Origin of the sequence: Rugosimonospora africana (assembly GCF_016862975.1) — a bacterium.
GTDB classification, from domain to species: domain Bacteria; phylum Actinomycetota; class Actinomycetes; order Mycobacteriales; family Micromonosporaceae; genus Rugosimonospora; species Rugosimonospora africana.
In genome coordinates this window covers 1-57333 of record NZ_BONZ01000067.1, presented here as the reverse complement: position 1 = coordinate 57333, position 57333 = coordinate 1, and the positions used below count along the sequence as shown (strand labels likewise).

Annotated in this window: 52 protein-coding genes (1 of these 52 only partly in view); 24 read left to right on the top strand and 28 right to left on the bottom strand. The window is 69.8% G+C overall.

Annotation, left to right across the window (positions count from 1 at the left end):
• A protein-coding gene (locus Raf01_RS32930; RefSeq protein WP_239134150.1) for a DHA2 family efflux MFS transporter permease subunit crosses the window boundary here: on the top strand, positions 1-1218 show its 3' portion. 213 nt of this gene lie to the left of the window's left edge; the window shows 1218 of its 1431 coding nt (coding positions 214-1431); its start codon lies off the left edge, out of view; the stop codon is at positions 1216-1218.
• A 420-nt stretch (positions 1219-1638) separates the two neighbouring features.
• Positions 1639-2130: a hypothetical protein gene (locus tag Raf01_RS32925; protein ID WP_203921979.1), complete on the top strand. Its 492-nt coding sequence runs from the start codon at positions 1639-1641 to the stop codon at positions 2128-2130.
• A gap of 328 nt (positions 2131-2458) precedes the next feature.
• Here the strand turns inward: Raf01_RS32925 and Raf01_RS32920 are convergent, their stop codons facing one another.
• Complete coding sequence (locus Raf01_RS32920) at positions 2459-3064, bottom strand: hypothetical protein (protein WP_203921978.1); 606 nt, start codon at positions 3062-3064, stop codon at positions 2459-2461.
• Between the two features lie 64 nt (positions 3065-3128).
• Here Raf01_RS32920 and Raf01_RS32915 point away from each other — a divergent pair, with 64 nt between their 5' ends.
• Positions 3129-3911 carry a class I SAM-dependent methyltransferase gene (locus Raf01_RS32915; RefSeq protein ID WP_203921977.1) on the top strand — a complete coding sequence of 261 codons (783 nt, stop codon included), beginning with the start codon at positions 3129-3131 and terminating at the stop codon, positions 3909-3911.
• Positions 3912-4091: 180 nt separating this feature from the next.
• Here Raf01_RS32915 and Raf01_RS32910 read toward each other — a convergent pair whose 3' ends face one another.
• Entirely contained in the window at positions 4092-6257 is a 2166-nt protein-coding gene (locus Raf01_RS32910; RefSeq protein WP_203921976.1) for a transglycosylase domain-containing protein, read from the bottom strand.
• 85 nt (positions 6258-6342) lie between these two features.
• Here Raf01_RS32910 and Raf01_RS32905 point away from each other — a divergent pair, with 85 nt between their 5' ends.
• From Raf01_RS32905 to Raf01_RS32885, 5 genes are all read left to right on the top strand, one after another.
• Positions 6343-7341 carry a LysR family transcriptional regulator gene (locus tag Raf01_RS32905; protein ID WP_203921975.1) on the top strand — a complete coding sequence of 333 codons (999 nt, stop codon included), beginning with the start codon at positions 6343-6345 and terminating at the stop codon, positions 7339-7341.
• Positions 7338-8237, top strand: a complete 900-nt coding sequence (locus Raf01_RS32900) for a serine hydrolase (RefSeq protein WP_203921974.1) — start codon at positions 7338-7340, stop codon at positions 8235-8237. The genes Raf01_RS32905 and Raf01_RS32900 overlap by 4 nt, the downstream gene beginning before the upstream one ends.
• 182 nt (positions 8238-8419) lie before the next feature.
• Positions 8420-9343: a septum formation family protein gene (locus Raf01_RS32895; RefSeq protein ID WP_203921973.1), complete on the top strand. Its 924-nt coding sequence runs from the start codon at positions 8420-8422 to the stop codon at positions 9341-9343.
• A 242-nt stretch (positions 9344-9585) separates the two neighbouring features.
• On the top strand, positions 9586-10521 hold the full coding sequence (locus tag Raf01_RS32890) for a DUF222 domain-containing protein (protein WP_203921972.1): 936 nt from the start codon (positions 9586-9588) through the stop codon (positions 10519-10521).
• Between the two features lie 568 nt (positions 10522-11089).
• Positions 11090-12169, top strand: a complete 1080-nt coding sequence (locus Raf01_RS32885; protein WP_203921971.1) for an ABC transporter substrate-binding protein — start codon at positions 11090-11092, stop codon at positions 12167-12169.
• A 31-nt stretch (positions 12170-12200) separates the two neighbouring features.
• Here Raf01_RS32885 and aceB read toward each other — a convergent pair whose 3' ends face one another.
• Together aceB and aceA are read right to left on the bottom strand one after the other, a co-directional pair.
• Positions 12201-13787 carry a malate synthase A gene (aceB, locus tag Raf01_RS32880; RefSeq protein WP_203921970.1) on the bottom strand — a complete coding sequence of 529 codons (1587 nt, stop codon included), beginning with the start codon at positions 13785-13787 and terminating at the stop codon, positions 12201-12203.
• Complete coding sequence (gene aceA / locus Raf01_RS32875; RefSeq protein WP_203921969.1) at positions 13784-15103, bottom strand: isocitrate lyase; 1320 nt, start codon at positions 15101-15103, stop codon at positions 13784-13786. The genes aceB and aceA overlap by 4 nt, the downstream gene beginning before the upstream one ends.
• A 159-nt stretch (positions 15104-15262) precedes the next feature.
• Here aceA and Raf01_RS32870 point away from each other — a divergent pair, with 159 nt between their 5' ends.
• Positions 15263-16660 carry a short-chain fatty acyl-CoA regulator family protein gene (locus Raf01_RS32870; RefSeq protein WP_203921968.1) on the top strand — a complete coding sequence of 466 codons (1398 nt, stop codon included), beginning with the start codon at positions 15263-15265 and terminating at the stop codon, positions 16658-16660.
• Positions 16661-16965: 305 nt separating this feature from the next.
• Entirely contained in the window at positions 16966-17523 is a 558-nt protein-coding gene (locus tag Raf01_RS32865) for a hypothetical protein (protein WP_203921967.1), read from the top strand.
• Positions 17524-17647: 124 nt separating this feature from the next.
• Here the strand turns inward: Raf01_RS32865 and Raf01_RS32860 are convergent, their stop codons facing one another.
• Positions 17648-18094 (bottom strand): DUF6918 family protein, encoded by a 447-nt coding sequence (locus Raf01_RS32860; RefSeq protein ID WP_203921966.1) that lies wholly within the window; start codon positions 18092-18094, stop codon positions 17648-17650.
• Positions 18095-18388: 294 nt separating this feature from the next.
• Here Raf01_RS32860 and Raf01_RS32855 point away from each other — a divergent pair, with 294 nt between their 5' ends.
• Together Raf01_RS32855 and Raf01_RS32850 are read left to right on the top strand one after the other, a co-directional pair.
• On the top strand, positions 18389-19258 hold the full coding sequence (locus tag Raf01_RS32855; protein ID WP_239134148.1) for an oxidoreductase: 870 nt from the start codon (positions 18389-18391) through the stop codon (positions 19256-19258).
• A 96-nt stretch (positions 19259-19354) separates the two neighbouring features.
• Complete coding sequence (locus tag Raf01_RS32850; protein ID WP_203921964.1) at positions 19355-19498, top strand: GPGG-motif small membrane protein; 144 nt, start codon at positions 19355-19357, stop codon at positions 19496-19498.
• Between the two features lie 261 nt (positions 19499-19759).
• Here the strand turns inward: Raf01_RS32850 and ku are convergent, their stop codons facing one another.
• Positions 19760-20965: a non-homologous end joining protein Ku gene (gene ku, locus Raf01_RS32845; RefSeq protein ID WP_203921963.1), complete on the bottom strand. Its 1206-nt coding sequence runs from the start codon at positions 20963-20965 to the stop codon at positions 19760-19762.
• A 197-nt stretch (positions 20966-21162) separates the two neighbouring features.
• On the opposite strand from ku, the gene Raf01_RS32840 reads away from it, so the two are divergent.
• On the top strand, positions 21163-21582 hold the full coding sequence (locus Raf01_RS32840; protein WP_203921962.1) for a GNAT family N-acetyltransferase: 420 nt from the start codon (positions 21163-21165) through the stop codon (positions 21580-21582).
• Between the two features lie 73 nt (positions 21583-21655).
• On the opposite strand, the gene Raf01_RS49925 is transcribed toward Raf01_RS32840, so the two are convergent.
• The 4 genes from Raf01_RS49925 to Raf01_RS32820 form a co-directional block, all read right to left on the bottom strand.
• Positions 21656-21841 carry a hypothetical protein gene (locus Raf01_RS49925; protein WP_239134131.1) on the bottom strand — a complete coding sequence of 62 codons (186 nt, stop codon included), beginning with the start codon at positions 21839-21841 and terminating at the stop codon, positions 21656-21658.
• A 231-nt stretch (positions 21842-22072) separates the two neighbouring features.
• A complete protein-coding gene (locus Raf01_RS32830) occupies positions 22073-22525 on the bottom strand; it encodes a YybH family protein (RefSeq protein ID WP_203921961.1) in 453 nt (150 codons plus the stop codon).
• Positions 22526-22616: 91 nt separating this feature from the next.
• Positions 22617-23192, bottom strand: coding sequence for a TMEM165/GDT1 family protein (locus Raf01_RS49920; RefSeq protein ID WP_239134130.1), 576 nt, complete (start codon positions 23190-23192; stop codon positions 22617-22619).
• Positions 23193-23782: 590 nt separating this feature from the next.
• The gene (locus Raf01_RS32820) at positions 23783-24367 is read right to left on the bottom strand and encodes a TetR/AcrR family transcriptional regulator (protein ID WP_203921959.1); all 585 of its coding nucleotides are present in this window, start codon (positions 24365-24367) and stop codon (positions 23783-23785) included.
• Between the two features lie 73 nt (positions 24368-24440).
• Between Raf01_RS32820 and Raf01_RS32815 the strand changes: the two genes are divergently transcribed.
• Positions 24441-24917 carry a DoxX family protein gene (locus Raf01_RS32815; protein ID WP_203921958.1) on the top strand — a complete coding sequence of 159 codons (477 nt, stop codon included), beginning with the start codon at positions 24441-24443 and terminating at the stop codon, positions 24915-24917.
• A gap of 61 nt (positions 24918-24978) precedes the next feature.
• Here Raf01_RS32815 and Raf01_RS50640 read toward each other — a convergent pair whose 3' ends face one another.
• Both Raf01_RS50640 and Raf01_RS32805 read right to left on the bottom strand, forming a co-directional pair.
• Positions 24979-26337, bottom strand: a complete 1359-nt coding sequence (locus Raf01_RS50640) for an SGNH/GDSL hydrolase family protein (protein ID WP_275413103.1) — start codon at positions 26335-26337, stop codon at positions 24979-24981.
• Positions 26334-27371, bottom strand: coding sequence for a LacI family DNA-binding transcriptional regulator (locus tag Raf01_RS32805; RefSeq protein WP_203921957.1), 1038 nt, complete (start codon positions 27369-27371; stop codon positions 26334-26336). Before Raf01_RS32805 ends, Raf01_RS50640 begins: the two co-directional genes overlap by 4 nt.
• Before the next feature lie 406 nt (positions 27372-27777).
• Between Raf01_RS32805 and Raf01_RS32800 the strand changes: the two genes are divergently transcribed.
• From Raf01_RS32800 to Raf01_RS32785, 4 genes are read left to right on the top strand one after another with little or no spacing between them, the layout of a single operon-like run.
• On the top strand, positions 27778-28794 hold the full coding sequence (locus tag Raf01_RS32800; RefSeq protein WP_203921956.1) for an ABC transporter permease: 1017 nt from the start codon (positions 27778-27780) through the stop codon (positions 28792-28794).
• Entirely contained in the window at positions 28791-29714 is a 924-nt protein-coding gene (locus Raf01_RS32795; protein WP_203921955.1) for a carbohydrate ABC transporter permease, read from the top strand. The genes Raf01_RS32800 and Raf01_RS32795 overlap by 4 nt, the downstream gene beginning before the upstream one ends.
• A 43-nt stretch (positions 29715-29757) precedes the next feature.
• Positions 29758-31416, top strand: coding sequence for an ABC transporter substrate-binding protein (locus tag Raf01_RS32790; protein WP_203921954.1), 1659 nt, complete (start codon positions 29758-29760; stop codon positions 31414-31416).
• Between the two features lie 59 nt (positions 31417-31475).
• Positions 31476-32192 carry a DUF624 domain-containing protein gene (locus Raf01_RS32785; protein ID WP_203921953.1) on the top strand — a complete coding sequence of 239 codons (717 nt, stop codon included), beginning with the start codon at positions 31476-31478 and terminating at the stop codon, positions 32190-32192.
• On the opposite strand, the gene Raf01_RS32780 is transcribed toward Raf01_RS32785, so the two are convergent.
• A complete protein-coding gene (locus Raf01_RS32780) occupies positions 32179-33897 on the bottom strand; it encodes a glycosyl hydrolase 53 family protein (RefSeq protein WP_203921952.1) in 1719 nt (572 codons plus the stop codon). The genes Raf01_RS32785 and Raf01_RS32780 overlap by 14 nt on opposite strands.
• A gap of 284 nt (positions 33898-34181) precedes the next feature.
• On the opposite strand from Raf01_RS32780, the gene Raf01_RS32775 reads away from it, so the two are divergent.
• The gene (locus Raf01_RS32775) at positions 34182-35429 is read left to right on the top strand and encodes a hypothetical protein (protein ID WP_203921951.1); all 1248 of its coding nucleotides are present in this window, start codon (positions 34182-34184) and stop codon (positions 35427-35429) included.
• Positions 35430-35516: 87 nt separating this feature from the next.
• Here Raf01_RS32775 and Raf01_RS32770 read toward each other — a convergent pair whose 3' ends face one another.
• A complete protein-coding gene (locus tag Raf01_RS32770; RefSeq protein ID WP_203921950.1) occupies positions 35517-36470 on the bottom strand; it encodes an AurF N-oxygenase family protein in 954 nt (317 codons plus the stop codon).
• Positions 36471-36523: 53 nt separating this feature from the next.
• On the opposite strand from Raf01_RS32770, the gene Raf01_RS32765 reads away from it, so the two are divergent.
• Together Raf01_RS32765 and Raf01_RS32760 are read left to right on the top strand one after the other, a co-directional pair.
• The gene (locus Raf01_RS32765) at positions 36524-37276 is read left to right on the top strand and encodes a TetR family transcriptional regulator (RefSeq protein WP_239134129.1); all 753 of its coding nucleotides are present in this window, start codon (positions 36524-36526) and stop codon (positions 37274-37276) included.
• Entirely contained in the window at positions 37273-37569 is a 297-nt protein-coding gene (locus tag Raf01_RS32760; protein ID WP_203921948.1) for a DUF4873 domain-containing protein, read from the top strand. Before Raf01_RS32765 ends, Raf01_RS32760 begins: the two co-directional genes overlap by 4 nt.
• Positions 37570-37676: 107 nt before the next feature.
• Here the strand turns inward: Raf01_RS32760 and Raf01_RS32755 are convergent, their stop codons facing one another.
• The 14 genes from Raf01_RS32755 to Raf01_RS32690 all read right to left on the bottom strand — a co-directional run bounded on the left by Raf01_RS32755 (position 37677) and on the right by Raf01_RS32690 (position 53769).
• Entirely contained in the window at positions 37677-38771 is a 1095-nt protein-coding gene (locus Raf01_RS32755) for an MCE family protein (RefSeq protein ID WP_203921947.1), read from the bottom strand.
• Positions 38772-38789: 18 nt separating this feature from the next.
• Entirely contained in the window at positions 38790-40145 is a 1356-nt protein-coding gene (locus tag Raf01_RS32750; protein ID WP_239134128.1) for an MCE family protein, read from the bottom strand.
• A gap of 47 nt (positions 40146-40192) precedes the next feature.
• A complete protein-coding gene (locus Raf01_RS32745; protein WP_203921946.1) occupies positions 40193-41242 on the bottom strand; it encodes an MCE family protein in 1050 nt (349 codons plus the stop codon).
• Entirely contained in the window at positions 41239-42249 is a 1011-nt protein-coding gene (locus tag Raf01_RS32740) for an MCE family protein (protein ID WP_203921945.1), read from the bottom strand. Before Raf01_RS32740 ends, Raf01_RS32745 begins: the two co-directional genes overlap by 4 nt.
• A 46-nt stretch (positions 42250-42295) precedes the next feature.
• Positions 42296-43333, bottom strand: a complete 1038-nt coding sequence (locus Raf01_RS32735; RefSeq protein WP_203921944.1) for an MCE family protein — start codon at positions 43331-43333, stop codon at positions 42296-42298.
• A complete protein-coding gene (locus Raf01_RS32730) occupies positions 43330-44589 on the bottom strand; it encodes an MCE family protein (protein WP_203921943.1) in 1260 nt (419 codons plus the stop codon). The genes Raf01_RS32735 and Raf01_RS32730 overlap by 4 nt, the downstream gene beginning before the upstream one ends.
• On the bottom strand, positions 44589-45470 hold the full coding sequence (locus tag Raf01_RS32725; protein WP_275413102.1) for an MlaE family ABC transporter permease: 882 nt from the start codon (positions 45468-45470) through the stop codon (positions 44589-44591). Before Raf01_RS32725 ends, Raf01_RS32730 begins: the two co-directional genes overlap by 1 nt.
• Complete coding sequence (locus Raf01_RS32720) at positions 45470-46255, bottom strand: MlaE family ABC transporter permease (RefSeq protein WP_203921942.1); 786 nt, start codon at positions 46253-46255, stop codon at positions 45470-45472. Before Raf01_RS32720 ends, Raf01_RS32725 begins: the two co-directional genes overlap by 1 nt.
• Positions 46256-46268: 13 nt before the next feature.
• Positions 46269-47435 (bottom strand): ABC transporter ATP-binding protein, encoded by a 1167-nt coding sequence (locus Raf01_RS32715; RefSeq protein ID WP_239134127.1) that lies wholly within the window; start codon positions 47433-47435, stop codon positions 46269-46271.
• Positions 47436-47822: 387 nt separating this feature from the next.
• A complete protein-coding gene (locus Raf01_RS32710) occupies positions 47823-48785 on the bottom strand; it encodes a sulfotransferase family protein (RefSeq protein WP_203921941.1) in 963 nt (320 codons plus the stop codon).
• A gap of 156 nt (positions 48786-48941) precedes the next feature.
• Positions 48942-50468 (bottom strand): hypothetical protein, encoded by a 1527-nt coding sequence (locus Raf01_RS32705; protein WP_203921940.1) that lies wholly within the window; start codon positions 50466-50468, stop codon positions 48942-48944.
• Between the two features lie 91 nt (positions 50469-50559).
• On the bottom strand, positions 50560-51231 hold the full coding sequence (locus tag Raf01_RS32700; protein WP_203921939.1) for a hypothetical protein: 672 nt from the start codon (positions 51229-51231) through the stop codon (positions 50560-50562).
• 71 nt (positions 51232-51302) lie between these two features.
• The gene (locus tag Raf01_RS32695) at positions 51303-51932 is read right to left on the bottom strand and encodes a hypothetical protein (RefSeq protein ID WP_203921938.1); all 630 of its coding nucleotides are present in this window, start codon (positions 51930-51932) and stop codon (positions 51303-51305) included.
• Positions 51933-51975: 43 nt separating this feature from the next.
• A complete protein-coding gene (locus Raf01_RS32690; RefSeq protein ID WP_203921937.1) occupies positions 51976-53769 on the bottom strand; it encodes a sulfotransferase family protein in 1794 nt (597 codons plus the stop codon).
• 545 nt (positions 53770-54314) lie between these two features.
• Between Raf01_RS32690 and Raf01_RS32685 the strand changes: the two genes are divergently transcribed.
• The 3 genes from Raf01_RS32685 to Raf01_RS32675 all read left to right on the top strand — a co-directional run bounded on the left by Raf01_RS32685 (position 54315) and on the right by Raf01_RS32675 (position 57151).
• The gene (locus tag Raf01_RS32685; RefSeq protein ID WP_239134126.1) at positions 54315-55556 is read left to right on the top strand and encodes a PucR family transcriptional regulator; all 1242 of its coding nucleotides are present in this window, start codon (positions 54315-54317) and stop codon (positions 55554-55556) included.
• A 24-nt stretch (positions 55557-55580) separates the two neighbouring features.
• The gene (locus tag Raf01_RS32680) at positions 55581-56261 is read left to right on the top strand and encodes an Rv1363c family protein (RefSeq protein WP_239134125.1); all 681 of its coding nucleotides are present in this window, start codon (positions 55581-55583) and stop codon (positions 56259-56261) included.
• Between the two features lie 395 nt (positions 56262-56656).
• A complete protein-coding gene (locus tag Raf01_RS32675; protein WP_203921936.1) occupies positions 56657-57151 on the top strand; it encodes a nuclear transport factor 2 family protein in 495 nt (164 codons plus the stop codon).
• The last annotated feature ends 182 nt before the right edge of the window (positions 57152-57333 follow it).

Here is a 57333-nt window from a genome sequence, read left to right as displayed (position 1 = left end):
GCGGCCGACCGGATCGGCCAGCGGCAGGTGTTCCTCGCCGGGGTGGTGGTGTTCACCGTCGCGTCGGTGGCCTGCGCGCTGGCGCCGAACCTCCCAGTACTGGTGATCGCCCGGATCGTGCAGGCCGTCGGTGCCGCCGCGCAGCTGCCGAGTTCGCTGTCGCTGATGCTGGCCGTCGTACCCCCGGCCCGGCGCACCGGCGCGACCCGTGGCTGGGCGGCGGTCGGCGGCCTGGCCGCGGCGGCCGGACCGGTCCTCGGCGGCCTGCTCGTGGAGATCGACTGGCGCTGGGTCTTCGTGGTCAACCTGCCGATCGGCATCGGTACGCTGATCGCCGGCGCGCGGGTGCTGCCGCGCCCCACCGCCCGGGAGGCCGGGCCGCTGCCCGACCTGGTGGGCGCGGTCCTCATCACCGCGTCTGTGGCGACCCTGACGGGCGCGCTCGTGCAGGCTCCGGACTGGGGCTGGACCTCGGCGCGCACCCTGGGCCTGCTCGCGGTCGCCGCCGTCACCGGCGCCTGGTTCACCCGTCGCTGCCTGCGCCACCCCACGCCATTGCTGGAGCTCCAACTGTTGCGGCTGCCCCGGTTCGGCATAGCCAACACAGGCATGTTCGTGTTCAGCGTCGCCTTCGCCATCATGCTGCTGTCGAACGTGCTCTGGTGCCAGGACGTGTGGCACTGGTCGGCGCTGCGTACCGGGCTGGCGATGGTGCCGGGCCCCGCACTCGTACCGATCGTGACGCTGCTGTCGGCCCGGGCGGCGCGGCGCCTCGGGCACGGCCCGTTCATCATCATCGGTGGCCTGCTGTTCGCCGCCGGGATGGCGTGGCGGGTCGGATCGGTGTCGGTCACTCCGGACTACGTCCGCGACCTGCTGCCCAGCATGCTGCTCGGTGGTACGGGAGTGGGCTTCGCGCTCGGCACCCTGATCGCCGCCGGGGTCACCTCGCTGCCCGGGCACCGGTCGGCGACCGGCTCCGCGCTCGTGAACTCGGGACGCCAGATCGCATCGTCGGTCGGCGTCGCCGTACTGGTCACGTTGATCGGCAAGCAGATCGACGCCGGTTCGATCGGCGCCTTCCGGGCGGGCTGGGCGATCAGCGCCTGCCTGTCGGTCGCTTGCGCGCTGACCGGCGTGGTGCTGCTGCGGCCGGGCCGGCAACCGTCCGTACCGGCGCCGAGTCCAGAGGTGGCCACCGAGTCGGTGTCGGCGTAGCCGGTACCGGGGGCGCCCCGGTACGGCAGTGCCGCTGTCCGTACCGGGGCGCCCGCCCCGACAAGGCCCGCTCTGGTGCCAGGAGCGCGGGGTCGGAGCTCTCTTCGGTGCCGGTGCTCAGGGTCGCCAGTTGAGCGTGGTCGGAGAACTCCCACGTCCAGTTCGCAGATCTGAGTCCGATCGAAGAAGCGGCGCGGACGCCCGAGGCGTTACACCCCACGGCGTCGTCATGCCCCATGGCGTCGCTCTTCCTCACGGCGTCGCTGCACCGCGCGGCGTCGCTGCACCTCATGGCGTCGCGCCACCTCATGGGTCGCGCCACCTCATGGCGTCGCTACATCCCGTGGCGTCGCTTCACCTCACGGCCTTGAGTCCCCCGCGGATCGCGACCCGGCGAGCCTCACTGATATGGTGCCGGCCATGGTCGCCCAGTCGTCCAAGCGAGAGATCGCCGGAGACTCGAGCCGCACGAGACCGGAACTGCCCAGGCGGGTCGACCAGATGCGGATTCTGACCTGGTTCCAGTGCCACCTCACCCTGGTGACCCTGGTCGTCTCGGTCATCGTCGGGGCGATAGTGAGCGGCCGCGAACTGTCGTCCACCGGGGCGGACGACCCCGTCGAGCGGCAACTGGGTCACATCGAGGTGCTGATCCTCGCGCTGCCCGCGACCGCGATCCTGCTGGCCATCACCGCGGCCCTGGTACGCCGCGGTTTCGCCGTCGCGTTTCCCCTGGTGATCCTCTGCGAGCTGGCGGTGTTGGTGGACGTCGGGTTGGCGCTACGGGCCGGCGTCGTCCTCAGCATCGTGACGCTGCTGCTGGTCATCCTGGGTGCCTGGATCGTGTCCAACCTGGTTCGCCGGGAGGTTTGGGCTTTCCTGCTGCGTTCGTCGCGCACCTCGGCGAACTGAGCGCGGCGAACTGAGCGCGGCGAACTGAGCGCGGCGAACTGAGCGCGGCGAGGACCGCTCGCTCGCCCGGCCCGCAAGCCCGGCCCCGCCCGGCCCGGCCCGGCTCGGCCCGCAAGGCCGGCCCGCAAGCCCGGCCCCCCACAACTCCGCCACCGACGAAGCCCGGCCCCCCCGCACCTCGGCCAGCCACGCAGCCCAGCCCCGCGGCCCAGCCTGGCCACCGACGCCACTCGGTCACCGGCCCGGCCTGGCCTGGCCCGGCCCGCATTCCGCCACGGACGCGGCCCGGCCACCGACGCGGCCCGGCCACCGACGCGAGGTGAGCGCGCTATGCCAGCGCGGGCAGCATCCCGGCCGCGAGCGGGCGGTGATCCTCGATGAGCGCCCACAGTTCGGGCAGCCGGTCGGCCTGCGCGGCGACCAGCGGATCGGTACGGCGTAGCCAGGCGAGGTGCCGGCACGCGTGCACCGCGACGTTGTCCAACCCGACCACTGCCGGGCTCGGAGCGAACTGGTCGTCGCTGCGCGCGACGGCGGTACGCGGGTTCAGCCGGCACGCCGCGGCCGGGTGCGGGTCCGGCAGTGCCGCGTAGGTGAGCACGACGCCGCCCGGCTCGAACCGCCACGACGTCGAGTGCAGCAGTGCGCCGGCGGTGGGACTGGCCGGATCGAACCCGGCCACGGCCCGGGCGAGCGCATCGGGATGGTCGTCGCGGAGTGGTGCACGGGCTGACCGGTAGGTGAGGAACGGGCCGACGTGGCCGAGCAGCACGGTCTCCACGGTCACCCGGACGCCGTCTGCCGCCCGGAGACTGCCTGCCGCCCGGACGCCGTCTGCCCCCCGGACACCGTCGGCCACCCGAACGCCGTCTGACGCCCGGACGCCGTCTGACGCTGCTCGGGTCACCGAGTCCACCAACTCGTCTGACCTCATGACGCCTGAGTCTAGTAGTTGCAAGCTACTGGCAATTAGCCGCCCCTCTCACTATGCTGACCGCATGATCGAACCCCTGAAACCCGCCCTCACCCGCGCGAATGCGCTCGCCTGGCAGCAGAGCTGGGATCGGCAGCAGGAGGGCTTCATGCCCGACCGGGAGCACCGGTTCGCCGCCATGATCGACACCGTCGACGCCCTGACCCACGACCGGGATCGACCGCCACGGGTACTCGATCTGGCGGGCGGCACCGGTTCCATCTCCCAGCGCCTGCTCCGGCGTCGCCCGGACGCCGAGATCACCGTGGCTGACCTCGACCCGGTCCTGCTGCGCATCGCTCGCGCCAGCCTTCCGGACACGGTCACCATCGCCACCGTCGACCTGCGCGATCCGGCGTGGGTCGTCGGGTTGGCCGCCGGGTTCGACGCGGTCCTCACCGCGACCGCCATGCACTGGCTGGCCGCCGACCGCCTCGCGACGGTGTACCGGGAGGTGCGCGACCTGCTGGCACCGGGCGGCGTCCTGATCAACGCGGATCACATGACCGACGACGGGCTGCCCACGCTCAGCACGGCACTGTCCACTTGGGACAAGCGCCGCCGGGACGCTTGGTACGCCGCGGCCGCGGTCCGCTCCTGGGAACAGTGGTGGGAGCACGTCGCTTCCGATCCAGTCCTCGGGCCGCTGAAGGTTCGGCGCGACGAGCTGTTCAGCATCCACCACTCGCAGGAATGGATGCCGCCGGTGTCCTGGCACCTGGCCGCCCTGCGCGATGCCGGGTTCACCGAGACGGGCATCGTCTGGCGGGGCGGCACCGACGCCGCGGTGGCTGGGCTCAAGCTCTGAGCCCAGCCAACCGATCACGGCTCCGGGCCGGGTCGCCGGTTGGCCATGAGTACCGCGGGCACGGCCGGCCGCGACGATCAGCGCGGCGGATACCCACAGGGTGCGCCGCGGCTCGCCTGTGCGCGGCCCTGCCTGTGCGCGGCCCTGCCTGTGCGCGGCCCCGCCTGAGCGCGGCCCGCGTCAGCCGAGCGCCAGCCGCCTGCTCTCCTTCACGAAAGCGATCGGCGTCCTGCCCCGCTGGTAGTCCGCGAGCGTGTGCTGTACCGCCGAGTCGACCTGGGCGTGGCTGTACCCGTGCGTGTCAGAGTTGTCGGGGTCGGCGACGATGCCGGCGACCGCCAGTTGCCGGGTCATCGCGATCAGGGCGGCGGTGCGGTCGTTGTCGGTGGTGCCGGTCTTACCGGCGATCTGGTACTCGCGGGGCACGATGCCCCGCGTCTCCGAGGCGGTCTCATCGCCGCGACATCCGCCGTAGAAGGCCTGGTCACCGACCGGGCAGCGGGCCGCGTCGAGGGCGGCTCGCGCCACATCCGCGCTGACCGCCCGGGTACAGCGCGGATTGCCGGCGTCGAGCCGTTTGCCGCCGAAGTCCCGGATCTCCAGTACCGGCAGCGGCTGGCAGTACATGCCCTCGGCGGCTACGGCGGCGTACGCACCCGCCATCTCCAGCGGGCTCGCGGCCGCGACGCCCTCGGTGAACGCACCCCAGTTGGAGCCGTGCTTCGCCAGGTACGCATCGGTACCCGGGGTGCCGGGGTCACCGTTGAACGTGACGCCGAGCCGTTCCGCCATGTCCACCACGTTCTGCGCGCCCACCCGCTGTTCGAGCGGGACGAAGAAGGTGTTGACGGAGGAGCCGAACCCGGTCCACATGTTGTACGGACCGAGCTGCGTGGGGGAGTCGTTGGTCGGGCAGTAGCGGTCACCCTGGCAGGTGGCCGGACCGCCGGGCGCGACGACATAGTTCGATACGAAGGGATTCGTTGTATTGATGGTCGTGGACAGCGGGAGGCCCTCCTGCAACGCGGCGAGCATGGTGAACATCTTGAACGTCGAACCGAACTGGTAGCCGCCGTTCGCGGCGCCCGTCTCGTCCGGGCCGCCCAGCAGCGGAACCGTGGTGTTGGGATAGTTGCCCTTCTGGCCGTGCCTCGCCCGGTTGGTGCTCGGCCCGTTGCCGCTCTGGTCGTTGCTGAACGTGCGATTGACCGCCATAACCGCGATGTGGCCGGTCCCCGGCTGCACCGCGGCGAGCATCAGAGCGTCCGATGCCTTCAGGTCCTTGGCCTGCGCCGTGATGTGTGCCACCGCATCGGCCTGGGCGTTGGCATCCAGCGACGTGTAGATGGTGTACCCGCCGGTCTTGAGTCGTTCGTCGCGGTCGTACTGGTTGGCGCCGAACGCGGGCTGGTCGAGCCACCAGCGGTAGAAGTAGTCGCAGAAGAAGCCCCAGGTGTTGTTGGCGACCCTGCCGCAGCCGTTCAGCGAAGGACGGTCGGCGAGAGCGACCGGTTTCTGGTTCGCCGCGTCCGCCTGTGCCTGGCTGATGTCGTGCATCCGCACCATGTTGTCGAGCACATACGTCCGCCGTTGCAGGGCCTGGGGTTTGCCGGCCGCGGTGGAGGGGTCGAACGCGCTGGGCGCCTTGACCAACCCGGCCAGGAGCGCGGCCTGATCCAGCGTGAGATGCTTCGGGTCTTCGTTGAAATACACCTCGGCGGCGGCGTAGATGCCGTAGGCGCCGTTGCCGAACGGGGCGATGTTCAGGTAGCGCTGCAGGATCTGCCGCTTGCTGAGCTTCTTCTCCAGCGCCAGTGCGAGTTTCATCTCGCGTACCTTGCGTCCCGGTGTCTCGGCGGTGGCGTCGACGATCTGCTGCGGTGTGTTGGCCGAGTACTGCAGCGCCTGCCGCACGTACTGCATGGTCAGCGTCGACGCGCCCTGTGCGGTACCGCCCGACTTCTGGTCGGCGACCAGGGCGCGCACCACCCCCTTGAGGTCCACCCCGTGGTGTTGGTAGAACCGCATGTCCTCGGCGGCCACGATCGCCTCCGTGATGTACGGCGACATGTCGTCGATGGATACGTCCCGGCGGTTCTCGTCGTAGAACGTCGAGATGAGGGTCTTGCGGTCGGACGCGTAGAGGTAACTGATCTGTGGTGTCTGCTGGACGGTCAGCACGCTGGGCAGGCTGTCGAAGCCATCGGCTCCGGCCTTGGCCGAGAGCCCCCCGAGGGCCGCCGCGGGAAACAGGGCCGCGGCCACCACGACTCCGGCCAGCAGCCCGCAGATGAGAAGGGCTGTGGCGTTGGGCAGCAGGCGACGACGGCGTGAACGAAGCGGCATGACCAGCAGCCTGCGTCCGCGTTTCCATGCGGTCAAAGACACAAAAGCTGGGTTCCATGCTGTATCGGTATATAGCATTCCGGTCGTGGACCTGGTCGCAGCCTGCCGTGTATTCGTGCATGTCGGTGAACGCGGGAGCTTCACGCTCGGTGCCGCGACAGCCCGGGTGCCGCAGTCCGTGGCGAGCCGGCGGATCGCCGCCCTCGAACAGCACTTCGGTGAGCGGCTGTTCGACCGTTCCGCCCGCCGGGCCGCGCTGACCGTGTTCGGACGAGACATGCTGCCGTCCGCGAAGCGACTCGTGCAACTCGCCGACGCGTTGCAGGATCAGGCCGAGCAGGCGAAGCTCCGGCCGCTCGTGCTCGCGGTACCGGACACCTGCTCGGTGCGGCGGCTAGCGTTGCTGGAAGCGGCCGCCCGCGCGCAGGGCACGATCCTCGACTTCCGCGCGGCCGGCCCGGCCGAACGCGCGGAACTGTTGCTGTCCAGTGAGGTCCGGGTGGCACTCGTCACAGTGCCGCCGGACGAAGCCGCCTGGGTGGTACCGCTCGGTGTCGCCTCCGCGGCGAACCGGACAGGGGCGAGCGCCACCAGCGCGACCCTAACGGGGGCGGACGCGGGAACGGCAGGCACCGGGGCAGCGGGCGCGAGAACGTCGGCGGACGCTGGGCCCAGGCCGCTGCGCATCGAGACGCTGCGACCGCGGCGCGGGCAACGCTCGTTCACCCGGATCTGGATCCAACCGGAAGACGACGTACCCCAGATCAGGGACCGGATGGAACAGATCAGTCATCGCACCGCCCTGGTACCCGCGCAGATCGCCGTCGCGGCATCGCTGACCGCCGCCGTGTCCGACGTCCTGCGCACGGGTAACCTGCTGCTGTGCTCGCCCGTACAGGCCGAGGAGTTGGGGCTGCACTGGCGCCCGCTGGCGGGAGCGCCCGTGGCGCGGGGGTTCACCGCCGCCGCGGCGACCCGGGAAGACGCGCAGCGCCTGCGCGACGGACTCCGAACACAGGTCGCGTACTGCCTGGGAGCGCCGGTGGACTCACCGGAGGGGCAGACTCACGGGAGGGGCCGGTGACCGCTGAGAAACTCGTCCGCGAACTTCGCGGCATGTTGGAGGACGCCGGCCTGTCCGGCTCGTTCCTCGTCCGCGACCTGTCCAACGGCGACGAGATCGGCATCGACCCGGACCTCGAGTACCCGATCGCGTCGCTGGTGAAGGTGCCGCTCGCGGTGGCCGTGCTCGAACGCGTCGACGACGGCCGCATCGATGCGGCCACGATGATCGACGTGCCGCCCGGGCGGATCGAGTCGGCCGGCCCGACGGGGTTGAGCAGGTTCCGTCACCCGGCCCGGATCGCCGTCGAGGATCTGCTCTACCTGAGCACCGCGATCAGTGACAGCGCCGCGGCGGACGCGCTGTTCGACCTCGTCCCGCCGGCCGAGGTCCACCGGGCCATGCTCGACGCGGGAATCGCCGGCATCACGGTACGGCATCCCATGCGCGACCTCGTCGACACACCGGCGGAACGGTTCGAACCGGGCAACGTCCACCTCGCCCACTCGCTCGCGATCGGGGCCCGGACGTCCGGGCGCGGCCACGCGGTCGCGCAACTCGACGTCAGCCGCGCCAACTCCGGCACGGCGCGGGCGTTCGTCGATCTGCTGGAAGCCCTGTGGGTACCGTCGCGAATCCCGGCCGGCGTCGCCGAACGGGTCCGGCTGCTCATGGCGCAGAACGTCATCCGGCACCGGCTGGCACCCGATTTCAGTTCCGATGCGTCGACCTGGTCGGCCAAGACCGGCACAATGCTGAACGAGCGCCACGAGATCGGTGTCGTGGAGCACGACGATGGTGGGTTGTTCGCCGTCGCCGCCCTGACCGAGTCCACCGTGCCCGCGGTGATCCAGCCCGCGGCGGAGGCGGTGATGGCCCGCGTCGCCCGGATCCTGCACGACCACCTGCGCGGGTAGCAACTCCGACGCCGGGCCGGACGGTAGCTCGCCGATCGGGCCATGGTGCGCCCGTTTATGATCCTGCGAGCTGCTCTACCTGCTCGAGCGCCGGTTCTACCCGCTCAGACGTCGCTCTACCCGCTCGAACACGCTCCACCTGCTCAAGTGCCGCTCTACCTGCTCAAACGGGGGAAATCATCATGCGTCGGCGAGTCGTGCCGGTAACCGGTGGGTTGTGCGCGACCCTGGTACTCATCGTGACGGTCCTGTCCGGCTGCGGGGCACCCCACGGCGTCGACGGCGACCTCACCAACGACTGGCCGGCGCTGCCCACCGCCACGATCGTCGCCCCGGCCGTCGGCGACTGTTACCCGAACCACGTCACCGACAGCTGGTCCGCCGACGTCACCACGGTGCCCTGCGACGGCGACCATGAGGCCGAGACCGTCTTCGTGGGCGCTTTCTCCACCAACCGATCCAGCCCACCGGCCGGGGGAAGCCAACTGCGGGCCGACGCGTACGCGCAGTGCCAGAACGGCGCCGGGCGTTACCTGGGCGGCGACTACCACAGGGGAGCCCTGCAACTGTTCATGCTTCAGCCAACCCAGGGCGGCTGGGACGGCGGCGCCCGCTGGTTCCGCTGCGACATCGTACGGTTCAAGGGCGCGTACCTGGACGCGGTCGATCGCAGTGCCGGAAGCGTGAGGGGCGGCATGGCCGGCTCCCATCCGCTCGAGGAGACCTGCAAGACGATCGACGACGACGGCGACGGGAGCATCGTCGACGAGCAGCTGACCGACTGCGCCAATCCGCACAACGCCGAACTCGCCGGCTTGTTCACTCCGCCGGTCACCGCCTGGCCGGCCGGAGCGGACACGCGGAACAGACTGGGTTCGCAGGGCTGCGAGGCGGTGGTGGCACGGTACCTCGGCTTCTCCGGTACCACGATCGACAGCCCATACCTGGGGTGGGAGCACACCGATTTCGCGCAGCGCCAGTGGTTGATCGGCGACCGTACGATCCAGTGCTTCGTCATCGGGTTCAAGAACGACTCGACCAACGGGGTGCGATTCGTGGGCAGTGTGAAGGGCATCCGAGCCGGGAAGCCACAGGGCTGGTCCTGAGCTCTGCCGGAGCCGTACGACATCGCCCGCTCGGGCCACCGTAGCGGGGCGCCTCCACCGCATCCCGCAGCCTTCCGGCGATCGCTTGCGCCTGGGCGAACGGCCGCCAACGAGAACGTGTTGTCCACAACGGATCCACGCCTCTGCCAGGCTGTGGACGTCTGGAGTGGACGCCGCCGAGTTATCCACAGGGTTCTTGGTACGGCTAGGAAGTGTCGTATGCCGTCGGTAGCGTCGGGTTCGTGGATAGGCCGTGGGCCGCCGTGCAGGACGCGCTCAAGGAGTGTGCGCGGGTTTCCACGTGGGCGCGGTCGCCGCAGGAGTTGATCGATGATGTCGACTGGGTTCAGGTGTTGTCGTGTCAGCTGGCGGCGCTGAATCTGGAGTTGTTGCGGGAGGTCGACGCTCAGGGCATCCCGGCGCGGCTGGGTGCTGCGAATACGACCGCGTGGATCCGTGACCGGTACCGGCTATCCGCTCACACGGCCAGCCAACAGGTCAGGCTCGCCGCTGCCTTGGACCCTCGGATTCCGGAGACGGCAGCGGCGTTGGTCGATGGCAGCATCAATGTCGAGCAGGCGCAGCTGATCGCGAAGGCGGTGCCGACTCTGCCGGGGCAGTATCAGGCCGATGGGGAGAAGTTCCTCATCGACCAGTGCGCACACCTGGGGCCGAGGGAGTCGGGTTGGCTTGCCGAGCGACTGCTGGACCAGATCGCACCCGAGGTTGCGGAGCAGCGAGCGGCGGAGCGGTTGGCTCGGAGCGAGGAACGTGCTTACGCCGACCGGTGCTTTAACCTGACTGACCTGCACGGCGACGCTCGAGTGCGCTTTTCCGGGTGGCTGGACCGGGAGTCAGCGGCCGTCGTCCGGGCCGCGATCGACCCGCTGTGCGCGCCCCGATCCAATCCGAACGGTGCAGGCCCGCGCGACTCGGATGCGCGCGACTGGGATGCGCGCGGCTCGGGCCTGCGCAGTCCAAACCCGCGCACCGCGGATCCGCGGGACTCGGGGCCGTGCGACTCAGGTCCGCACGACTCAGGTCCGCGCGACTCAGACCCGCGCACTCCGGGGCAGCGGCGGGCCGATGCCTTGGTCGAGGTGTGCCGGCTGGCCCTGGCCTGTCGCGACCTGCCCGACAACGCGGAACAGCAACCCCGCCGCAACAACTACCACTGACGCGAATAGCAAGCACCCGACGCGAATGACAACCACCGCACGGTCGCGTCCACCGAAGAGTCGCGCCCACGGCACGGTCGTGGCCAGCGCACAGTCGCAGCGACCGGGAAGTCGCAACCATCGGGGAGCCGGCTAGATGCGCCGGCACCGTCCGGATCGATCGGCAGCCTAGCTCTGTCGTAGCCGGGCGGCCAATCGACATGCCTGACAGTCAGGGACGGCCCCGCCGTCCAGCCGGCGGACGGTCGGGAGTCCAGCGGTCGGGAGTACAGCGGTCGGGGAATACAGCGGTCGGGAGTACAACGGCCGGGGAATACAGCGCGCGATCCAGGCCGGGCGAGGAACGGACGCCTGCGGCTCGCGGGCCGCCGCTAGAGCGCGAAGTTCCCCGAGCGTGAGGTCCCTCGATCGTGTGATCCCTCGATCGTGTGGTGTCCCGATCGTGTGGTGTCCCGATCGGGAGGTGCTGAGCGGGAGGTACCGCTGGACAAACCGAGTTAGGTAAGGTTAACCTAACTCGCGCCTTGGGGATTCGACCCATCCGCTTGTATTGCGAGAGAGATTCCTTATGTCGTACTCAACCAGGTTCACCCGTCGCGGCCTGCTCGCCGCCGGCGGCATAGCGTCCGCCGGTTTCCTTCTGACCGCGTGTGGCAGCGACTCGACGAGCAGCGGTTCAGCGAGCGGCGACTCAGCGAGTGGCGACTCAGCGAGCGGCGGCGATTCGACGAGCGCCTCCGGCAGGCGGACCGGGGGCGGCTGGTCGTTCACGGATGACCGGAAGACGACCGTGACCGCGCCGGGCGTCCCCTCCCGCGTCGTCGCGTTCACCGGTACCGCCGCCGCCCTGGTCGACTTCGGCATCGACAAGCAGATCGTGGGCGTGTTCGGCGAGACCAAGCGGGGGGACGGCAAACCCGATCCGCAGGCCGGCGACCTCGACGTCAACAGGGTGACGATCCTCGGCAACGTCTGGGGCGAATTCAACATCGAGAAGTACGCGGCCCTGCGGCCCGACCTGCTGGTGACGCACATGTACGACCCGGGACAGCTCTGGTACGTACCGGATGAGAGCAAGAGCAAGATTCTGCAGCTTGCCCCCAGCGTGACGATCAGCACCGGACGGGTGCCGCTGACCACGCCGATCGAGCGGTACGCCGAGTTGGCCGCGTCACTCGGCGCCGATCTGAAGGCGAAGAAGGTGACCGACGCCAAGGCCCGGTTCGAGGCAGCGTCCGCGGCGCTGCACCAGGCGGCGACATCGAACCGGATCAAGGTGATGGCGGCTTCCGGCAGCCCCGATCTGTTTTACGTGTCGAGCCCCGAGGTCAGCACCGACCTCATGTACTTCGCGCGGCTCGGCGTCGACTTCGTCGTACCTCCGAAGCTGGACCCGGGCGGCTACTTCCAGAGCCTCAGTTGGGAGAACGCCGGATCATACGCCGCCGACGTGATCCTGCTCGACAACCGTGACTCCGCGTTGCAGCCCAAGGATCTCGCGGCCAAGCCCGCCTGGACGCGGCTGCCCGCGGTGAAGGCCAACCAGGTCGCGCCGTGGAGCGCGGTCCCGCGATTCTCGTACGCGGGCGCCGCACCACTGCTGGAAGACCTCGCCCGCGCCATCACGAACGCCAGGAAGGTCAGCTGACCGCCGGCCGGTGCTCAGGGAGACCCGGTGTTCAGCAGGAGACCAGGTGCTCGGCGTAGCCGGTGGTGGTGAAGAAAGCCGGCAGGTCCTCCGCCAAGGCGTGCCGGGTGAGCAGGTCGGCCGCGGCGTGCAGGCGTCGCAGCGGGTCGCCGGAGCGTCCGGCGGCCAGCCGGCTCAGCTCGCCGGCGAGGAGGGACTCGACGAGCTCCCCGGTGACCCGGCCGCCGTCGGCGATCGGGGTGGCCTGCTGTACCCACTGCCAGAGCTGGCACCGGGCGATCTCCGCGGTCGCCACGTCCTCCATGAGGTTGTCGATGGCGGCGGCCCCGGTACCGGCCAGCCAGGCGTCGAGGTAGCGCAGCGCCACGGACACGTTGGCGCGTACGCCGGCCGACGTGACCCGGCCCGGGGTGCGGTCGACCGCCAGCAGGTCGGCTGCGGTGACCGTGAGGTCATCGCGGAGCCGGTCGAGTTGGTGCGGCCGGTCGGCCAGTACCGCGTCGAACGCGCCCCGGCACACCTCGACCAGACCGGGATGGGCGACCCAGGAACCGTCGAACCCGTCGGTCGCCTCCCGTTGCTTGTCGGCGAGCACCCGGGCGACAGCGATGTCGTTGGTTTCCGGGTCCCGGGTCGGGATGAACGCGGCCATGCCGCCGATCGCGTGCGCGCCGCGCCGGTGGCAGGTGCGCACCAGCAGTTCGGTGTACGCGCGCATGAAGGGTACGGTCATCGTCACGTCGGAACGGTCGGGGAGCACGAAGTCGTCGCGCTGACCGAAGTTCTTGATGACGCTGAAGATGTAGTCCCACCGGCCGGCGTTGAGCCCGGCGGAGTGCTCACGCAACTCGTACAGGATCTCGTCCATCTCGAATGCGGCCGTGATGGTCTCGATCAGCGTGGTGGCCCGGATCGTACCCGGCGGCATGCCGAGATACTGCTGGGCGAACACGAAGACGTCGTTCCACAGCCGGGCCTCGTGGTGGCTTTCCAGCTTCGGCAGGTAGAAGTACGGCCCGAGCCCCGCGTCGACCTGCAGCCACCCGCAGTGCAGCAGGTACAGGCCGAAGTCGACGAGGCTGGCCGAGATCGGCCGGCCGTCGACGATGATGTGCTTCTCCACCAGGTGCCAGCCGCGCGGGCGTACCACGATCGTGGCGGGCCGGTCGCCCACCCGGTACCGCCGGCCACGGGCGTCGGTGAAGTCGATGTCCCGGTTGATGGCGTCCAGCAGGTTCAGTTGCCCGCCGATGATGTTCGTCCAGGTCGGCGACGTGGCGTCCTCGAAGTCGGCGAGCCACACCCGGGCACCCGAGTTGAGCGCGCCCACGGTCATCTTCCGATCGGGCGGGCCGGTGATCTCCACCCGCCGGTCGACCAGCCCGGGCGCGGGCGCGGCGACCCGCCAGCTGTCGTCCGCGCGGATCGCCGCGGTCTCCGGGAGGAAGTCCGGCAGTTGGCCGGAGGCGTACCGGTCGCGACGGGCCCGCCGGGTGTCCAGGAGCGCGACCCGGCGGGCCGCGAACTCGCTGTCCAGCGCGACGAGGAAGTCCAGCGCCTTCTGGTTCAGGATCTCTTCGAACCGTTCCGGCATGGAGCCGGCGATGGTGATTCTCACGAGAACTGCGCCTCCTCGGTAGAACCGCGCAACGCGGTGGTCTCGCCGGCCGGGTTGAGCACGCTGGAGATGAGGTCGAAGTAGCCCGTACCGACCTCGCGCTGGTGCTTGACCGCCGTGTACCCGTGCGCCTCGGCGGCGAACTCCCTCTCCTGCAGCGAGACGTACGCCGGCATGCCGTCACTGGCGTACCCGCGGGCCAGGTCGAACATGGAGTAGTTGAGCGCGTGGAAGCCGGCCAGGGTGATGAACTGGAACTTGTAGCCCATGTGGCCGAGTTCGCGCTGGAACTTGGCGATCGTCGCGTCGTCGAGGTGCTTGCGCCAGTTGAACGACGGCGAGCAGTTGTAGGCCAGCAGTTGGTCGGGGTATTGGGACTTGACGGCCTCGGCGAACTGCCGGGCGACCTCGAGATCCGGTGTGCTGGTCTCCATCCAGAGCAGGTCGGCGTGCGGCGCGTACGCCAGGCCGCGGGCGATGCACGGGTCGACACCGTTGCGTACCCGGTAGAAGCCCTCCGCGGTGCGCTCGCCGGTGAGGAACTGCCGGTCGCGTTCGTCCACGTCGGTGGTCAGCAGCGTGGCGGCCTGGGCGTCGGTACGCGCGATGACCAGCGTGGGAATGCCCGCGACGTCCGCGGCCAACCGCGCCGCGTCGAGCGTGCGCACGTGCTGGCCGGTCGGGATCAGTACCTTCCCGCCGAGGTGGCCGCACTTCTTCTCGGAGGCGAGCTGATCCTCCCAGTGCACGCCGGCGGCACCGGCCACGATCATCGCGGTCATCAGCTCGTACGCGTTGAGCACTCCACCGAATCCCGCCTCGGCGTCCGCCACGATCGGGGCCAGCCAGTCGAACCCGGGCTTGTCGGAGCCCGGCTCGCTGCTCTCTGCCTTGCTCCCCTCGGCAGTCGTGATCTGAGCCGCGCGCACCAGCGCGTTGTTGATGCGCCGGACCACCGCGGGTACCGAGTTCGCCGGGTACAGGCTCTGGTCGGGGTACGTGTGCCCGGCGAGGTTCGCGTCGGCCGCGACCTGCCAGCCGGACAGGTAGATCGCCTTCAACCCGGCGCGTACCATCTGCACGGCCTGGTTGCCGGTCAGCGCCCCGAGGGCGGGCACGTAGTCCTCCTCGGCGAGCAGTCGCCACAGCCGTTCGGCACCGCGCCTGGCAAGCGTGTGCTCCTCGCGTACGGCGCCGCGCAGCCGGATGACGTCCTCCGCACTGTACGGCCGCTCGACGCCCCGCCAGCGGGGATCGTCGGTCCACTCGGCCCGCAGTTCTTCCGCCGTTTCGCTGCCCGTGGTTTCGGTGCCCATGATTGCCTCCATTGCCGTCGCGTGCCGTTCACGGTGACACGGCCGCGTCGGCGCGGTCGAGGTACGGAAACAGCCAATTACTGAAAAGTCGATCGGCGATTCTGCCAAGTTGCGAAGCAGTTCTTTTCAGGCGTGCTAATGGTCGTGCTAACGTGTCCTATGGAAAAGACGTTCGCCGGAGTGCGCCTGCGCCGGCTGCGCGAGGAGCACGGACTCAGCCAGGTCGACCTGGCCCGGCAGCTCGCCATCTCGCCGAGCTACCTCAACCAGCTCGAGCACGACGTGCGACCGATGACCGTGCCGGTGCTGATCCGCGTCACCGAGCTGTTCGGGGTCGACACCGCCTACTTCGCCCCGCACGACACGCCCCGGATGGTCGCCGACCTGCGCGAAGCGCTGCCAGCCCGGACCGCGGTCGGCGACCTGGCGGAGGTCGCCGGCAAGTTCCCCGAGGTCGCGGAGTCGATCATCGACCTCTATCGCCGCTACCGGCAGGTCGCCGACCAACTGGCCGAACTGGTCGACGACCGGGAACTGGTCACCGGCCGCAGCCCCCACGACCAGGTCAGTGACTTCTTCTACCGGCGCCAGAACTACGTCCACACCCTCGACGAGACCGCCGAGATGCTCGCCGCCGACATGGGCCTGCGCCGGGGCGAGGCGGCGGAAGCACTGCGCGACCGGCTGGCCGAGCGGCACGGGATCCAGGTCGCCCGGCAGGGTGCCCGGGACCTTCGGGGCGACCTGCACCGGTACCGGTCGGGTGACCGCACGCTGTATCTGTCCGCGTCGCTGCGTCCCGGGCAGCAGGCCATCCGGATGGCCGCTCAGATCGCGTTGCTGGAATACGCCGACCTCATCGACGAAATCGTCGAGGAAGAGAAATTCACCGACACTCAGACGCAAATTCTCACCCGGGTCGGACTGGCGAAGTATTTCGCCGCCGCGCTTCTGCTGCCGTACGGCGACTTTCTGGAAACGGTCGAGCGGATGCGGTACGACATCGAGTTGCTCACCGACCACTACGCGATCGGTTGGGAGACCGTGTGCCACCGGCTGAGTACCCTGCAGCGGCCGAAGGCGCGCGGGGTGCCGTTCTCTTTCGTCCGGGTCGACCGCGCCGGCAACATGTCCAAGCGCCAATCGGCCACCGGCTTCCCGTTCTCCCGATCGGGTGGCACGTGTCCACTGTGGAATGTGTATGAGGCGTTCAGTGCGCCCGGCCGGGTGATGACCCAGGTCGCGGCGATGCCCGACGGGCAGCGGTACCTGTGGATCGCCCGCACCGTGATCCACCGCAACGGCGGGTACGGCCAGCCGGGCAAGGCGTTCGCGATCGGGTTGGGCTGCGAGGTCCGGCACGCGGGACGCCTCGTCTACTCCGCCGGCATGGATCTGTACGCCACCGAGGCGGCCACTCCGATCGGACCGGGCTGCAAGACGTGCGAGCGCATGACCTGCCCGCAGCGGGCCGCCGCGCCGATCGGCCGGCAGCTCGACCTGGACGAGAATCGCAGCACCTTCATCCCGTACCCCCTCACTCAGGACGCCCGCTGACCCTGCCGCGACCGACTCCTGCAGCGGTCCGGCGGCGTCGGATCAACGACGGTACTGAGGTGTCCCAAATAGGTCCGCAACGGTTGCTTGTTGACAAGGCGGACGCGCAGCCCGCACGCTTACGGTCAGTGACAGGTCCCGCAGGCGGCGACCGACGCCTACGGAGCCGCCGACGGGGATGTCGACGGGAGATGAAAACGTTTCGTGGCGCCGATCTCGCGGCGGTCACGGTCGTCGACCGGTCTGGGTCGCGGCGCGAGACGCGCCAAGCCGGACCAGTCGGATCCGTCCGCTGGGGAGGGCCTGTGGAACCTATCCGGATCACTTCCGGCCGCCACCCGTTCGAGGTGATCCTGCTGATCGCCTCGCCTGTCGTCGCGAGCGTCCTGGTTCTGACGAACACCCAACCGCCGGCGGTGAAGGTCGCGATGCCCACGCCGGTGCGTGCCGTCTGGTTCGCCCTGCTGATCGTCGCCGGTGCTGCTGGCCTCACCGGCGTCTTCTGGCGTGGCCAGGTCGGTGCGAGCCTGTCCATCGAAGCCATCGGTGTGCTCGTCCTCGGCGCGGCGGCCAGCATGTACGCGTTCGGGCTGCTGGCCGTCTCGGGCGTTCAGGGTGCCGCGGCGGCGGGATTCGTCGCGGCGGTCGCAACCGGATCGTGGTGGCGGCTGACGCAGATCTGGCGGGACCTGCGGAAGCTCGATCGTGCGGTCGCGGAGCAGGCAGAGCAAGCGGTACTCGCAGAGCAGGCGCGACAGACACGGCAGTCGTTCCAGGCAGGGCGGGCGCGACAGGCGGGGCAGTCGTTACAGGCAGAGCAGGCGCCACCGACCCTGATCGAGCAGCGCGACAGCCACGAGTAGTCGGGGTGTGGCCACCGGAGACGGTCGTGGCCACGCCCGACCCGGTCGGGACGTGGCCACCTGACTCATCGCGGGTGAGCCATCGCGTCGTATCTCCCCGAGCGCACCCGGGTTTGGCCCGCGATCAGGCCGCGTGCTTCTCCACCAGCGCGCCGACCGCCGGCAGCGCCGCCTCGATGTGCTTGCTCGCGCCCCCACGAACCGCGTTGTACGCCTTGACGACGGCCGGCCGCGGGGAACCCTGCGTCATGCCATCGGTCACCGCGAGCATGGCCTCGGACACCTCGTCGCTCCGCTTGGCGAGATAGTCGCCGAACTGCCCGCCTCCGGCCGCCTGGAAGTCCGCCCAGAACGGCTGCAGCTGCCCCAGCAGGTGCGGAACCATGTCCTCGACGGTCGACTGGTAGTAGCCGGGTGCGAAGGTGGTCACCGCTTTGTAGGCGACCTTGAGAGCGGTGGCCGACATGCCAGACTTCGCGGAGAGTTCCTGCCCGACCAGCTCCTGGCAGTCGGCGGCGATCTGCTTCTGGGCACCGTCCACGAGCAGAATGTCGGGAAGGTTGGAGTACATGGGTTATTACGCTCCTTATTCGTGGCGTCGACCGTCGAATGTTTATACCGGATGAGCGCGAAGCGCCGTTGAACGCCAGGCGATCTGACACAGCGGGCACGGCGCAGCGGGCGACACGGCGCAGCGGGCGACACGGCATACAGGCGGCACGGAATGGCGGCCGCGGGCGACTCGTTCGCGACAGGACGACGCCCGTCTGCCTCGGCTATCGTCGGTCGAATGCCCACCGATGAGATCACCGCTGCGAGCGATACCACCGATACCACCGCTGTCAGCGTGACCAGCGCTGTCACCGTGACCACCGCCGCCAGCGCGGGGACCTGGACGCTCGGCGACCGGACCGTCAACCGGATCGGGTTCGGCGCCATGCGGCTGACCGGCAGCGCGGCATTCCACGGCGGTACGCCCAGCGAGCGGGACCGGGTCATCGGCGTGCTGCGCCGCGCGGTGGAGTTCGGGGTGAACCACATCGACACCGCCGCGTTCTACTTCTCGTCACTGCGGTCCGCCAACGAACTCATCAACAGCGCTCTGGCGCCGTACCCCGATGACCTGGTCATCGCGACGAAGGTCGGCCCGGGACGGGATCCGTCCGGCCAGTGGCTGCCGATGGCCCGGCCCGACCAGCTGCGCGGTCAGGTGGAGGAGAACCTGCGCCAGCTCGGCCGCGACCACCTGGACGTGGTGAACCTGCGGCTGTTGACCGGCGTCGGCTCGGTCGCGGAACACTTCGGCGCGCTCGCGCAGTTGCGCGACGCGGGGCTGATCCGGCATCTGGGTCTGTCCGGAGTCACCGACACCCAACTCGACGAGGCGCGCCGGATCGCGCCGGTGGTGTGCGTGCAGAACCGGTACGGCCTGGATATCGGACGGCAGAACGACGAACTCGTACGGGTATGCGGCGAGCAGGGCATCGCGTTCGTACCGTTCTTCGCGCTCACCGGTGTCGGTCGGGAGGCCGGTGGGGTGGCCGACAGCGCGGCGGTTGTCTCTGTCGCCCAAGCGTACGGGGTGACACCGGCGCAGGTACGGCTTGCCTGGACGCTGCACCGGGGACCGCACGTGCTGGCGATTCCGGGTACCGGCAACCCGGACCATCTGGTGGAGAACCTGGCCGCCGGGGCACTGCGGTTGTCGGCCGAGGACCTGACGGCTCTCGGCTGACCCACGCCCGGCCCATGCCCGGCCGTAGGGGGTGTCGGACAGCGTGCCCGTGACATGCCTCGGTTTGGTGAATCGGGCTCACGGGTATTTGAAATTATGGACCTGATTCTCTGGATTATCGCAGTAGTCCTCGTGATCGCCGGGATCTTCGCACTGCTGCGCCGCCAGCTTCTCTGGGGCATCGTGCTGATTATCGTCGGGCTGCTGGTCGGCCCCGGTGGAGTCAGCATCTTCACCTAGCCCGACATCTTCACGCAGCCGATATCGGCAACCGGCCACCATCGTCACCTAGGCAAATGCAGCCGGCGACTGCTCCCGTCCGCCGCCGAACCAGACCGCCTCCCGAGTGAGACGACGACCAGTGGGACGACGCGCATACCCCCGTGGCGCGTCGTCCCACTCATGTGTACGGCTGCGGTGGCACGGCTCGGGAGGCGTCGGTCGGGAAGTGTGACTCGGGCGGTACGGCTCGGGCGGTGTGGCTTCTGAGCGGGCGCCGGATCAGGCGGCGCGGCGGGACCGTCGCTGGGCCGCCGTCACCGCCTTCTCCAGTTCCGCACGGTCCATGCCGGAGCGCCCCGGAACCTGCAACCGACGGGCGAGAGCCTGCAGGTCCGGCTTGGTCATCGAGCGGACGTCCGAACCCGTGGTCTTTTTCGCCGGCCGGCCGCTGGCGGCCTTTTTCGCCGGCCGCCCACCCGTGGTCTTCTGCGCAGGCCGCCCACCGGCGGTCTTCTGCGCCGGGCGCGCACCCGTGGCTTTCTTCGTCGGCCGCCCGCCGGTGGTCTTATTCGCCGTGCGCTCAGCCGTGGTCTCCTTCGCCGGGCGCCCACCCGTGGTCTTCTTCGCCGGGCGCCGTCCGGATGCCCGAGCCGAACGCCCCTGAGCCGAACCCCTCTGAGCCGAACCCCTCTGAGCCGAACGGCCCTGCCGGGCGGCGTCGACACTGCGCTTCAGGGCGTCCATCAGGTCGACCACGTTGGTCGCGGCCGGGGCTTTCTCCGCCGGAACCACCTCGGCGCCGCTGCTCTTCGCGTCGATCAGCTCGTTGACCCGGTCGGTGTAACTGTCCCGGTAGTCCACCGGGTTCCACCGGGCCGTCATGGAGTCGATGAGCTGCTGCGCGATCGCCAACTCCTGCGGCCGGGGCTTGACCCGACCCGGCAGGCGGCCGAGTTCCTTGTGCGGGTCCCGGATCTCGTCGGCGAAGAACATGGTCTCCAGTACCAGCAGATCGTCGTCGGGACGGATCGCGGCGAGGTACTCCCTGCCGCGCATGACCAGCGTGCCGATCGCCGCGCGGTTCGCCCGGGCCATCGCCTCGCGCAGCAGGGCGTAGGTCTTGCTGGTCTCGTCGGTGCCGGGCGCCAGGTAGTACGTCTTCTGGTAGTAGATCGGGTCGATGTCGTCCAGGTCGACGAAGGCATGGATGTCCAGGGCCCGGGAGCGGCCCGGCGCGACCGAGGCGAGTTCGTCGGATTCGAGCATCACGTACTGGCCGCCGCCGATGTCGGTGCCCCGCACGATGTCGTCGTAGTCGACCTCGTCGCCCGTGCGTTCGTTGACCCGCTGGTACCGGATCCGGTCGCCGGTGCCCTTCTCGAACTGGTGAAACGCGACATCGTGTTCCCGAGTGGCCGAATGCAGGGTCACCGGTACCGACACCAGACCGAAACTGATCACACCGGACCAGACTGACCGAGCCACACCGATCACCTCATTCCGTCGATCGCCTCACTGTGCTGGCACATCACTGTGCGGATCGCTCGTCTGCGCAGTACCCCGCCGCGCCGCGGTCGAACCGCCGATCGGCAGTCACTGTCACTGGATCGGCAGCCAGGTGATCGGCAGCAGGTGCGGGTAAATGGTTTGCCGGCCGGGAGCGTTCCTCCCAGAATCGCCGGGTGACGATCATCTACGAGTGGCGGGGCGAGTTTGAGAACGCCTCAGTCAACCGGCTACACGCCGAGGCTTTCGAGCACCGCTTCCTCGACATCGAGTGGCAGACCCAGCTGCACCGGCACAGTCTCGGCTGGGTGTGCGCCCGGGAAGCCGGCACGCTGGTGGGTTTCGTCAACGTGGCGTGGGACGGCGGAGTCCACGCCTTCATCCTCGACACCATGGTGGCCATGGAACAGCGACACCGTGGTGTGGGCAGCGGGCTGATCGCGACCGCCGTGGAGGGTGCCCGAGCGGCCGGCTGCGAGTGGTTGCACGTCGACTTCGAAGACCATCTCACCGCGTTCTACTTCGAGGCATGCGGTTTCTCGCCGACCAAGGCCGGGCTCATCGCGCTGCCCGCCCGCGAGGCTCCGGCGGCATAGTCCTCTGGCGGAGTCCTCTGGCAAAGTAGTCCTCTGGCGGCACCACTCCTCGGGCGGCTCTCCCCGTCGGCGTTCACCGCGCCGGGGGAGGCGCGTCGGGCCGATTCGGGGACGCTTCCGGAAAGAGCTCAGGCAGTACCGTGCGGGCAGCCGCCGCCGGATCCGTGCCCAGCTCCGGTGGCAGCGCGCCGGCGGACCGCAGCGTGGCGAAGCCGTGCACGATCGACCAGGCCGCGATCGCGGTGCTGCGCCGCCGCACTCGTCGATGTTGGGGCCTCCGAGGTGCGGGTCGAGACTCCCTGGCGGAGGCGTTCGCCGGCGGCGCGGCGGGCCCGGTCCACCTCGGGTGCGTCGGCCCGGTACAGCTCCGGCCGGAACATCACCTCGAAATGCGCCCGGTGCTCGACCGCGAACCGCACGTACGCCACGCCCATCTCCAGGATGTCGTTCCCGGCCGCGGCATGACCGGACCGGACTGCGCGGACCCCGCCTACGGCCTGAGATCGCTTGATGCCAGGCCGTCGGCGGGGTCGAAGGGCACCGAGGCGTGCTCGTGGACGACGACCCACTCGGTGCCGACCTTCCGCATCCCGACGGTGAAGCGCACCCACATGTCCAGGCGCCCGTTGGCGGTGGTGCCGCTGAACCGGGTGAGGTTGTGGCAGAACGCCACGTCCTGTCCGGCGATGATGTCGAGGTCCCGCACCTCGCAGTCCACCGACCCCTCGAACGTCGAGAACCATTCGGCGAGCCGGGATCGCAGCGCCGGCCGCCCGTGGTGGCGCAGTGGTCCGACGACATCGAACAACTCCACATCGGCGGCGTAGTGCGCGGTGCGCGCGACAACGTCCTTCGCGCGTACCGCCTCGATCCACGTCGAGAACAGTTGCTGGATCTCGGTCGTCGCGGTCGCGGTCTCGAGTGCCACGGTCTCGGGTGTCATGAGATCCCTCCGAATCAGTTAGGTATCTACTTAACTGTCGGCTCGTCGCGTCGGAAAGTCAAGTGATTGCCTAACTGATTCGGCCGGTGGCTCAGCCGCGGATGGCGCTGGCCACACTGACCACCGCGAGGACGGCCATGACCAGTGCCGCGGCCCGGATGATCCATTTCATGGGTACGACCCGGAGCAGCCCCTGGCCACCGAGGATAGCCAGGCCGGCCACCGCCCACAGGCCGATGACCGAGCCGACGCCGACGGAGATCGGGTCCTGGTACTTGGCGGCGAGATTCGCGGTCACGATCTGGGTGAGGTCGCCGAACTCGGCGACGATGATGACCAGGAACGACATGGTCGACACCCGCCAGAAGCCGTGGCGCTCCCGCTCCTGGTCGACGGTCTCGTCGTGCCGGCCGCGCAGCAGGAGCACGGCGCCGAGCAGGAACACCGCGCCGACCACCGCTTCCAGGATCCGGTGGGGGAGCAGGCTGAGCACCGCCCCGACGGCTACGGCGAGCAGCACGTGCACCGCGAAGGCCGCGGCCACCCCGCTGAACACCCAGGACGCCCGGTACCGGGTGCCGAGGACGAGACTTGCCAGCGCAGTCTTGTCGGGGAGCTCGGCGAGGAAGATGAGCGGTGCGACGGCGGCGATGAGGGCCAGGTTCACGGTGGCGGATCCTTCGCGGGGCACGGGGCCGCGGCCGTCGAATCGGCTGTTCCACCCGGATCCGGGGGCGCTCCTTCGACACCGTGACCGGTACGGTTCAACGGTTGTCGAAGGTCTCGCCCAGCCCGAATGTGACGGGCCCCGGCCGCCGGGCGCAAGCGCCAGTATGTCGACGAACCGGCGAAGGACTACTCCCCTTCGGCGACGATCATAGCGAATGGGCGCCGGTCTCCGGCCGTGGCCTGCGTCACCGAAGCTTCGGCCGGGGCCGCCCCGTGCCGGCTGGGTCTGCTGCCGTGCCGGCTGGGTCTGCTGCCGTGCCGGCTGGGTCCGCTGCCGTGCCGGCTGGGTCCGCTGCCGTGCCGGCCAGTCCGCCCCGTGCCGGCCGAGTTCGCTGCCGTGGCGGCCGGGGCCGCTACCGTGCCCTTTCGCTGTGTCCATTGTGGACGGAGGCGATGAAATGAATCCGATGCCACCGGCGAGTTTCCGCGCCACTCACGGCTTCAGCGTCTCGGCTACCCGGCCTTGTCTCGGCTACCCGGCCTCGTCTCAGCTACTTGGCGCCGTCACAACTACTCGGCACCGCTCAGCTACTCGGCGGATTTGTGCCCGGTGGCGAGCACGTGTGCGATGACGTGGTCGACCAGGCCCGGCGGGATCGGGCGGTGGGCGACGAAGCGGTGGTAGAAGAACGGCGCGGTGAGCAGGTCCGTGACCAGCTCCAGGTCGAGCTCGGCGGAGAGCTGGCCACGGTCCCGGGCGCGGGTGAGCACCGCGAGCACCGGTTCGCGGCGGCGCCGGGTCAGGTCGGCGTGCAGCTCGGCCAGTGCCGGGTCACGTTCCGCGGCGTCCATGAAGGCGGCGAGCAGCCGGGGGAACGGAGTGTGTTCGAGTACCGCGACGAACGCGTTGAGCAGCTGCGCGACATCGGTCTCCACCCGGCCGGTGTCGGGCACCGGGAACGGTTGGAACGTGGCGTCCATCGCGTCGACCATCAGCGCGCCCGAGGTGGACCAGTGCCGGTACAGGGTCGCCTTGCTCGCGCCCGCGCGACGCGCGACGGCCTCCATGGTGAAGCCGGGCGGCCCGTCGTCGTGCAGTACCTGGAGCGCGGCCTGCAGCACGCGCTGGCGCGCGCCGGCCCCGCGACTGATCGGCTCCCGGAAGTCAGGCATTGCGTCACCTCCATCGAAACGCTACCGTACCGGTGTTAAGAGAACGGGTGCGTTTCGATGTGAGGTGGTTCCGATGGAACGGGCATCCGCGGTAACGACCGGGGCACCAGCGACTGGGGCACCAGCGATAGGGGAGCCGACGACCGGAGCATCAGCGACCGGGACCCGGCGCCAGCACCGGCCGCTGTCCTACTGGGCGATAACCGTGATCGTGGTGGGGGAGTGCGCGATCGGCGGCGCGATGGACCTGTTCCAGCTCGCGCCGTTCTACCCGAAGCTGATCGACCTGGGCTATCCCAGCTACCTGTCCACGATCCTGGGCATCGCGAAGCTCATCGCGGCTGTGGTGCTGCTGGCACCCGGCCTGCCGCGGTTGAAGGAGTGGGCATACGCCGGCGTGGTCATCAACATGACCGGTGCCTGCGCCTCGTACGTGCTGGCACACCAGGGTCTCAGCAACCTCATCCCGCCGGCCGCGTTCGCGGTCCTGGCGGTCCTGTCCTGGTCGCTGCGCCCGCCCACCCGCCGGCTCCCATCCGTTGGCCGCTGATCGGCCAGCGCCGATCTGTTGGCCGCGGGCCCGCCGGCGCTGATCTGCCGCCGCCCGGCGGTCAACGCGTGAACAGCCGGGCCGGTACCGCGCCGGCCAGCGCCCGGTACCCGGCCGGGTTGAGGTGCAGGCGGTCACCGGTGTCGTACGCGGGCAGCAGCCGGCCGGGGTCCGCCGGATCGCGTACCGCCCGGTCGAAGTCGACGACCGCGTCGAACCGCCCGCTGCCGCGGATCCAGTCATTGACCGCGCGCCGGGTCGCCTCGCGCAGGCCGTCCGGATCGTCGTAGTCCGGGTTGCCGCCGAACGGCGTGAGCGTGGCGCCGTACACGCGGAGGCCGGCGGCGTGCGCTTGGCCGGCGATCCGCTCGTACGCGCCGGTCAGGTCGTCGGCCACCTGCTTCTGCGCGGCGTCGGTGGCGCCGGCCGTGCCGATGTCGTTGACGCCCTCGAACACCAGCAGCCACGCCACGCCGGCGCGGGCCAGCACGTCGCGTTCGATCCGGGACAGCGCGTGTGGCCCGAGGCCGTCGGTGAGCACCCGGTTGCCGCCGATGCCCTGGTTGACGATCGCCACGTGCGCGCTGCCCGGGAGCGCGCGCAGCCGGTCTGCGAGCCGGTCGGGCCAGCGGTCGTTGCCGTCGGTGGTGGATCCCCGCCCGTCGGTCAGCGAGTCGCCCAGCACGACGGCCGCGGCCGTGCTCGGGGCCGACCAGATGTCCAGGCCGCTGAGCAGGTACCAGTGTTCGACCGGCACCGCCCCGGGCAGGTCCGCGTCCGCTACCCGGTTGCCGAGGGCCAGATGGGACGTCGTCCGCGAGCCGAGGTGCGCGGTGACGCCGGTGGCCGCCACGCCCTCGGACAGGTAGACCGTGACGGTCAGGTTGGTGCCGGGTGCGAGCGCGAAGTCCACCGGATCGGATGCCCGTTCGGCCCCGGCCGGGATCACCGCGGAACTCCTGCCGTCGAAGGTGACCGCTCGCGAGGTACCCGCGCGGATCGCGCTGACTCCGGCGCGCCCGCCGGCCGGCAGCGCCACGGACACCGCCGTGATCGGCAGCGCCGGACCGAACGCGCTGGACAGGCGCAGCCTCAGCCATTGCCCACCGACCGAGACCCGGATCGTCTGGCGCAGCGTGCCGGCCAGCGCCCGACCGCCGCGGGTGAACGGCTCCGGCGGAAGGCCGTCGGGTCCGGCCGCCTGCGGCGCCGCCGCCCAACTGGTCACCCAGTGCCCGCCCCCGAACGGCGCGGCCGGCTCGAGATGCGCGGCCGGCTCGAGATGCGCGGCCGGGTTGAGGTGCGCGGCCGGGTTGAGGTGCGCGGCCGGGTTGAGGTGCGCGGCCGGGTTGAGGTGTTCGCCCGCCGACGGCGCGGCCGGGTTGAGGTGCGCGCGCTGTCGCCCGATCGGGCCGCTCATCGTCCACCGGCCGGAGGGGCGGTGCTTTCCCGGACGACGAGTTCGGTCACCAGGTCGATCCGGCTGGTCGACAGGTCGACCCCGCCGGCCAGGTCGAGCAGCATCCGGGTGGCGGTGCCGGCCATGTCGCGCAGCGGCTGGTTGACCGTGGTGAGGGTCGGGTCGGTCCAGGCGGCCACAGGTAGGTTGTCGTACCCGATGACGGACAGCTGTCCGGGGACGTCCAGGCCGAGCCGGCGCGCCGCGCGCAGCACGCCCAACGCCTGCATGTCCGAGCCGGCGAAGATGGCGGTGGGGCGGTCCGCCCGAGCAAGCAACTCCATCCCGTGCTCGTATCCGGCTACGACGTGGAAGTTGCCGTACCGCACCAGGCCCGGATCGACGGGGATTCCGGCCTCGTCGTGCGCGGAACGGAACCCGGCGACCCGCGCCTGGCTGCACAGCACCTCGTGCGGCCCGGAGACGATCGCGATCCGGCGGTGGCCCAGGTCCAGGAGGTGACGGGTGGCGATCAGCCCACCGTTCCAGTTGTTGGACCCGACCGTAGGCACCGAGGCGGATGTCGCGCTGTCCGTGTCGATGACGACGAACGGGACGCGCTGGCGGTGCAGCCGCTGCCGCTGTGCCGAGGTCAGGTGACACAGCACGAACAGCACGCCGAACGGGCGGCGGGCGAGCACCGCGTCCAGCCAGGCCCGGGTCGGGCTGTGACTTCCCCGCAACTGCGACAGGACCACGTCGACCGTCGCGGCGTTGGCGACGGCTTCCACGCCGCTGATGATTTCCATCGCCCACGCCGAGTCGAACTCGTGGAAGACCAGGTCGATCTGGGCGGTGGCGACCGGCTGACGCCGGCCCCGCCGGCGGTACCGGTGGCGTTCCAGGCTCGCCTCGACCCGCGCCCTCGTCTCCGGCGCGACGTCGGAGTGTCCATTGAGGACTTTGGAGACGGTGGTCGGGGACACGCCGGTCTCGCTCGCGATCGTGGCGATCGTCGGGGATCCGGACACGGCCACGGTGTCGTCGCTGGTCATCGAAAACCGACCACTGACATCCGAACTGACGTCCGAAAGTTTCGGTGACACTCTGGCACGTGCGATCCCCGCTCGAAGTCGACCGTCCCGATAACCCGCGACCACGCGGACAATGAAGGACGACTATAACCCGAGGCTGACAACATGAGGAGACCCTTGACACGCCGTGCGGCGGACACCTAGGTTGCCGAAAGATGTAACACTGTCGATTCCGAATATTGCGATAACTGTCCGCGAGTTTTCGGGCTCTGCGAGCAGGGCGATCGACCAGGACGACGACCGAGCAGGACGACGACTGAGCAGGACGACCGACCTGGACAACTGACCAGGACGACCGAGCAGGACGACAACCGAGCACGACGCCGTCATCCGAGCGAAGGGGTGGCATGACCGGCAGGGCCCGAACATGAGCGCACCCGAGATCCTGGAGTCCGCACCGGGCCGGAAGACACCGGGCCGCAAGACATCGGGCCGGAAGACACCGCGCCGGAAGACCGCTGTCCAGGCGAGGCCCCGTGCCCGCCGCACCTGGGGCAAGGCGCTGCGCCGGGACTGGCAGCTGTACTCACTGGCCGTCGCGCCGCTGCTGTTCTTCATCATCTTCCGGTACCTGCCGATGGCCGGGAACGTCATCGCGTTCCGCCGGTACCGGCCCGGTGGCAGCCTCTTCGGAGATGAATGGATCGGCCTCCACTACTTCCGGCTGTTCATACACGATCCCACGTTCTGGCATGTCTTCACCAACACCCTGATCCTGGGCGCATTGACCCTGGTGTTCATCTTTCCGATGCCGATCGTGCTCGCCCTGCTGCTCAACGAGCTGCACAACCGGCGGCTCAAGCGCTTCGTGCAGACCATCTCGTACCTGCCGCACTTCCTGTCCATCGTCGTGGTGGTCGGCTTCGTCACGCAGATCCTGGACGTCGACGGAGTGGTGAACCAAGGGCTGCGCGCGATTGGCCACGCCCCCATCACCTTCTTGCAGCAGCCCGGCTGGTTCCGGACCATCTACGTCTCCTCGGAGATGTGGCAGACCGTCGGCTGGGGCACCATCCTCTACCTCGCCGCCCTGACAACCATCGACAGCGACCTGTACGAGGCGGCCCGGATCGACGGGGCGAGCCGGTGGCGGCAGACCTGGCACGTGACCCTGCCGGGCATCCGGCCGACCATGATGACCCTGCTGATTCTCAACATCGGCACCTTCATGGCGGTCGGGTTCGAGAAGGTCCTGCTGCTGTACAACCCACTGACGTACCCGACCGCCGACGTCATCTCCACGTACCTGTACCGGGTCGGTGTGGTGTCCGGCAGCTTCAGCTATGCCGCCGCCATCGGACTGTTCGAGTCGGTGGTCGGGTTGATCCTGGTGGTCTCCGCCAACTTCATCTCCAAGCGGACGGTGGGATCGGGGCTGTGGTGACCGTCGACGTGCGCGAGCCTCCGGCCCGGACTCAGCAGCGGTCGCGGGGCCCCCGGCCCTCCCGCGGGTACCGCGTCTTCCAGGGCGTCAACGCGGTCATCCTGACCGTCGTGGTGGCCGTGACCCTGTACCCCTTCATCAACATCCTGGCCCGGTCGTTCAGCAATGAGCGCTACATCCGCACCGGTCAGGTGAACCTGCTGCCGCGAGGCTTCAACCTGACCACGTACCGGCACGTGATGTCCGACTCGGCGTTCTGGACCAACTACCGCAACACCCTGGTCTACACCGTGGTCGCCACGATCATCTCGATGGTGTTGACCACCTGCTACGCGTATGTGCTGTCGAAGCGGCACCTCAAGGGCCGGGGCTTCCTGGTCGGGGTCGCGCTGTTCACCATGTTCTTCAACGGCGGCCTGATCCCCAACTACGTTCTGGTCAGTCACCTGAACCTGCGCAACACGCTGTGGGCCGTCGTGCTGCCCAACGCCATCAGCGTCTTCAACCTCCTGGTGATGAAGTCGTTCTTCGAGAACCAGCCGGTGGAGTTGGAGGAGGCCGCCGCCGTCGACGGGCTGGGCACCTACGGCATCCTCCTGCGCATCGTGCTGCCGCTGTCCAAGGCGGTCATCGCCACGATGATTCTGTTCTACGCGGTCTTCTTCTGGAACTCGTGGTTCTCCGGGTTCCTCTACATGGACCGCAGCGACCTCTTCCCAGTCACCGTGTACCTGCGCAACCTCATCGCCGGTGCCACCACCGGGTCGGACCAGACCGCGTCCAGCGACTCGGCGATCCAGATCGCGGGCAACATCCAGGCGGTGACCGTGGTGCTCACCGTCGCGCCCATCATGCTCGTCTATCCCTTTATCCAGCGGTACTTCGTCTCCGGGGTCATGCTCGGAGCGGTCAAGGGATAGCGCCTCACATACACACCCCATCACCTGTGAAGAGGAGCCACCAATGACCGAGGTTTCCCGGCGGCAACTACTCGCCGCTGGCGCTGCCGCCGGTGCCGCCATGCTCGGCCTCTCCGCCTGCGACGGCGGCGGGAGCGACAAGAAGGGCCTCGACCTCTCCAAGAACAAGGTCGGCGCCATGGACAAGTACGGCGTCGGGGACCAGTTCAAGGCGACCGAGCCGGTCAAGTTCTCCATCATGATGCTGAGCAACCCCGGCTACCCGTACAAGGCCAACTGGCCGTTCTTCAACGAGCTGACCAAGCGGACCAACGTCAGCTTCGATCCCACGGTCATTCCGCTGTCGGACTACAACCAGAAGCGCAGCGTGATGATCAGCGCAGGGAACGCTCCGATGATCATCCCGAAGACGTACGACCCGGACGAGGACCAGTACATCGCCGGCGGCGCCATCCTCGCGGTCAGCGACTACCTCGACCTGATGCCGAACTTCAAGGACAAGATCGCCAAGTGGAAGATGGAGGGCGACCTCGATCAGATCCGGCAAGCCGACGGAAAGTTCTACCTGCTGCCCGGGCTGCACCAGGACGTCTGGAAGGACTACTCGCTGGCGGTCCGCACCGACATCCTGCAGAAGCTGAACATCCCCGTGCCGCAGACCTGGGACGACGTGCACACCATGCTGCGCGCGATGAAGGCGGCCTACCCCGCCAACTACCCCTTCTCCGACCGGTGGAGCATTCCCGCCGCGCCGGGCGGGGGCGCCAACTGCCTGCTCCAGCTGCTCGGCGAGGCGTACGGCGTCTGGGCCGGCTGGGGATACCAGAACGCGCAGTGGGACGCGAGCGCCGGCAAGTTCGCCTTCAACGGCGCGATGGACCAGTACAAGCAGTTGCTCCAGTTCGTCAATACGCTGGTGAGCGAGAAACTGCTCGACCCGGAGAGCTTCACCCAGACCGACGACATCGCGCGGCAGAAGTTCGCCAACGGCCAGTCGTTCGTCATCTGCACCAACGCGCAGGAGCTGGTCAATACCTACCGCAAGGACCTCGCGAAGGTTCCGGGCGCGACGGTGGTGAAGATCCCGGTACCGATGGGGCCGGTCGGCGCGGCCAAGATCGGGCTCCGGATCGAGAACGGCGTCATGATTTCGTCGAAGGCCAGGGACAGCAAGAACTTCGTCGCGATGATGCAGCTCGTCGACTGGCTGTGGTATTCCGACGCGGGCCAGTTGTTCGCCAGGTGGGGCATCGAGGGCCAGACCTACACCGGCAACGTCGACGACAGCACCTTCAAGCTCTCACCCGACGTCAAGTGGGCCGGAATCAACCCGAACGCTCCGAAGAGCCTGCAGGTGGACTACGGCTTCTACAACGGCGTATTCGCCTACGGCGGAAGCACGAAGCTGCTCGACACCCAGTTCAACGCCGAGGAGCTGGAGTTCCAGAAGGTGATGGACGGGCGCAAGACACTGCCGCTGGCACCGCCGAAGCCGCTGACCGCCGACGAGCGCGAGCAGGCGGCGCTGTGGGAGACGGGCCTCACCGACTACGTGGACCAGCAGACGCTCAAGTTCGCCCTCGGCCAGCGGCCGTTCAGCCAGTGGGATGCCTACGTCAACGAGCTCAAGGGCAAGAGTTCGCAGCAGTACATTGACCTGATCAACAGCGCGTACGAGCGGTTCAAGAAGGACCACGGCTGACAACCCGGGGCGCCGGCCGTCTTCGGCAGCCGGCGCCCCATGAACCGATGGGATCCACGATGAGCGTCAGGACCGAAGCCGGCCGGCAGTTCGGCGAGGGACCGCTCGCACGCGCCGCCGCGCTGATCTACACCCTGCTGGTCGTGGAGGTGCTGTTTCTGGTCTGTACCGCACCGGGGCTGGCCGTGCTCGTGCTGCTCGACCGCGACGCGAGCAACGCTCCGCTCGCCGCGGCCTGCGCGCTGCCGTTCGGGCCGGCCCTGTCCGCCGCCCTGTATGCGGTGGACCGGCGCAGCCTGGACCTGACCGACCTGCGGCCCGCGGCCGCGTTCTGGCGCGGGTACAAGCTGAACGTCGGAGGCGTTCTGCGGATCTGGGTTCCGTCGCTCGTGGTGTTGACTGTCCTCGCGGTGAACCTCACCCACCTCGGCACCGCACACGTTCCCGGATGGTGGGCGGTGCTGCTGGTCCTGATCGCCGCGATCGCCGCGCTCGTGGTGGTCAACGCGCTGGTCATCACGTCGCTGTTCGCGTTCCGGGCGATCGACGTGCTGCGGTTGGCCACGTACTTTCTCGGGCGCCGGCCCGGCGTCGCGGTGGGCAACCTCGGCCTCCTTGTCGTGGCTGTCGGCGTCACCGCCATCTCCTCCGAGGCGGTCGTCATGCTACTGGCGTCGGTGTTCGCGGCCGCGCTGTTGATGACCAGCCGCCCGATGGTCGCGGAAGTGACGCGGCGGTTCACCACCGGAGCGCAACCTCCGCTCACGGCGCGATGACGCAGGGCACCGAGTACGGGTCGCCGCGCCGGCACACCGCGGCAGGGTTCTCGAACAGCCCGATCGACGGCAGCGCGCGGCCCTGGAAGTCGAATAGCGTGAGGTTGTCGTTCGGCGTGCCGGCACCGGGCTCCCAACCCACGCCCGGCACCCATTCCGGCTCCCAGTAGAACAGGCCGGCGCCGTGGCCGCCCGGTAGCTGGGCCAGAATCGACAGCAGGTCGCTGTCCAGCGAGAGCTGGCCGCCTGGGGAGATCGGGTACCCGCCCTCGGTCTGGCTCGCCTGCCACACGAAGTTGCCGGTGGTGTCGCCGTTGGCGAGAGTCCACGCGTACTGCGTCTCGGCGACCACGATGTCCTTGCCGAACTGGGTCGCCAGCTTGTCGACGTTGTCCCGGAACGCGGCCACCGGCCCGTGGAAGAACGGATAGTACGACAGGCCGATGACGTCGAACGGCACGCCGCGGCTGACCAGGTTGGTGAAGAACCGGTAGCTGTCGGCGTTGTTGCCACCCTCGTCGAAGTGCAGCATCACGCGGAGCTGGTGGTGCGGAGGGTTGGCCGACTCGGCGCCGGCGACACCCGCCTTGAGTAGCGTCGCGAGGTTGTCCCAGCCGGTGTCCGCGGTCCAGTCGATCTGGCCGGTCGGCCACAGCATGCCGTTGCGGATCTCGTTGCCGATCGACACCATGCTCACCGGTGTGCCCTGACGGGCGAACGCCGCGATGACGTCGTGGGTGTAGCCGCGCACGGTCGCGGCCAGCGTGGGCAGATCCTGGCCCTGCCAGGCGGCCGGCGTGTCCTGGTGTTGCGGATCGGCCCAGAAGTCGGAGTAGTGGATGTCCAGGTACACCTTCATCCCGCTGGCCACCACGCGGCGGGCCAGGGCGAGGTCGTTGGCGAGGTCGCTGTACCCGGCGGGCGGGGCCAGCCACAGGCGGATCCGGGCGTAGTTGGCACCGTGGTCGCGCATGGCCCGTACCGGATCGGTGTCGGCACCCCGGTCCGAGAAACGGGTACCGGCTGCCAGCTCCTGCGCGGTGAACGACAGGTCGGCGCCGAGCATCATGCCATCGGTGGCGGTGTCCCGGCCGTAGAGCCGCAACTCCCCGACGCACGCCGGGGTGCCGTCGCCGGTGGTGACGGTCAGCCGCGCGTACCGGGCCTTCTGGCCGGCGGGCAGCGGAACGTAGGCCGGAGTGTCGCCGTTCGCGGCCAGGTTCCGCGCCGACGAGACGGGCTGCCAGACCCCGGCGACGGTACCCAGGTCGACCGCGACCGTCGACGGTGACGCGGTCGCCGCCAGCGTGAATCCGACGCTGTCGAGCGACTCGGACCGGCCCAGGTCGACGACCACGCTGCCGGTCCATTGGTTGGCGCACCACGCCGTGGTCGCGCTGCCGTCCACGGCGTTGGCCGCGGGCGCGCCGGCCGCGGTGGAGCTGGCCGTGGCCGCACTGCCGACGGCGAGATCGACGCGCAGCGCCGGCTTGGGCGTCGCGGGTGCGGCCGGGTGTGGCGCGTCGGCCAGCGCGGCGCCGTTCAGGGCTGTGCCGGGCAGGGCGGTACTGGACAGGGCAATACCCGGCAGTGCGACCAGGGCGACGATGATGGCGGAGATCTGGGCTGCCCGGACGCCGCTCCGCCGACGCGGGTGGGCGACGCGGGCCGGTGGTACCGGGGACGACGGAGACGGGTTCGACATCGCGCACCTCTCGGCAGGGCGGGTATCGCGGCGTCGCGATCCTCTCGCTGTCAGGCAGAAGCGGTCAAGACGCGACCGTCAAGACGCGACCGTCAAGACGCGACGGTCAATGGGCGCCGGTCTGTGTGTGCCGGTCACCGCGCTCCGGTCGTCGCGCGCCGATCGGTGCGTGCCGGGGTCGGCGTCGGGTCGCCCCGTGGGCCACCGCAGGTGGGTGATGCGCTGTATGCTCCCGGTCCGGGCGGCCCGACTCACCGGCGACGCCATGCGTCAGGAGGCGGCGGATGCGCACGGGGAGCCGGATCGCACTGGTGACGTGTCTGGTGCTTCTGGCCGCACCGGTGCTCGGCACGGGTACGGCGGCAGCCGACACCGGCCAGGGGCACGAAACCGAGACGCTGAGCGCCCTGCCACACAGTCTCCAGCCGCCCGCGACGCTCTCGGCGAGCTTGAGGATCACGCAGAACACGCCGTACCCGCTGCTGTGCAACACCTCGGCCGTCTTCTTCATCGCCTGGGAGAAGACCTCGGCGCACGCGGACATCTCGGCCCGAGAACAGGACCCCGTTACCGGGAAGTGGAAGACCGGCAGCCAGGAGGACGCCACCTGGGGGTCCAGCGGGGAGCAGGTGATCTTCGGCTGGGGCAACGACATCACGCTGAAGCCGGGGCAACAGCTCACCATCCACTTCCAGTTCACGTTTGGGGCCAGCGCACCGAAGGGCAGCTACACGGTCGACATCGTCTCGTCCGGGTCGGTGGTCGACCAGCCCGCGCTGGAGGTCGACGTGGAGTCCATAGGGGAGAACCCGAACATCGATGTCGGGCTGGCCGCGGGAACGGGCGGCAGTCCGCCGGGGTCCACAACGCGCGCGCCGACCCGCGCGGCCCCAGCGACCGGCGCCCGTACGTCGAAACCGTCCGCACCGTTGGAACCGGTGCGGACGCCGGCGGCTGCGACCGGTGCCACGACTGCGGCGGCGACGTCTGTCCAGGCGTCGCCACCGGTGTCCACACTCTCCACGAGCGCCGTCCCCGGAGTCCTCATGGGCGCGGCGACCGCGCGGACCGGCTCCGGCTCACCTCCGTTCGCGTGGCTGGCGGTCGCGGTCGTCGCGCTGGCCTGCCTGCTGGTCTCCGGCCTGCTCGGCAGCCGCGCCGTGCGGCGCCGCCGGATGCCCGCGCTGGCGATGGCGTCGTCGATCTCTGTCCCGGCCTCCACCGCCGTGCTGGCCGACACGGCCTCTACCGCCATGCTGGCGGACACGGCTTCTGCCGCCGTGCTGGCGGACACGGCCTCTACCGCGGTGCTGGCCGATAGCGCCACACTGGCCGTCCCGGCCCTCACCGCCACGCTGGCGGACACGGCCGCCACCGAGGTTCTGGCCGGCGCGGCCTCCACCGCCGCGGCGGCCGGCACGGTCGACGACGACAGCGATCCGCCCGACGAGACACCTCGCGCCGCTGGCCGACGCGAGGGCCTCGCCGGCGGGCCCGCGGTTGGTGCCGGGCCGGGAGCCGCCGTCAGCTGAGGGCGTTGCGGCGCACTGTGGGCCGGGTCGGGAGCTGCGGCCAGCTGAGGGCGTTGCGGCGCCGTGTGGCCGGGCCGCGAGCCGCGGTCAGATGAGGCCGCTGCGGCGCCACAACGCCGCGCCGGGGCCCCTGATCAGGCCGAGGTCGTCGAACGTCGCCACCACCTTCTCCGCCGACCAACGCAGCGTCTCGCGCCAGTGCGGGTTGCGGCGGGCGGCGGCGTGCCCGGTCGCCGGGTCGATGCCGACCGCGTCGTACACGCGCGGGTGCACCAGCCAGGTCGCCACGGCCATCGCGGTGCGTCCGAGGGACAGCCGGGTCGCCGCGAGGCCGACCGGGCCGGTGGCGGCCACCCAGCGTTCCAGCGCCGCCCGTGCGTACCGGACATGGCGCGCCTCCTCTACCACGTGTACCCGGGACACCATCCGGATCAGCGGCTGGAGCGACTCGTCGGACATGATTTCGCGCTGGAACCGGTCCAGCACCTCCTCGACGATGAGCGTGGCCGAGTACATCTCCGGCCCACGGGCCGTCGCCTTGAGGAGCCTGCCCAACTGGTTGTCGACGCGCCCGGGCCGGTAGACCGGTGTGCCCAGGCGTTCGATGAGCCGGCCGAACATCACCGAGTGCCGGCACTCGTCGGCGACCTCGGTCAGCGCGTACTGCGCGTCTCGGCTGGTCGGGTCCTGGTGGTAGTACTGCCGGACGAGCATCTGCATGAGGATCGTCTCGAACCAGATCCCGGCGCCCGCCGCGCTCGCGACCTCATGCTTGGTCAGTTCCACCCGTTGCCGGTGATCCAGGCCGTCCCACAGCGACGTGCCGTACAGGCTGCTGCGTCGCGGATCGAGCCAGAACAGGTCCCCGTCGATCGGCGCCGCCCAGTCGATTTCGATCAGGGGGTCATACGAGCGCCGCACGGAGGACTCGAGCAGGCGGGTCGCCAGCCGCTCGCCGCCGATCGGCTCGCTGCCGCCGTTCCGCTCGGCGCTGCCGTCGCGCTCGTTGTTGTCGACCCGCTCGCCGTTGTCGATGGACATGGCAGCTCCCGGAAGGATTGATGTTTCCCGGAGTAACTGTTACTACTGGTATCGTGCAATCGATCGATGAGCCTGTCAATGAGCTGGCCAGCGAACCCGGCGGCGGGCCCGTCGGTGAGCCTGGTGATGAGCCCGTCAGTGAGCCCGTCAGTGAGCCGGTTAATGACGGCCGGCGCACCCGTTGGGAGCAGCACCGGCGTGACCGGCATGCCGAGTTGGTCAGCGCGGCCATCGACGCGATCGTGCGGCACGGGCCGGGTGTCGACATGGCACAGGTGGCTCGCGTCGCGGGTGTCAGCAAACCGGTGCTGTACCGCTACTTCGCCGACAAGGCGCAACTGTGGCGGGCGGTCGGGGAGCGCGTCGCGGCCAGCGTGGTGGGCGCGGTCGCGCCGGCCATCGAGCGGGTCCGCGAGGAGCGGCCACTGATCTGGACGACCATCGACGCGTACCTGGCCGCGATCGAGTCGAACCCCGAGCTGTACCGGTACCTGATGAGCCACGCCGAGGACGGCATCTCGGTGGTGGTCAGCGCATCGTCGCGGACGACCGCGGCGGCGCTGGCCCGGGTCATCGGGGACCGGTTGCGCGCGCTCGGCCTGGACGCCGGGCCGGCCGAACCGTGGGCGTACGGGATGGTCGCGATGGTGCAGGCGGTCGGAGACTGGTGGATGGCACAGGAGCGGCCGATGTCGCGCACGGCGCTCACCGAGTACCTGACGACCCTGCTGTGGCAGGGCATCGCCGGGGTCCGCGAGTCCGCCGACCTGCCGCACCACCTGCTGGCGCCCCAGGATCGAACATGAGCGACAGCGGCTCGCACGGCGAGGAGGGCTACGCCGGCCCGGTGGTGGTCGTCGCCGGTGAGGTCACTGTGCGCGGCGAGGCCCACCTGTCCGGGCACGTCGAGCCGGTGGACGGCAGGTTCCACTGGGGCGGCCGGCTCACCCCGGATCCGGCGCTGGCCGGGCTGGTCCGCGCCGGCACCCGGTCCGTCCGGGTCAGCGTCGGCGACCGCCCGCCGTGCGAGGCGCGGCTCGGCGACGTCGACCCGTGGGGCGGGGTGCGGCTGCGCGGCACCGGTCGCCCTCCCTGGTAGCCGTGGCCCCGGTCAGCCCGTGCGGGTCAGTCCGCGCCGCGAGCCCGCACCGGTGAGCCCGCGCGGGTGGGCCGCGCCGGTCAGTGCGCGCCGGTCGGCCGCGCCGGTCAGTGCGGCGCGTTCGCCGAGCCGCGGACGTCCACTCCGCTGGACGGCGGCGAGGTGCACCGGGCGCCGGTGTTGGGGTTCGCGTTCGGTGACGTGACCAGCCCGTTGCGGTACTGGGTGCCTCCGTACCCGGCGGTGCACGGCAGCGGATCGAAGAAGGTCAGTACCATCCCGAACGCGGCACCGGACGGCCCGATGGCTGTCGACCCCGCCGCCACCGCGGCCGGGAGGGTCACCAGTGTCTGCTCGATGCCGTCCTGGCGCACCAGCGCGACATCGGAAGTGGTCAGCAGGTTGCTCAGCAGAGCTCCTAGGGCCGGGTCGGTGTCCCGCAGCAGTCCGGTGATCTGGTCGGCCGCCTCGGGTGCGGCGGCCAGCAGCCGGCGCAGGTCCGGGTCCGAGCCGGCCAACTGGGCGGCCAGCAGGTTCAGGTCGTGGCTGAACGACTCCAGCGCGTCGCTCTCGTCGCGCTGGCTTGTCAGCACGACCTGACCGTTGTCGATGAGTGTGGTGGTGGGACCGATGTCGTTGCTCGCCGCGTTGGCCAGACTGCTGCTGGTGTCCAGCAGGATCTGCAGATCCTGGCCCCGGCCGGCGAACGCGGTGTCGAGCTCGTCGACCACGGTACGCAGCGACTGCTGCGGTACCGAGTTGGCCAGACCGTCCACAGTGGTCAGTAGGCCGGTGACCGGCAGCGGGGTCTGGGTGTTCGCCCGCTCGATGTGTGCGCCCTCGGCCAGGTACGTCCCGTTGTCCGACTGCGGGCGAAGGTCGAGGTACTCCTCGCCGACCGCCGAACGGTTCGCCACCACCGCCCGCACGTCCGACGGGATGCGTGGCGCCGAGTCGTCGATCCGCGCGTCGACCTCGACGCCGTCGCCGGTCAGCCGCATGGCGCCGACCCGGCCCACTGTCACGCCCCGGTAGGTGACCTCGGCGTTGGTGAAGATGCCGCCGCCTTCGCGCAGTTCGACGTGTACCACGTAGTAGCCGCGCAGGCCGACGTACCGGCCGAGGTCGGCGTACCGGACCGCGATGAAGGCGATGACGAGCACCCCGATGACGGCGAACGCCACGAGCCTCAGCCTGGTCATACCGGTGAGCATCGGCAATCACCCTTCCGGGGACACTGAGTCGGGCACTCCGGCGGAAGACAACGAGCCCGCGGAGGGGCTGGCGGGCGCACCGGACCCGGACGGCGAGTCCGAGGGGGAGCCGGGCGGTGCTCCCGGTGCCGAGCCCGTGGGGGACCCGGGTACCGACGATCCGGGGGCCGACGACCCGGGGGCCGACGACCCGGGTGCCGAGCCCGGCGCCGTGGGTGACGTCGCCGGGGCGCCCGCCGTCGGGCTCACCGGCGGCAGCGGCAGCGGCGGGGGAACGCTCGGGCTGGCAGCGCCGGAGGGCGTGCCGCCTTGTACGCCGGCCGTCGCGCCGCTGGGATTCAGCAGAGCGTCGGGTACCAGCGGCGCGACGATCTGGGTACCCGGGATCGCCGACACGGACAGGTACACGTTGAGGTAGTCGCCCTTGATGTCGTCGAGTACCGCGTCACTGAACGGGTACGTCAGCAGCACCTGCAGCGCCTGCGGCAGCGCCTGCCCGGCGTTGGCGAGCTGGCGCAGGATCGGGGCCAGCGACTGGAGGTCGGCGACGAAGTCGTCCTTGCTGCGGTTGATGACGTCCACCGCCACACCGGAGAGCCGGTCTAGCGACTGCAGCATGGTGACCAGCTGCTCCCGCTGCTGATTCAGCACCGCCAGGCCGGGGGCGAGGCTGTCCAGCACGGTACCGATCTGCTGATCCCGGGCGGCCAGCGTGGCCGAGAGCCGGTTGAGCGCGTCCAGCGCGGCGGTGATGTCGCTCCGGTGCGCGTCGAGGTTCGACGCCAGCGTCTGGATCTGCTGCAGCATCGAGTGGATCTGCGGCTCGTTGCCGCTCATCGCGTCGTTCAGCTGGGTGGTGATGGTGTGCAGTTGGTCGATGCCGCCGCCGTTGAGCAGCAGGGACAGCGCGCCGAGGACCTCCTCGACCTCGGGGTTGCGGTTTGTCCTGGCCAGCGGGATCTCGTCGCCGTTGCTCAGCGTGCCGCTCGCGCCGTCGGGCGCGATCAGCTGAACGTACTTCTCGCCCAGCAGGCTGGACAGCTCCAGGTGCGCCTCGGCGTTCGCGGGCAGGTGCACGTCGCCGTTGACGAGCATGGTGACGCGGGCGGTCCAGCCGCCGGCCGGCAGGTCGATCTTCTCGACCCGGCCGACCGCCACGTCGTTGACCTTCACGGCGGCCTGCGGTACCAGATCGAGCACGTCGGCGAAGTCGGCCACCACCCGGTACGGGTGGCCGCCCAGGTCCGCGCCGCCGGGCAGCGGCAGGTTGTACGCCCCGGCGAAGTCGCCGGAACCGCACCCGGCGACGGCCGCGGCCAGCAGGACGGTCGCGCACGCCGCCACCCCGCGCACCCCCGCCACACGCGCTCCTGCCACGTGCGCCGGCCGGTCCGCCGCCCGCCGGCGCATCACTGTCCCGCCTTCGTCGTCTGTACCGGACCGGCCGCCGGCAGCGGCAGCGCCGGCGCCGCGACGGCGCTCGTGGTCGCCGAGCCGCCCATGCTCAGTTCGTTGAGGTCGGCCCGTCCGTCGAAGGTCGAGATGCTCGGGTCGTACGCGCCGAGCAGGTTGGTGACGGCCAGCGGGATGTCGTCGAGGGCCTCCTGCAGCGACGCCTTCTCCTTCACCAGGATCTGCGTGATCGAGGCGAGTTTGTCCACATTGGACTTGATGCGGTCGCGGTTGTCGTGGATGAAGTCGGCGATCTGACCCAGCGCGGTGGCCAGTTGGTCCAGCGCGGCGGCGAGGCTGTGCCGGTCGTCGGCGAGGAACCCGGCCACCTGCGACAGCTGCTGTTCGGCCTGCCGTACCTGGGCGTCGTTGTCCTTGAGCATCGTGGTGAACTGCGCGAGGTTGTCGACGGTACCGACGAGGTCCTGTTCCGAGCCGGACAGGGTACGGGTGGCCGCGCCCAGCTGCGCGATCAGGTTGCCCAGATCCCGGCCGTTGCCGTCGAGGTTGGCCGCGCCGGTGTTGAGCACGTCGGAGAGCGCGCCGTTGGCGTTGGCGCCGTTCGGGCCGAGTGCCGACGCGAGCTGGTCGAGGCTCTGGTACAGCTGGTCCAGCTCGACCGGGGTGGCGGTGCGGCTGATCGGAATGACGGCGTGGTCGGCCAGTCGGGCGCCGCCGGTGTAGGGCGGGGACAGCTGCACGTACCGGTCGCTGACCACGCTCGAGGCCACCACCGCGGCCAGGGCGCCAGCCGGAATCCGGATGCCCCGGTGAATGGTCATGTCGACCCGGACCTGGCCGGGCTGCGGGTGTACCGCGTCGATGCGCCCGACCACCACCCCGAGCACCCGGACATCGGAACCGGCGTAGACGCCGACCGCCTCTGGGAACTCGGCGCTGACCCGGGTGGTACCCGCGTCCCGCCAGGCCCAGTACAGCCCTCCCGCGGTCGCGAGCAGAAGGGCCGCGGCGGCCGCGGCGAGCTTGCTTGTCGTCGCCCGGGTCATTTCCCGCTCCCTGGCTTCGGTGGGATGCAGCCGGTCGGCGGCCCGGCGCCCGGTGGCAGGTACGAGTTGGGAACCAGGCCGCACAGGTAGCTGTCGAACCAGCGGCCGTTGCCCACAGTATTGCCGACCAGCCGGTAGTACGGGCCGGCCAGCGCCAGCGCCTTGGTGAGGTTGTCCTGGTTGCGCTGCAGGACGCTGGTCACCGTGTCCAGCGCGGTCAGGGTCGGGCCGAGCTGCGCGGTGTTGTCGGCGACCAGTCCGGATATCTGGGTGGCCAGTTGCTGGGTACCGGACAGCAGCGCGCCGATCGCGTCGCGCCGGGACTGGATCTCGGCCAGCAGCAGGTTGCCGTCCCGCAACAGCGCCTGGAACTGGCTGTTCTCGCCCGACAGCTGGCCGGTGACCTGCTTCGTCGCGGCGAGCAGCTGGGCCAGCTGGGCGTCGCGCGAGGAGATGGTCTGCGACAGCGAGGACAAGCCCTGCAGCATCGAGCGCATCTCCGGCGGCGTATCGCGGAAGGTCTGCGCGATCGCCTCGAAGCCCTGTGCCAGCGTACTGGTGTCGATCTGCCCGATCGTGGAGGAGAGCTGATCGAACGCCTCGGTGACGTCGAGCGGCGACGTGGTCCGGCCGAGCGGAATCACCCGAGCGGGCCGCTGGTCGTCGTCACCCAGCGGGTTCACCGCGAGGTACTTGTCACCGAGCAGCGTCTTTATCTTGATGGCGACCGTACTGGCATCGCCGATCCAGGTGTGCTTGACCCGGAAGCGTACCTTCACATGCGCTCCGGCCAGCGATACCTCGGTCACCTTGCCCACCTTGACCCCGGCGACCCGCACCTCGTTGCCCGGCTTGAGGCCGGCCGCCTCGGTGAAGTCCGCGGTGTACGCGGTGCCGCCGCCGATGACCGGCAGGTTGTCCGCGTTGAGCGCGAGCACCACGATGCCGGCCAGCAGGATCAGGCCGAGGACGCCGATGACCGCGGGATTGCGCAGGAACCTTCTCACCCCGGGCACCTCCTCATCGCTGGCACCCCCTCATCCCGCCCCCGTCTCATCCCTGGCACCTCGCTCCGGTGTCGACCACGCCGATCGGCGGGGCGAGGGGCGGGCCGCCGATCACACCGACCGGGCCGACCGTGGCCGTGCACAGGTAGAAGTTCAGCCACGAGCCGTAGGACGCCAGGGTCGTGATGTCGTTCAGCTTCAGCGGCAGCAGCTTCAGGAACTGGTCCAGCGCTGGCTGCGCGTCGGCGAGGTTGGTGGACACGTCGCCGAGCGAGTCGATGTCCTGGCTCAGCGGGCCGCGTGCGTCCTGGAGCAGGCCGGCGGTGCTGGTGGTCAGCGTGGACATGGCGGAGATGGCGTCGCCGATCGGCTTGCGGTCGTCGGCCAGCCCGGACACCAGCTCCTGAAGGGTGGTCACCATGCCGGACAGCTCGTCGCCGCGCGAGTTGACGGTGGTGAGTACCGCGTTGAGGTTGTCGATCAGCTGACCGATCACCTCGTCTTTCGCGGCGAGCGTGGTGGTCAGCGACGCGGTGTGCGAGACCAGGCTGTCCACCGTCGTGTCCTCGCCCTGGAACACCTGCACGATCTCGGTGGACAGCTGGTTCACGTCGTTCGGCGACAGTGCCTGGAACAGCGGTTGGAATCCGTTGAACAGTTCGGTGAGGTCCAGCGCCGGGGTGGTGCGTGACAGCGGGATGGTGTGATCGGGCGCCAGCGTGGCGTTCACCGGGCCGACCCCCTGGCCGAGGGCGATGTACCGCTGGCCGACCAGGTTGCGGTACTTGATGGTGGCGGTGACCGAGGCGGGTAGCCGGCGGCCCCGCTCCACGGAGAAGCGGACCTCGGCGTAGCGCCGCCGGATCACCTGGATGCCGGTGACCTGGCCGACCCGTACCCCGGCGATACGGACGTCGTCGCCCGGGTTCAGCCCGGTCACGTCGGTGAACTCCGCCCGGTACCCGGTCGTGTCGCCCACGCCGGCGTTCGCGATGGTCAGCCCGAGCACGGCGGTCGCGAGGACCGTGACGATGACGAAGATGATTCCCTTCGTCAGCGGTCCGGCGATGCTCTTGCGCCTCATGGTGCCAGCGTCACCTCCTTGCCACGCAGCAGCGGACCGACCAGCAGGCTGCTCCACGAGGGCAACTGCGCCGGCGGGATGTTCAGCGACGCGGCGAGCAATTCGTTGACGTACTCGCTCTCCTGCGGCGTGTTCGCGATGCTGTCCGTGGCCACCACATCCACTGTGGACGGTGAGGCGTTCGCCGCCGGGGCGGTGCCAGACACCAGCGTCGGGGCGTACGGAGTCGGGTAGCAGTGCGGTCCGCCGGTCGCGTCGTACCGGGGTGTGTCCCTGCCCGGCTGGTAGGCGCCCCGGGACTGGGCCACCCGGAGCGTCACGTGCAGCCCGTGCTCGCTGGTGCCCTTTCCCAGCGCCTTGTCCACGTCCGGTACGAAGTCCGACAGCTGTTGCAGCACGCACGGGAACTCGGGCGCGTACTCGGCCAGCAGCGCGAGCGTCGGCCGGCTGTGGCCGGACAGCGCGATGATGGTGTCCCGGTTGTCGGACAGGAAGCCGGTCAGGTCGGTCGACGCTGTGGTGACGGTCTGGAACACCTGGCGCAGTTGGTCCTGCTCGTCGACCAGGGTCCTGCTGGTCACCGTGAAATCGTTCAACGCGCCGACGAGGTCGGGCGCGGCTCGGTCGTAGCTGTTCGCGACCGCCACCAGTTGGCTGATGTCGTCGTCCAGGCGCGGCAGCTCCGGGTTCAGCTGCCGCAGGTACGTGTCGATATCGGCGAGCGTCGTGCCCAGCTCGGTGCCCCGGCCCTTCAGCGCCTGCGAGATCGCGGTCAGCGTGACCGACAACTTCTGCGGCTGTACCGCCTGCAGCATCGGCAACAGATCGGCCAGCACCTTCTCCAGTTCGATCGCGTCGGCCGAGCGGTCCTGGCTGATCGTCGAGTGGTCGGCGAGCGGGCGGGGTGACGGAGCCGCCGGCGGGATCAGCGCCACGTAGCGTTCGCCGAACAGCGTGGTGGGCAGCAGTTGCGCGGTGACGTTGTCCGGCAGCAGGTGCAGTTGGCCCGGCTGGATCGCCAGTTGCAGGCGGGCGCCGTCGCCGTACGAGGTGATCCGGCGTACCGAGCCGATCTCCACACCGCGTACCTTCACCTCCGCCCCGGGCAGCATCTCGTTGCCGGCGCTGTCGGTCTCGAGGGTGACCATCGCGACCGGGACGAACCGCTTGTCGTACACCGCGACCGACAGCCACACCAGCAGGCCGAGCGCGGCGAGGAAGGCGAGCCCGGCCAGGCGGCGGCGCAGCTTGACCATCAGCCGGCCACCTTCACCGTCGTCGTCGCGCCCCAGATCGCCAGGCTGAGCAGGAAGTCCACGACGCTGATGAGAACGATCGCGGTACGCACGGCACGACCGACCGCGACGCCGACGCCGGCCGGCCCGCCGGTGGCCCGGTACCCGTAGTAGCAGTGGGTGAGGATCACCATGGCGCTGAAGATGAGCACCTTGGCGATCGACCAGAGCACGTCCACCGGTGCGAGGAACAGCCCGAAGTAGTGGTCGTAGGTGCCGGCTGACTGTCCATTGTAGAGCACTGTCACCTCGCGGGCGGCGAGGTACGCGCTGAGCAGGCCGATGCCGTACAGCGGCAGGATGGCCACGATGCCCGCGACGATCCGGGTGGTGACCAGGTACGGCAGGCTGGGTACCGCCATCACCTCCAGCGCGTCGACCTCCTCGGAGATGCGCATCGCGCCGAGCTGCGCGGTGAACCCGGCGCCCACCGTGGCCGACAGCGCTAGGCCGGCGACCAGCGGGGCGATCTCCCGGGTGTTGAAGTACGCCGACACGAAACCGGTGAACGCGGATGTGCCGATCTGGTCGAGTGCGGCGTACCCCTGCAGGCCGACGACGGTACCCACGAACAGCGTCATCGCGATCATCACGCCGACGGTGCCGCCGATGACGCCGAGGCCGCCGCTGCCGAAGCTCACCTCGGACAGCAGCCGCAGGATCTCCCTGGTGTACCGGCGCATTGCCCGCGGTACCCACATCAACGCGCGCAGGTAGAACGTCACCTGATCGCCGAGGACGTCGAGCCAGCCCAGCGAGCGGTCCAGCCGGTTCGGGTTGGTGGAGCGCGCCGCGTCGTCGGCCATCAGCGGGTTGTCGGCCATCACCGAGTTGTCGCCCATCACTGCCCCTTCGCCGGCACGATCTGGAGGTAGATCGCGGTCAGTACCAGGTTGACGAAGAACAGCAGCAGGAACGCGATGACCACGGACTGGTTCACCGCGTCGCCCACCCCCTTCGGCCCGCCTTTGGCGGAAAGGCCGCGGTGCGCGGCGACCACGCCGGCGATGAACCCGAAGATCAGTGCCTTGATCTCGCTGATCCACAGATCGGGCAGGTGCGCGAGCGCCGAGAAGCTGGCCAGGTAGGCGCCCGGCGTGCCGCCCTGCATGATGACGTTGAAGTAGTAGCCGCCCATCACGCCGACCACCGACACCATGCCGTTGAGAAGTACGGCGACGCCCATCGCGCCGAGTACCCGGGGCACGATCAGCCGCTGTACCGGCGACACGCCCATGACCCGCATCGCGTCGATCTCCTCGCGCACAGTGCGGGCTCCGATGTCGGCGCAGATCGCCGAGCCGGCCGCCCCGGACACCAGCAGCGCGGTGATGAGCGGGCTGGCCTGCTGCACCACGGCCAGCACGCTGGCCGCCCCGGTGAACGACTCGGCGCCCAACTGGCGGGTCAGCGAGCCGACCTGCAGAGCGATGACGGCACCGAACGGCACGGACACCAACGCGGTCGGCAGGATCGTCACGCTGGCGATGAACCAGAACTGCTCGATGAGTTCGCGTACCTGGAACGGGCGGCGGAACGTCTTGGCCACCACGCTGGCGGCCAGCGAGAAGAGGCTGCCGGTCTGGCGCAGCGCGCCGATGCCGGGTACGGCCGTGTCCGCGCTCATGACCCACCCGCGCTCATGACTCGCCTGCTCGGATGGCGTCGCGCCGGTAGATGCCGTAGCGGGCCCGGTCGGCATCGGTGAGGCCAGCGAGGATGCCGGCCTGCGCGGCCCGGGGGAGCAGGTGCAGGTCCCGCATCACCCGGTCCATCCGCCGGTTGACCGCCTGCCGTTCGGGCAGGCCGGGTGTCGGGGTGAGTTGAGGCGGGATGCCCGCCCGATCGCCGCCCGCCCGATCCCCGCCCGCCCGAGCCCCGCGGCCCGGCCCATCGCCGATGCCCGCCCGATCCCCGGGGCCCGGCCCATCGCCGATGCCCGGCCGGTCCCCGATGCGCGCAGGATCGCCACCAGCCCGATCCTCGCCCGCCCGATCGCCGATGCCTCCGGCACCGGTGAGTTCCAGCTCCACCGTCGCGTCGTCCTTCTCCTCGGCCATGCCGATCGGGCCTTCCCGCCGGCCGCCGAGGAACTGGGCCACCGCCGGCTCGTCGCTGGTGAGCAACACCTCGCGGGGGCCGAACGTGACCAGGTTGCGGCGGAAGAGCATGCCGATGTTGTCGGGTACCGTGCGGGCCATCTGAATGTTGTGGGTGACGATGAGGATGGTCGCGTCGATCTGTGCGTTCAGGTCGATGAGCAGTTGCGAGATGTACGCGGTGCGCACCGGGTCCAGCCCGGAGTCGGGTTCGTCGACGAGGATGATCTGCGGGTCGAGGACCAGGGCGCGGGCCAGGCCGGCGCGCTTGCGCATGCCGCCGGAGATCTCACCGGGCAGCTTGGGCCCGTCACCGGCCAACCCGACCATCGCCATCTTCTCCTCGACGATGCGCCGGACGTCCCGCTCGCCGAGCCGGGTGTGTTCGCGCAGCGGGAAGGCGACGTTGTCGTACAGGCTCATCGAGCCGAACAGCGCGCCGTCCTGGAACATCACACCCATCAGCCGGCGCGTGCGGTAGAGCTGCTTCTCCCGGCAGGAGGCGATGTCCACGCCGTCGATGAGCACCCGGCCGCGATCGGGTCGCACCAGGCCGACGAGCGACTTGAGAAAGACCGTCTTGCCGGTGCCCGAGGGGCCGAGCATGACGGACACCTCACCGGCCGGCAGGGTGAGACTGACGTCGCGCCACACCTGCTGGCGCCCGAAGGATTTCGTCAGTCCCTCGACCACGACTTCGATGCCCATGGAGTCTCCTGTCGTATGCGCGACGACGACCACCGCATGGCGAAACCGGGAGCCTCCCACATGATTGCTACTGGCTGGTACGTTAACGCGCCGGCAACACGGCGCACAAGAAACGGGTTGAACGCCCCTCCGAATTTGTCAAAGACCGATGAACGCGGGTTTTCGGCTTAGCAGTTTTCGATAAAGTCACCGTCACGGCGATCAAGGTAGTCGCTCGGCCGACCGAGACCGTCCACAATGGATGCCCCGCTGTCCGGATGTCACGGTGTCCGGATGCAGCGCTGTCTGGGTGCGGCGCTGTCCGGGGTGTCACGGTGTGTTCAGACGTCAGGGTGTCTGGAGGCCACGGTGTCTGGAGGCCACGGTGTCTGGACTTCTGTCTACAGGTCACGGCGTCCGGGGGTCCGCGTCGTCGACCGGTGCGGCCGGTGGCCGGGGATCGCGGCCCATCGGCGGGTAGCCGAGGCGGGCGAGCATGCCATTGACGTGCGTCAGGAGCGCATCGGGGAGTTGGCCTGCGGGAAGCTCCGCACCGCAGCCGGGAGCGTCGGCCCCGGCCGGATCCGGTGCGCCCGCGCCCGCGCCGACCGGCTGTACCGACAGCGCGGGGTACCCACCGGTCAGGCCGAGGAAGTCACCGATGCCGGCCGCGGTCCGCTCGGTGTCGGCGAGCAGGTCTTCGTAGCGCAGCCGCAGGCAACTGTCCGGGTGAGCCTGCTCGAAGGCGAGCATGGAACCGGTGTGCCCGCCCCACCAGGCGCCGAGGGCGGCGACGGTGCTGCCCGGGTAGGCGGCGGTGAAAGGGGCGAACCCGGGGCCGGAGATCCCCCACGGGTTGGCCCGCAGCGCCGCGTAGACCACGTCCGGACAGGCGCGGTGAAGGCAGATGAACCGGGTGGCCGGAAACAGCCGAAGGAAGGTCTCCGCCGCACCGCGGTCGGCGGCGACCGTCTCGCACCAGCGCGGCCGGCCGGCGCGGGCGACGATCGCGGTGATCATCCCGGTGGCGAGCGCGCGGACCGAGCTGGTCGCCAGGGCCGAGAGCGAGCCGTCGGCGCGGCGTTCGGTCCGCCGCCATGCCGCGGCCGCCTGGTCGCAAGCCGCGAGCAGGCCGGTCGCGGAGGTGCACGCCAGCTCGGGCCGGTCACCGAGCAGGGTCCGCAGCCGGCGGGCCCCCGCGTGGGTATACGTCAGTACCACCACGGGAGCGGAACGCACCGCGCCGTTGGCGCCCTCCCGTGCCGCGCCGTTGGCGCTCTCCTGTGCCGCGCCGTTGGCGCTGTCGCGGGCCCTGCCGTTGGCGTCGGCGCGGGCCGCCGCCGCGCCGGCGGGCCACCGGGGCGCCGTCATGCTCCGGCAGCCGATCGGATCTCGGGGTGCCGGCCGCCGTCTGCGGCCGTCGCGGGGGTTACCTCCACTGCTCCTCCCTGAGGGGTGAGGCCGGGCCGTCGTGCCGTCCTGTGGGGATTCGCGTTCGTTGGGATTCGCGTCTCTCGGGATTCGAGGTCAGGGGCTGGTGATCTTGATTCTGGTGTCGAGGTTGTAGGTCGCCGCGACTGTCCGCTGCGCGGCGGCGATAGTGAGGACGGACGCGCAGGTGTTCGTTTCCGGGGGCACTGTCAGGACGTTCTTGTTCGCGCTGCCCTGCACCAGGGTCAGGACCGGACTCGCGGTCGCGTTCGGGTTGGCGTAGTTGACTCCGACACCGCCCTGGAGAGTGAACGCGCACTGGGTCGTTCCACCGCCCGCGACCGGGACGTTCGTGCCGCTCAGCCGGAGCACGAGATCGGTGAGCTTCCCGGTCGTGACGTCGGACGCGTACAGGTTGCCCGAGATGCCGGCGGCGTGCTGCTGCGCGACCGTCCAGGTGCTCCCGTCCGATCCCCGGCAGCCGCCGGCGGTGAGCTGCACCGTGCCGAGATCTCCCCGGGGCGGTCCCGTCGTGTCCGGGATGCTGCCGTCGAGGGCCGACTGCGGGCAGGTGACGGTCAGGAATCCGCCGTTCACGACGCTCACTCTGATCGTCAATGCCGGCGAGGTCATCGTCCCCCGGAAGTTGCCGCCGCCGGTGACGGTCCAGTAGGGCTCGAAGCTCGGCAGCCGGTCCGGCGTGCAGTTGCCGGTGTTGGTGCACAACGGGCTCAGGTACATCTTGACGTAGTTGTCGGCGCCCGAGATCGTCGCGGTCATCAGCGGGTCCAGGTCTTCGCCACCCCGGCCGACGCAGCCGGTGAACGGTGGGACGGTGGCGTACCCGGCGAGCGCGCCGCCGAGCGCGACGTGCGCGAAGAACGGCGTGGCACCCCCCGGCTCGCTGCCTCCCAGCAGTACGAGCATGTCGGGGTGGACCGGAGAGCCGGGGCTGGACAGGGGAGCGCTGCTGTGACAGTTGTCGCCCACGTCCAGCGGCACGCCGTTGACCAGGACGTGGTCGATCCGCATCGACGCCGAGGTGGTGGCGACGATGTGGTACGGGCCGTTGGAGGGATCCTTGGTGGCGTTGAGGTAGAGCACGCCCTTCAGCGGGTCCGGCCCGACCTGGGTGAGATGCGCCGTCGCGGTCACGGGTTGGAAGCCGAAGGTCAGGAACGTCGCCGTGGCCGGCGGGAACTCCCGTACCCCATCGTGATCCAGCTCCATCGTGTCCAGGGCGCAGGTGTAGGTCGTCGTCCCCACCCGCGCGGCGCCGGCCTGGTTGCCCTCGGTCGGACCGACGCTGTGGCCGAGCGCGGGCGTCGGGTATCCCAGCTCCAGCGCGCTGTCGAGCTTGGCCGCGTTGGCGAATCCCGCCAGGTAACCGCTGATCGGTGTCGGCGGCTGAACGATCCCCAGCCAGCTTTTCGGATCGGCGCACGCGGCGTACCCGGCGGTGTCGATCGAGTCGTAGAAACCCGGCACCGCTGCGGCCGGGGCGTCGACGCGAACCACGTCGGGTTGCCGCATCGAACCGCCGAGCGAGAGCGATGCCGCGGTGACGGCGGCCATCGCCGCCGCGCTGACGACGTGGCGCCGTCGCCGTCCGGTGGCCCTCATCCGTGCCGGCTCCCTGTCATGTGAGTTGGTGGATGCGGCGGCCTGCCGCACGGTACCGGTGTACCGCACGGCAGGCCCGCGTGAAAGTGGCCTACGGGTCGGTGATGGTCTGCTGCGGGTTGGTGTTGTACTTGGCCGCGAACCAGGCCGGCTCGCCCGCGCCGAACAGGCCCAGGCAGGACTTGCTGGGCGCGATGCTCGTGATGGCCAGTTGCGAGGCGTGGCTGGGATTGATCGTCAGGTTGTGGCTGCTGTTGTTGAACGAGCCCGGCAGCGAGCCGCCCCTGATCTCCATGTGGCAGTCGAATCCGTTGACTCCGCTGACACTCGCGCTGATCGCGCTGGTGGCCCCGTCGCCGATCCGGCCGGTGGTGACCGGAGCGGCGTAGCCGGTGGCGGACAGCGTGGTTGCCTTGTGCAGGTGGGCGACGACGCCGAAGCCGAGCAGACTGCACGGGCTGGCGGCGGTACCGAACTGTGCGTTGGTGATCGTGCCCAGCTGCACCGTGGTTCCGGTCCGGCCGTCTCCGGACAGGCTGCCGGACGCGGTGGCCGCGTTGACCGGACAGGTCAGGCTGATGCCGTTGGCGTTCAGGATCGCGGGGCTGACGTTCGTCGCCGTGTAGTGGCCGCCGGGGGTGATGTGCCACGTGCCGCCCGAGGCGAATGCCGGACCGGCGCCCACGCCCATGCCCGCTCCGGTGGCCACCGCCGCCGCGGCGCCGGTGAACGCGATGCTCGCGACTTTCTTGGCCTTACTCATGTTCCCTCCTTTTCAGGATCGATGGCCGAGAGTCGACTGGTGCCCGGGTTGGTGAACTCCCGAATGCCCGCTCATCCCGCCGTCGGCTTCGCGAGGGTCAGCGCGATGGTGTTGCCGGGTCCGGGGATTGTCAGATTGATCATGGGGGTGGCCAGCAGGCAGTTCTGGAACGGCGGAATCGTGTAGCTGCCCGCGAGTACGCCGCCGACCGGCGGGCTCCACCCGGGTTGCGAAGCCAACGTGATCGTCGCCGGGTACGCGCTCTGGCAGAACGGTCCCACCAGGACCGGCAACCCGGCCACAGTCAGGCTGGTGATTTTCAGGGTGACCTGGGCGGTGGCCGCGACCGCGCCGCCGACCTTCGCGACGGTACCGGTTGCCTGCCCGACCGGGATGAGTTCGGTGGTCGCCTTCACCGGGACGAATCCCAGCTCGGTGAACGAGCCGGTGGCCGGCGGCAGGCTGAGATCTGCCGTCATGGCCCCGGTGACCACGTCGACGGTCGTGCTCAGCGTGCCCGGGCCGAGCGCCAGGTCGCCATCCGGTGCCTGGAGGTGAGTGGTGCCCGTGACCGGGTAGTTGAGCGTGACCGTGACGGCCGCCGACGCGGCGCCGGAGTTGGCCAGCATCGCGCCGAGTGCCAGCACTCCGGCCGACGCGATCACCGCCAACCGGCGGATTCTTGTGCGGGACCTCGTCATGTGCGGTCTCCTCCTCCTCTGTGGTTCGGGGCGGTGGCCGCGGTCATCCGTTCGATGCCGGGGCCGGGGTTGCGTGCCGGCGGGCCTGCCGCCACGAGGTCAGCCCGAGCAGTTCGCCGAGCATGCCGATCCGGGCCTCGGCGGCGACCGGGCCGGCGTTGCCGCTCTCGCAGTACCGCAACTGGTTGTGGCGCAGCGCGACCGACAGGTTGGCCCGCCCGCCGAGGATCTGCTCCCACGTCTCGGCGGAGCCGATGACGTCCCACGCGGTGTCCGGCTCGTCGGCCTCTCCGTCGTGAATCGCATTGCCGTCGTGGATCGCCGCTCCGTCGTGGACTGCCGCTCCGTCGTGGATCGTCTCTCCGTCGTGGACATTGCCGCTCTGGATCGCGTTGCCGCCCTGGATCGCGTTGTTGCCCTGGATCCCGTTGTTGCCCTGGGTGGTCCCGTCGCTCTGGGCGCTCCCGCCGCGGGCCGCGCCGTGGTCGACGGGTCGGTCGTTGACCGAGGTCACGCTGGCCGTGGGGAGGCTGACCCGCCATCGAGCGGCCGGTCCGGACCCGGTGGGCGGGGTCGCGACAAGCATGAACGTGTCGGCCGAGCACGGCTCCCACCGCTTCGCGAAGTCCTCGCCGAGCTGGGCCAACGCGGCGAGAAGCCGGTCGGCGACGCCCGGATCGACCACCGCCGGGCCCGCTGTCGTTGTGCCTGCTGTCGTTGTGCCTGCTGTCGCCGTGCCTGCTGCCGCCTCGACCGCTGACTGTGTGTGGGCCGGTGGCTGTGACCTGACTGTCACCTGTGCGCTGGCCGTCTGTGCGCTGGCTGCCGGCTGTGTGTGGGCCGCTGGCTGTGCGGGGACCGGCTCGGCGTCCGGGGCCTGTGCGAGTTCCTGGCCCGGCATCGCGACCCGCAGGTCCGCCGGCCGTTCCGCGGTTCCCCAGGACCCGTCGACCGGAAGGTAGCCCAGTTGCTCACAGAGTTCGTTGAGCCGTTGCAGGGCCGGCGCCGCGATCAGTCCGACCGGCACCGTCCACCCTCGACCGACCGAGTCGGGCGTGATCCGGGAGGTGTGCCAGATCTTGTAGTCGGCCGGCCCGAAGCGTTCCCTCTCCGGCGCGAAGCACGCCTCCGCGATTCCCGGCACCGAGTCGACGCCGAGGAAACGGTAGGCGGCGTCCGCGGTGCCCTGCGGATCGGCCACCAGGTCCTCGTACCGGACCCGGTGGCAACGCTCCGGGTACTGCTCTTCGGCCGCCCGGATCACGGTCATGTTGTCGGCCCAGAACCGGGCCAGTGCCCACACCGCGTTCCCGGGTGTCTCCGCGATGTACGGGTCGAAGCCGTAGCCGTTGAGTCCCCACGGGCACGCCTCGATCCCGGAGGCGATCACGTCCATCGGATGCCGGTAGAGGCACAGGAATCGGGCCTGGGGCCAGATCCGGGTCAGCAGGTACGTGTAGCGCGCCGTGCCGAGGCTCTTGTCGCAGTACCGCTTCTTGCCGCGCCGGGCGAGGTAGGACCCGACCATCCGGTCCATCGTCTCCCGCACCCCGGCGATCGCCGCGTCCGGGATCTCCGGCGGCTCGTCGCCCCGGTTCGCCGACAGTGGCGCCCCCTCGATCAGCGACCACACCGTGGCCAGCTGCCCGCACAGCGTCGGCACGTTGGTCTCCGGCGGGCATGCCAGGTCCGGGTGCGCGTCCAGCAGGAACCGCAACAGCGTCGACCCCGACCGGCCGGCGCACAACACGAACACGGGATCCGGGGTGGAATGCGACCGGCCGGAACCGGGCGCGAGAAACCCGGGTACCGGCTGCGTGACAACGCCATCGGTCATAGGGATCGACCTCCTGCTCTCGGCCCGGACGTCGGGGGTCCGAGCCGCATCGAGTCACGGACTGGTGATGGTGATCGAGGCCGGGGCTGAGGTGGTGGTGGTCGTCGGGCCCGAACGCCGGTAGGTTACTGATGAGTATCAATGATCTACAAGGCGTACCGTCGAAAGAGGGCCTGGGGCCTTCGTTTCTTGTCAGTACTCGATGAACCGGCCGACCGCCGATTGTCAGTCAGCGAGCAATTCCGGTCCACCGGCCGCTCGGACAGCACCGGAATGATCGACTGTGCCCCGCCGATCGGGGCCGCGGCGTCGGCTACCTGGCTGTCGGCCGGTTTCTTGTCACTTCTGGATGAGCGGGATCGCCGTACCTTGTCACTTCCGGAGTAGGGGGAGCGGCGTCGGACGCCCGTTGGATGCGACCTTGGTTGCATTTACGGCAATCATTCCCTGAATAGTCTGGATCGAATGTTTCGCGCACTCGCTACTTTCGTTACGGTCAAGGTGTCGCGGATCACAGACGGACGTGAGACGGGGAGCTGACTTCGGTGACGCACACCCTCGATACGGGCCAGCGGTCCAGGGCGAATGGCCACACCAACCCGTTCGCGGCGGTTCCCCGGAATCTGGCCACCATCATGCGGATGGAGTTGCCGGATCTCGCCGCCGAGATCATTTCGGAGATCCGGACGACCATTCCGGAGTACGCCCGCCCGATGAACGGCCCGTACGGTCAGGCCATCCGCCTCGGCGTGGAGCAGGCGCTGACCGCCTTCGTCGACCAGGTGGCCAATCCCGGCGGGCCACACGACACCCGCGACGAGGTATGCCGGCGGCTCGGCCAGTACGAGGCTCACGAGGGTCGGAGCCTGGACAGCCTCCAGGCCGCGTACCGGATCGGTACCCGGGTCGCGTGGCACCGGGTGATGAAGGTGGCCCAGCAGTACAACCTGAGCCTGACGATCATCTCGCTGCTCGCCGACGCGCTCTTCGACTACATGGACGAACTGGCCGCGCTGTCCCGGCAGGGGTACATGGAGGCCCAGGCGCGCTCGGCCGACGTACTGGAGCACTGGCGGCGCCGGCTGCTGCGGCTCATCCTGGAGCGTCCCCCGGCGCCGTCCACCGCGATCGTCGAACTCGCCGGCCTTGCCTGCTGGCCGGTTCCCGACCAGGTGACGATGGTCGCCACCCGGCCACTGCCGTACGACAAGAGCCTGCTCGACACCGACGTGCTCGCCGAACTCGACGCGGTGGAACCGCACCTGCTGATTCCCGGACCACTGACCGAACAGCGCGCGGCGATGCTCGAAGTCGGGCTGGCCGGTTCGCGCATCGCGGTCGGACCGGCGGTGAGCCTGGCCTCCGCGGCCGAATCCCTGCGCTGGTCGCGCCAGGCGCTCGCACTCGCCGAGGACGGCCGCATCGAGGCCGGCAGGGTGGTGCTGTGCGAGGAACACCTCGTCGAGCTGCTGCTGCTGTCCGACACCGCGCTGGTCGACCAGATCGCCAAGCGGGAGCTGGGTGCGCTGGACGGGATGAGCGCGCACCGCCGGCAGCGGCTGACCGAGACACTGGCCGCCTGGCTGGACAGCCGCGGCTCGGCCGCGCGAATGGCCGAGAAGATGGCGATCCACCCGCAGACGGTCCGGTACCGGATGCGCCAGGTCGAGCAGGTCTTCGGCGACCAGCTAGAGGATCCCGAATCGCGATTCGCGCTGGACCTGGTGATGCGGGCCGGCCGGCTGCGTGAGCGCCCCACCCGTGCGGCCAACCGCAAGCGCAACTAGCGACTATCCACAGTGGAGCATCGAATGGATACCGCCTCTGTCGACGACGCCGACCAGCTCGGCTCGGCTCGTCTCGCGCCGCCCGACGATCCGGACCGGTCGCCGGCCTCGTCGGTGTCCTCGGCCGAGCGGTCGTCGGCCTTGTTGCCGGACCGGTCGTCGGCCTCGTCGGTCGAGGAGCCGCCGGCCCGGGCCGGGCGGGCGAATCTGTGGACGTTGCTGGCACTCGCCATGGTGGCCGCCGCCGTCGTGTCGACCGGCTGGTTCGGATGGTCGTGGTACGCGGCGGCGCACGACGACACGCTGACCTACTCGCGTACCCGGGACGACGTGCTGCGCGCCGGCGAGCAGGCCATCCAGAACCTGAACACCCTCGACTACCGCACCGCCCAGCAGGGCATCAAGGTCTGGCAGGACTCCACCACCGGCGACCTGCACAACCAGCTGGTCAGTGGCAGCGCGACCTTCCTCAGCCAGATCGCCGAGGCGAAGACGGTCACCGTGGCGAAGGTGCTCGACGGTGCGGTGACCGAACTCGACGAGCACGCCGGCAAGGCGAGCGTCATCGTCGCCGTGGACATCACCGTCACTCCGGCGAGCGGGCAACCGGCCGACAAGCGGGAGCGGCTCTCCGGGCAGCTGACCCGTACCGGCACGGGCTGGAAACTGTCCGCCGTCGGGCAGGTACCGGTGAGCGCGAGCTGAGAGGACCGCGAGCCGTGAGGACCGCGAGCCGTGAGGACCGCGAGCTGAGAGGACGCAGATAGATGCCGCCACCGACCCGTTACCGCCCTTCCCAGGCGCCGACGCCCCGGCGCGTCACCCGTCGCACGGGCGCCACGCGCCAGGGCGCGGAGCCGGAACGCCCGAGCACTGAGCCGGAACGCCGGAGCGCTGAGCGGGAACCCCGTCCGGCGGAACAGGCTGCCGCTTCTGCCACCGCTTCTGCCGACCCCGCTTCCGCAGTTTCCGCTTCCGCAGTCTCCGCCGGTTCTGCCGCGGCTTCCGCCTCCGCCGCCTCCGCCGAGCCTCGGATCAGCCGGCTGGGCGCACTGCGCGGCCGGCCGTGGAGCGTACCCGTCGCACTCGCCGTACTGGCCGTGCTCCTCGGCGGCTTCGCGGTCTGGTTCGCGGCCAACGCCCGGCACCTGCAGAACACCACGAGCGCCGCCAACACCGCGCTGACCGCGGGAGCCGACACCAGCGCGGTCAACGGCCAGGTGGCCAGCGCGGTCAACACCCTTTTCTCGTACGACTACAGCAACCTCGACAAGACCCAACAGGCGGCACACGGTCTGCTGGTCGGCAACGCCGTCTGCGAATACGACGCCTTGTTCCAGGTCGTCCGGCAGCAGGCACCGCAGCAGCACTTGGTGGTCACCGTGACGGTCACCAACAGCGGTGTCGAGGCGCTGACCGGAAACCGGGCCCGGGTGCTGGTGTTCGCGACACAGAGCAGCACCAGCGCGGTCACCAAGGCCACCTCGACGGCGGGTGCGATGTTCGCGGTCGACGCGGTACGCCAGGGTGGACGGTGGCGGATCGAGAACATCGACACCTTCACCGGTAACCAGTCCGGCTCAGCGTGCAAGTGACGCAGCTCCCTCTCGCGCAGCCCCCTCTCTCGCAGCCCCTTTCGCAGAGCCCCTTTCGCGTCAGGCGGCACCTCCACAGGTCCATACAACGTGGATGTGCTAGCTGAAACTGGAGTCCGGCAAAGTTGGTCGCCGAGTTATCCACAGGGCCCTTGCTACGGCTACGAAGTGTCGTAGGTCGT

Coding starts and splice junctions, on each gene's coding strand:
- Raf01_RS32830 (WP_203921961.1), bottom strand. CDS start 22,525: ATGACACCCGAGACCGTGGCACTCGAGACCGCGACCGCGACGACCGAG.
- Raf01_RS32800 (WP_203921956.1), top strand. CDS start 27,778: ATGAGCGCACCCGAGATCCTGGAGTCCGCACCGGGCCGGAAGACACCG.
- Raf01_RS32755 (WP_203921947.1), bottom strand. CDS start 38,771: ATGACCAGGCTGAGGCTCGTGGCGTTCGCCGTCATCGGGGTGCTCGTC.
- Raf01_RS50640 (WP_275413103.1), bottom strand. CDS start 26,337: ATGAGCGGCCCGATCGGGCGACAGCGCGCGCACCTCAACCCGGCCGCG.
- Raf01_RS32790 (WP_203921954.1), top strand. CDS start 29,758: ATGACCGAGGTTTCCCGGCGGCAACTACTCGCCGCTGGCGCTGCCGCC.
- Raf01_RS32895 (WP_203921973.1), top strand. CDS start 8,420: ATGCGTCGGCGAGTCGTGCCGGTAACCGGTGGGTTGTGCGCGACCCTG.
- Raf01_RS32730 (WP_203921943.1), bottom strand. CDS start 44,589: ATGGTCAAGCTGCGCCGCCGCCTGGCCGGGCTCGCCTTCCTCGCCGCG.
- Raf01_RS32715 (WP_239134127.1), bottom strand. CDS start 47,435: ATGGGCATCGAAGTCGTGGTCGAGGGACTGACGAAATCCTTCGGGCGC.
- Raf01_RS32720 (WP_203921942.1), bottom strand. CDS start 46,255: ATGAGCGCGGACACGGCCGTACCCGGCATCGGCGCGCTGCGCCAGACC.
- Raf01_RS32745 (WP_203921946.1), bottom strand. CDS start 41,242: ATGACCCGGGCGACGACAAGCAAGCTCGCCGCGGCCGCCGCGGCCCTT.
- Raf01_RS32915 (WP_203921977.1), top strand. CDS start 3,129: ATGATCGAACCCCTGAAACCCGCCCTCACCCGCGCGAATGCGCTCGCC.
- Raf01_RS32770 (WP_203921950.1), bottom strand. CDS start 36,470: ATGTCCATCGACAACGGCGAGCGGGTCGACAACAACGAGCGCGACGGC.
- Raf01_RS32705 (WP_203921940.1), bottom strand. CDS start 50,468: ATGAGGGCCACCGGACGGCGACGGCGCCACGTCGTCAGCGCGGCGGCG.
- Raf01_RS32775 (WP_203921951.1), top strand. CDS start 34,182: ATGCGCACGGGGAGCCGGATCGCACTGGTGACGTGTCTGGTGCTTCTG.
- Raf01_RS32695 (WP_203921938.1), bottom strand. CDS start 51,932: ATGACGAGGTCCCGCACAAGAATCCGCCGGTTGGCGGTGATCGCGTCG.
- Raf01_RS32735 (WP_203921944.1), bottom strand. CDS start 43,333: ATGAGGCGCAAGAGCATCGCCGGACCGCTGACGAAGGGAATCATCTTC.
- Raf01_RS32785 (WP_203921953.1), top strand. CDS start 31,476: ATGAGCGTCAGGACCGAAGCCGGCCGGCAGTTCGGCGAGGGACCGCTC.
- Raf01_RS32925 (WP_203921979.1), top strand. CDS start 1,639: ATGGTCGCCCAGTCGTCCAAGCGAGAGATCGCCGGAGACTCGAGCCGC.
- aceA (WP_203921969.1), bottom strand. CDS start 15,103: ATGGGCACCGAAACCACGGGCAGCGAAACGGCGGAAGAACTGCGGGCC.
- Raf01_RS32870 (WP_203921968.1), top strand. CDS start 15,263: ATGGAAAAGACGTTCGCCGGAGTGCGCCTGCGCCGGCTGCGCGAGGAG.
- Raf01_RS32910 (WP_203921976.1), bottom strand. CDS start 6,257: ATGCCGCTTCGTTCACGCCGTCGTCGCCTGCTGCCCAACGCCACAGCC.
- Raf01_RS32920 (WP_203921978.1), bottom strand. CDS start 3,064: ATGAGGTCAGACGAGTTGGTGGACTCGGTGACCCGAGCAGCGTCAGAC.
- Raf01_RS32885 (WP_203921971.1), top strand. CDS start 11,090: ATGTCGTACTCAACCAGGTTCACCCGTCGCGGCCTGCTCGCCGCCGGC.
- Raf01_RS32690 (WP_203921937.1), bottom strand. CDS start 53,769: ATGACCGATGGCGTTGTCACGCAGCCGGTACCCGGGTTTCTCGCGCCC.
- Raf01_RS32680 (WP_239134125.1), top strand. CDS start 55,581: ATGGATACCGCCTCTGTCGACGACGCCGACCAGCTCGGCTCGGCTCGT.
- Raf01_RS32815 (WP_203921958.1), top strand. CDS start 24,441: ATGGAACGGGCATCCGCGGTAACGACCGGGGCACCAGCGACTGGGGCA.
- Raf01_RS32700 (WP_203921939.1), bottom strand. CDS start 51,231: ATGAGTAAGGCCAAGAAAGTCGCGAGCATCGCGTTCACCGGCGCCGCG.
- Raf01_RS32780 (WP_203921952.1), bottom strand. CDS start 33,897: ATGTCGAACCCGTCTCCGTCGTCCCCGGTACCACCGGCCCGCGTCGCC.
- Raf01_RS32805 (WP_203921957.1), bottom strand. CDS start 27,371: ATGACCAGCGACGACACCGTGGCCGTGTCCGGATCCCCGACGATCGCC.
- Raf01_RS32760 (WP_203921948.1), top strand. CDS start 37,273: ATGAGCGACAGCGGCTCGCACGGCGAGGAGGGCTACGCCGGCCCGGTG.
- Raf01_RS32820 (WP_203921959.1), bottom strand. CDS start 24,367: ATGCCTGACTTCCGGGAGCCGATCAGTCGCGGGGCCGGCGCGCGCCAG.
- Raf01_RS32710 (WP_203921941.1), bottom strand. CDS start 48,785: ATGACGGCGCCCCGGTGGCCCGCCGGCGCGGCGGCGGCCCGCGCCGAC.
- Raf01_RS32860 (WP_203921966.1), bottom strand. CDS start 18,094: ATGTACTCCAACCTTCCCGACATTCTGCTCGTGGACGGTGCCCAGAAG.
- Raf01_RS32725 (WP_275413102.1), bottom strand. CDS start 45,470: ATGGGCGACAACTCGGTGATGGCCGACAACCCGCTGATGGCCGACGAC.
- Raf01_RS32850 (WP_203921964.1), top strand. CDS start 19,355: ATGGACCTGATTCTCTGGATTATCGCAGTAGTCCTCGTGATCGCCGGG.